This is a genomic window from Kitasatospora sp. NPDC091335, from assembly GCF_044757205.1.
GTDB lineage: Bacteria > Actinomycetota > Actinomycetes > Streptomycetales > Streptomycetaceae > Kitasatospora.
On the sequence record NZ_JBIVUM010000024.1, the window covers coordinates 1 to 47,423 of the forward strand.

Here is a 47,423-nt window from a genome sequence, read left to right on the forward strand (position 1 = left end):
CCGGACGGCGGTGGCAGTCTGAAAATCACCCGTCACGCCCCTCTCCGGGCCACCCCCTGCGCCGCCCCCGCCCGCAGCGCGTCCCTCTCGCCGGGGAGGGAGGGGGCGGGTGGGCGGGTGGGGAAGGGGGCTGGGGGTGGCGGGCTTGGGGGCTGGGGGCGGGCTGGGGAGGTGGGTGAGGGGCGCTGGGGTGTGGGGGAAAAGTAGGTGACGGGGTGGTGGGGTGGGGGTGAGGATCGGGGCATGGGTGATTCGGGTGCGGCCGTGTTCCTGACGACCGGGCGGGTGGTGTTGCGGCGGTTCACGATGGGGGATGTGGACCGTCTTGTGGAGTTGGACGGGGATCCGGAGGTGATGCGGTTCCTGACCGGGGGGAAGCCCAGTTCGCGGGAGTGGGTGGAGGGGGAGCTGGTGCCGCGGTACCTGGAGCACTACCGGCGGTACGGGGATCTCGGGTGGTGGGCGGCCGAGGAGCGGGTGGGTGGGGCGTTCCTGGGGTGGTTCGAGTTCCGGCCGACGCGGGAGGGGGAGCGGGGGGAGGTCGAGCTCGGGTACCGGTTGCGTCGGGGTGCGTGGGGGCGCGGGTACGCGACGGAGGGGGCGCGTGCGCTGGTGCGGGCCGGCTTCACGGAGCTGGGGGTGGAGCGGGTGGTGGCGTACACGATGGCGGTGAACGCGGGATCGCGGCGGGTGATGGAGAAGAGCGGGCTCTCGTACGTCCGGACGTTCCACGAGGACTATCCGGAGGTGATCCCGGGCAGCGAGCACGGCGAGGTCGAGTACGCGCTGACGGCGGGGGACTGGCGGGCCGGGTCCGGGATACTTGTGCCATGAGGCTGACGGAGTTCTGGCGACGGATGTACGCGCACTTCGGGGAGGCGTACGCGGAGTCCTTCGCGAGCGACCACGTGATGAGCGGGCTGGGCGGGCGGACCGTGCGGCAGGCGCTGGAGGCGGGCTGGGAGGCCAAGGACGTCTGGCGCGTGGTCTGTGACACCCAGGGGGTCTCCGGGGTGCTGCGCTGAGTGCCGGCCTCCGGGCGGCATGGGACAGACTGTCCGGGTGACAAGTAGCGCAGAACAGAAGAATCCGGACAGGGTGGAGCGGGAGGCCGACGGCGCTCCGGCGGACGGGGGGCCGTGGGGCGGCGGGATGCCGCGCTGGCTGCCGCGGGCGATGGTGCTGTTCCTGGTGCTGGTGGGGCTGTTCCAGTTCGCCGACTGGGCGTTCCGGCAGTTGATCGACCTGTTCGTGATGCTGCTGGTGTCGTTCTTCCTGTCGCTGGCGCTGGAGCCGGCGGTCGACCGGATGGCGGCGCGGGGGGTGCGCCGGGGGGTCGGGACCTTCGTGGTGTTCGTGGCGGTCGGGGTCTCGGTGGTGGGCTTCCTCGCCGCGCTCGGCACGCTGCTGGTCGACCAGGTGGCGAAGATCGCCGGGGACCTGCCGCACCTGGTCGACAATCTGATCGTCTGGATCAACCAGACCTTCCACCAGGAACTCTCGCTGGGTGAGTTGCAGAATCGGTTGCTCAAGGACTCCGGCGCCATCGAGAGCTACGTCCAGCAGGCGGCCGACAACGTCTGGGGCGTCTCCTCCACCCTGATCGGGGGGCTGTTCCAGGCCTTCACGGTCGGGCTGTTCACGTTCTACTTCACCGCCGAGGGCCCGCGGGTGCGGCGGACGGTCTGCTCGATGCTGCCGCCCGCCAAGCAGGCCGAGGTGCTGCGGGCCTGGGAGATCGCGCTGGCCAAGACCGGCGGCTACCTCTACTCCCGGGCGGTGCTCGCGGTGGTGTCGGCGGCCGGGCACTGGGTGATGTTCGCGCTGCTGGACCTGCCGTACGCGGCGGCGATGGCGGTCTGGGTCGGCGTCATGTCGCAGTTCGTGCCGACCATCGGGACGTATCTGGCCGGGGCGCTGCCGATGTTGGTGGCGCTGACCGTGGAGCCGGTGGACGCGCTCTGGGTGCTGGTCTTCGTGGTGGTCTACCAGCAGGTCGAGAACTACCTGCTGCAGCCGCGGATCACCGCGCGGACGGTGGACGTGCACCCGGCGGTGGCGTTCGGGTCGGTGATCGCCGGGGCGGCGCTGCTCGGTGCGGTGGGCGCGCTGATCGCGATCCCGGCGGCGGCGACGCTCCAGGGTTTCGTGGGGACGTACGTGCGGCGGTACGAGGTGGCCACCGATCCGCGGATCGACCGGGGCGAGCAGCGCCGGGCCCGGCGGGAGCTGCGCCGGGAGGCGGCGCGGCGGCTGCGCCGGATGGTCGGCGGGGACGGGCAGCGGCGCGGGGAGTGACGCGGGGCGCCCCCGGGGGCGTCCCGGGGGCGGCACGGCCCGGACGTGCGAGGCTTGAATCGAACAGATGTTCTTTGTACTCTCCGGCGAGGAGTTTTCCACAGGCGGAGCCCGGTCGGGCCCGTTTGTCAGTGGGACGCGCTAGCGTCGGGGACGATGAAGCGCACAGCACAGAACCCGAGGGAAAAAGCCATGGCAGGTACGGACCGCGAGAAGGCCCTGGAGACCGCTCTCGCCCAGATCGAGCGGCAGTTCGGCAAGGGCTCGGTGATGCGTCTCGGCGAGAAGGCCAACGAGCCGGTCGAGGTGATCTCCACCGGATCCACCGCCCTGGACGTCGCCCTCGGGGTCGGCGGCATCCCGCGTGGCCGGGTGGTCGAGATCTACGGCCCCGAGTCCTCCGGTAAGACCACCCTGACCCTGCACCTGGCCGCCAACGCCCAGAAGGCCGGCGGCACGGTCGCGTTCGTCGACGCGGAGCACGCGCTCGACCCGGAGTACGCCAAGAAGCTCGGCGTGGACACCGACGCCCTGCTGGTCAGCCAGCCGGACACCGGTGAGCAGGCGCTGGAGATCACCGACATGCTGATCCGCTCCGGCGCGATCGACCTGGTGATCATCGACTCGGTCGCGGCGCTCGTCCCGCGCGCCGAGATCGAGGGTGAGATGGGCGACTCGCACGTCGGTCTCCAGGCCCGGCTGATGAGCCAGGCGCTGCGCAAGATCGCCGGTGCGCTGAACCAGTCGAACACCACCGCGATCTTCATCAACCAGCTGCGCGAGAAGATCGGCGTGATGTTCGGCTCGCCGGAGACCACGACCGGTGGCCGGGCGCTGAAGTTCTACGCCTCGGTCCGCCTCGACATCCGCCGGATCGAGACGCTGAAGGACGGCACCGAGGCGGTCGGCAACCGCACCCGCGTCAAGGTGGTCAAGAACAAGGTCGCCGCGCCGTTCAAGCAGGCCGAGTTCGACATCCTCTACGGCGTGGGCATCAGCCGCGAGGGCGGCCTGATCGACATGGGCGTGGAGCACGGCTTCATCCGCAAGTCGGGCGCCTGGTACACCTACGAGGGCGACCAGCTCGGCCAGGGCAAGGAGAACGCCCGCAACTTCCTGCGGGACAACCCGCAGCTCGCCGACGAGATCGAGCGGAAGATCAAGGGCAAGCTCGGCATCGGCCCGAAGACGGAGGAGCCGGCCGAGGAGACGGCGGAGGCCGCCACCGCCGCCACCGCCACCGAGGGCGCCGCCAAGCCGATCACCGCGACCGCCACCAAGACGGCCGCGGCGAAGAAGGCGACGGCGGCGGCTGCCAAGGCCTGAGCCGTTGATGCGGTACGACACGGTGGGCGGCGGCCCGGCGGGCCCGGAGGACGACGACCACGGGCCGCCGGACTGGTTCGCCGCGGTCGCGGAGGAGCCGGAGGCGGAGCTCCCGGCCGTGAGGCCCCGGGCGGGCAGCCGCTCCCGGCGCCGCAGCCCGTCCACCACGCAGTGGGCATCCGGCCCCGAGCCGGAGTTCGACCGGGCTCCGGCCCGGGCGGTGCGCGGCGCGGCGCCCCGGCCGGAGCCGGCGGAGGCCTCGGTCGAGGAACTCGGCCTGGTCTCCGCCTCCGAGCTGCCCACCGGCCGTCGGCGGCGGCGCTCCGCCCTGGTGGCCGAGGAACTCGAAGCGGGCCCGCCCGCTTCGGCACGGACGGCCGTGGAGAGCGGCCGGGACGAGGACGGAGCGGCCGGTCACGGGGGTGCGGCCGCCCCGTCCTCCCGGCGCGGGGCGCGCCGGGGGCGATCGGCCGAGGGGCCGCCCGGGGAGAAGACCACCGGCCGTGCCTCCCGGAAGCAGGCCGAGGAGTCGGTCGATCCGGAGACCCGCGCCCGGGACGTCTGCCTGAGGCTGCTGACCGGTGCCGCCAAGACCCGTAAGCAGCTCGCCGACGCCCTGCGCAAGCGGGAGATTCCGGACGAGATCGCCGACGAGGTGCTCACCAGGCTCGAAGAGGTCGGGCTGATCGACGACGCGGCCTTCGCCGCGGCCTGGGTGGAGTCCCGGCACGCCGTCCGGGGCCTGTCCCGGCGGGCGCTGGCCCAGGAGCTGCGCACCAAGGGCGTCGCCGCCGACCTGGTCGAGCAGGCCGTCGCCCAGCTCGACCACGACGACGAGACGGAAGCGGCCCGGGGGCTGGTCGAGCGGAAGCTGCGGTCCACCCGGGGGCTGGACATACAGGTGCGCACCCGGCGGCTGGTCGGGATGCTGGCGCGGCGCGGCTACTCCGAGGGGCTGGCGTTCCGGGTGGTGCGCGGTGCGCTGGAGGAGGAGTCGAGTGAGCTGTCGGGCCGGGAGTAGCGGCTCCGGCGGCAGCGACGAAGCGGCTCGCGACGGAGCGGATCGGGACGGAGCGGATCGGGACGGAGCGGACCGGGCGGGAATCCGGGGGATGGTCCGCCCGGATGCGGTGGCCGGCCTCGGCGCGGACCCGAGCGCCCGTGAGGCCGCCCGGCGGGTCTCCGCCGAGCCGGGCTGACACCGACCCGGGCCGGGCTCCGGGTGACGGTGGTCCGCGAGGCCGTGCCCCGGCGGTGGCCGGTCAGGACACCCCGCTAGGACACACCCCGGCTCGGGGAGTCCACCTGCTCGGGCGCGGGCCGGTCGGCGTGGTCGGGGGCCTGGGGGAGTGTGGCCGGGCCGCCGCGGGCGCGGTCGGCGAGGGCGAGCAGGTCCTCGGCGACGGCGCCCTGGGTGACGCCGACCAGGTGGCCGTCCGGGCGGATCAGCAGGACGGTGTGCGGGCCGGCGCCCGGGTAGTCCTCGGTGACCAGGACCTCGGCGGGGACCGGCAGTGCCGCGGCGACCTCGGCGAGGCGGGGCATCAGACCGGCGCCGAGCCAGTGCTCGGAGGACCAGACGGCGGTGCCGGGGGCGACCAGCAGCAGCAGGAAGGTGGCGCCGAGCCTGGCGTGCAGGTGGTCGGGGGTGCCGTCGTCGGCGAGCACCGGCAGGTCGGGGACGAGCACGCCGGGGGCGGTGGCGGGCAGCAGCTCGCTGAGCGAGGTGGTGCCGCGGGAGCCGCGCTGCACCGGGACCCTGGCGGGGACACCGGAGGGCGCCGCCGGGTAGGCGGGCGCGCCGCCGAACCGGCCGGTGCCGAGCTGGCCGTCGGCGAGCAGCGGGGCGTGCTTGCGGAAGCCGCCGACCAGCAGCGAGCGCCGGGTCTGCTGCCAGCCGCGCAGCGGGCGCAGCAGCGGCATGGACTGGTCGACCGCGCGCAGCCTGGCGCCGACCGCCCCGCGCCGCTCGGCCTCGTAGCCGTCCAGCAGCGAGCCGCCGGGCTGCGGGCCGCCGGAGTGGAGGTGCCAGGCGAGGGCGAGCCGCCAGGCGAGGTTGTCGGCGTCGCGCAGGCCGTCCGGGAGGTTCTGCATGCCGAGGGCGCCGTGCAGGTGGGCGGCGTCGCCGGCCAGGAAGCAGCGGTCGGCCCGGAAGCGGGCGGCGAGCCGCTGCTGGGCGGTGTGGTCGGCGGCGGCCAGCAGTTCGAAGCGGGGCAGTTCGCCGCACCAGCCGGTGAGGGTGGAGGTGACCCGGGTGAGCAGGGTGTCCCCGGTGACGATTCCGGGCCAGGTGGCGTGCGGGTCGACGGTCTCGGCGGGGGCGGGCCGGCCGGGGGGCAGCCGCCAGTCGAGCCGCCAGACGCCGTCCGGCAGCGGACGGGCGGAGGCCTCGCGGTCGCCCCGCCACGGGGGTTCGCGGTGCAGCCGGGCGCCGTCGAAGGGCAGGTCGACCCGGACGGTGGCGATGGCGTTGCGGTCGACCGCGGGGCGGCCGGGGAAACGGATCTTCAGGAGTCTGCGGACGGTGGACCGGGCGCCGTCGCAGCCGACCAGGTGGCTGCCGCGCCACCAGGTGGTGGAGCCGTCCTGGGTGCCCACGGTGCGGACGCTGACGCCGTCCCGGTCCTGTTCGAGCTCGACGACCCGGTTGAGCGGGACCAGCTTGATCAGCGGGGTGCCGGTCAGGGCGTCGCGCAGGCCGCGCTGGAGGCGGTGCTGCGGCAGGTGGTAGGTGGGCGAGTCGGTGAGGTCGATCCGCAGCACCTCCTGGCGGCGCCGCCAGACGGCGAAGAAGTCCCACAGCGCGGAGTCGGAGACGGCCCTCGGGTAGCCGATCCGGGTCAGGAAGGCGGCGGTGTCGGCGCCGAGGACGAGGCTGCGAGGGCCTTCGGGACAGAGCCCGGAGCCCTCGTCGAGGACGACGGTCGGCACCTCGTGCCGGGCCAGGGCGAGGGCCAGGGCCAGACCGACCGGTCCGGCCCCGACCACGATCACCGGGTCCATGAGGGAACCTCCGGGCACGAACCGGCCGATCGGCCGGCGTCAGTTACCGCTGCCGCATATGCCGCGTGGATTCTCCCGGGAGGTGTCACGAAGAGCAATGCAACAGTTCGCCTGCGTGTCCGTCAAGCAGCAGCCGAAGTGCGCCGGTTCGCGCCGCGACGGCCGCGTGCTTCGATCCAGCGTGCGAGCGCGGTCAGCAGCAGGCACATCACGATGTAGATCGGGGCGATCACCAGCACCACGGGGATGTAGGGGAAGCCCGCGGCGTTGATCGGCTGGCTGGCGATCGCCTTACCGACGAACAGCAGCTCGTGGTAGGTGATGATGAAGCCGAGCGAGGTGTCCTTGAGGGTGACGACCAGCTGGCCGATCATCGAGGGCAGCATCGAGCGGACGGCCTGCGGCACCAGGATGGACGTCATCACCTGGGTCTTGCGCATGCCGAGCCCGTACGCCGCCTCGCCCTGGCCGCGCGGGACGGCGTTGACGCCGCTGCGGATGATCTCGGCCTGGACCGCCCCGTTGTAGAGGGTGAGGCCGAGCACCAGCGCCCACATCGGCTGCTGGGCGAAGAAGGCGTAGTAGAGCCCGACGATCAGGATCAGCAGCGGCATCGCCCGGAAGAACTGGGTGAAGGCGGTGCAGGCCCAGCGGACCGGCCGGTGGTCGGAGAGCTGACCGGCCGCCAGCAGGGCGCCCAGGGTGAGTGAGAACAGCGCGGCCAGCCCGAAGGCCTCCAGGGTGGACAGCAGGCCGTCCAGGATCTGCTGCTGGACGTAGGAGTACTGGAAGGCGTCCCAGAGGCCGGGGTCGAACTGCCCGTTGTCGTTCAGCGCGCTGACGGCGTACCAGAGGAGGCCGGCGATGGCGAGCACCGAGAGGACGCCGAACAGGCGGTACCGGGTACGGGCCCGGGGGCCGGGGGCGTCGTAGAGGACGCTCGCCGACGCCTGGCGGTTCAGAAGACTCATCGGGCCACCGCCAGTCGGGTTTCCAGGAAGCGGAAGAACGTGGCGATCGTCGCGCTGATCAGCAGGTAGGCGCAGGCCACCCAGAAGAAGATGGCGAAGATCGAGTAGCCGCGCTCGGAGAAGGTCTGCTGGGCGCTGTACAGCTCGGCGACGCTGAACGCGCCGGCGATCGCGGAGTTCCTGGGCAGGGCGATGAACACGCTGCTCAGCGGGCCGAGGACGGTCCGGCCGGCCTGCGGCAGGACGACCAGCGTCAGGGTCTGGCCGAAGGACATGCCGAGGCTGCGGGCGGCCTCGGCCTGGCCGAGCGGCACGGTGTTGATGCCGGAGCGGATCACCTCGCAGACGAACGAGGCGGTGTACCCGCCGAGCGCCAGCACCGCGAACACCGGGTGGCTGAGGTGCACGCCCAGCGGCGGCAGGCCGAAGGTGACGGCGAAGAACAGCAGGGTCAGCGGGGTGTTGCGGAAGAGCGTCACCCAGGCGGTGCCGAAGGCGCGCAGGGCCGGTACCGGGGAGACCCGGAAGGCCGCCAGCAGGGTGCCCAGCAGCAGGGCGAGCAGCGCGCTGAGCGCGCTCACCTCGATCGTCTGTAGGAAGCCGTCGCGGAACAACGCGAAGTTGTCGTCCTCGAACAGGAACCCCATCCGGCGGCCCTCCTCTCAAGTCATGGCCGGGATCGGCGTACGGCGGCGGATCAGTAGCGGTCGAGGGCCGGGACCTCGGGCGCGGCGGAGCCGGAGGCGCCCAGGGTCGCGTCGTAGGCCTTCTTCCAGTCGCCGTTGTCCTCGTGGGCCTTCAGGGCGTCGCTGATCGCGTCGCGCAGCGCCTTGTCGTCCTTGTTGAGGCCGACGCCGTAGTTCTCCTTGGTGAACGGCTTGCCGACCACCTTGAGCTTGGGGGCGTACTTGGAGGCGTAGCCCTTGAGGATCGCGTCGTCGGTGGTGACCGCGTCGACCTCGCCGGACAGCAGCTTCTCGACGCAGGCCGAGTAGGTGTCGAACTGCGTGATCTTCGGGTTGTACTGCTGGATGTTCTTGATCGAGGTCGAGCCGGTGGCGGTGCAGACGTTCTTGCCGCCGGTGCTCTCCGCGCCGGTGATCGAGGTGTTGTCGGCCTTCACCAGCAGGTCCTGGCCGGCGATGTAGTACGGGCCGGCGAAGGAGACGCTCTTCTTGCGCTCGTCGTTGATGCTGTAGGTGCCGACGTAGAAGTCGATCTGGCCCTTGGCGATGGCCGGCTCGCGCTGCGAGGAGACCAGGGTCTGCCACTTGATCTGCTGCGGGGTGAAGCCGAGGTCGGCGGCGATCATCTTGGCGATCTCGATGTCGAAGCCGCTGCGGTCGCCGCTGGCCACGTCCTCCCAGCCGAGGTTCGGCTGGTCGGCCTTGGCGCCGATGATCAGCTGGCCGCGCTTCCTGGCCTCGGCGAGGATCGTGGACTCGACCTTGACGTCGGTCTTGACCGTGTAGGCCGGCAGGGCCGGGGCGCTGCCGCCGCTGCTCGCGGCGGAGCCGCCGGGGGTGCCGTCCTTGCCGCAGGCGGCGGTGGCGGTGAGCGCGACGGCACAGAGCGCGACGGCGAGGGTGCGGGAAGTCCTCATGGGCTGTTCTCCTGGGGCTGGGCCGCGGCGTCAACCGGGCTCTGGCGTCTGGAAGTCGTGCACGGACAGGGGCCGGCCGGCCTGGCTGCCGGTGGCCGTCCTGCGGCTCTCGAAGCGTCAGTGGTGGAGGATCTTCGAGAGGAAGTCCTTGGCGCGGTCGGAGCGCGGCGCGGTGAAGAAGGCGTCCGGGGTGTTCTGCTCGACGATCTTGCCGTCGGCCATGAACAGCACGCGGTTGGCGGCGGAGCGGGCGAAGCCCATCTCGTGGGTGACCACGACCATCGTCATGCCGTCCGCGGCCAGCTGGCGCATGACCTCCAGCACCTCGTTGACCATCTCCGGGTCCAGCGCCGAGGTGGGCTCGTCGAAGAGCATCACCTTGGGCTTCATCGCCAGCGCCCGGGCGATCGCCACGCGCTGCTGCTGGCCGCCGGAGAGCTGGGCCGGGAACTTGTCCGCCTGCGCGCCGACGCCGACCCGCTCCAGCAGTTCCCTGGCGGTCTTCTCGGCCTGCGGGCGGGGCACCTTGCGCACCTTCACCTGGCCGATGACCACGTTCTCCAGCACGGTCTTGTGCGCGAACAGGTTGAAGCTCTGGAACACCATGCCGACCTCGGCGCGCAGCCTGGCCAGCTCCTTGCCCTCGGCGGGCAGCGGCCGGCCGTCGATGGTGATCGTGCCGGAGTCGATCGTCTCCAGCCGGTTGATCGTCCGGCAGAGCGTGGACTTGCCCGAGCCGGACGGGCCGATCAGCACGACCACCTCGCCCTGGGCGATGCTGAGGTCGATGTCCTGCAGCACGTGCAGCGCGCCGTAGTGCTTGTTGACGTTGCCCAGCACGACCAGCGGGGCGGCTGCGGGGGTGGAGTCCTCGACCGGGCTCTCGGTCATCGCGCCTGCTCCCTCTGTCGTCGAATAGCGCCTGCCCGAGAAGTCTCAACTCCCTTGGGAGGCAGTGGTGGTGCTGATCCGGGAGCCGCGGCCGGCGGAGCCGCAGCCCCCGGTGGGCCGACCTTAGGAGCCGTGACCGTGCGCCGTCAGCCGATCTGAGCGGAACTTGAGCATCACGAAACGGCCACACGGCGCCCGGGTGCTGTTCGCGCGGGCGCCGACGGGGCATGTGACAGCGGGAATCCGCTCCGGTGCTCCCCGCCCCCCACGAGCCCGGTGCGCGGTCGAACCTGGCGCGGGGCCGTTCACTGGCCCATACTGCGCAGGACCGGGACCTGACCGATCGGCCCGGTGATCACCGGTGATCACGTGGGGGAAGGAGGAGAACAGGATGCGACTTCTGCTCGTCGAGGACGACGAACGCGTGGCCGCCGCGCTGGTCGCGGTGCTGGGCCGGCACGGCTTCCAGGTCCGGCACGCCCGCAGTGGGCACGAGGCGCTCGACGCCCTGGTGCCGGACGGCAACGAGCCGTACCGCGTGGTGCTGCTCGACCTCGGGCTGCCCGACCGCGACGGCTTCGAGGTGTGCAGCCGGATCAGGGCCGGCAGCGGCGTGCCGGTGATCATGGTCACCGCCCGCGCCGACATCCGCTCCCGGATCCACGGCCTCAACCTGGGCGCCGACGACTACGTCACCAAGCCGTACGACATGGGCGAGCTGCTCGCCCGCATCCACGCCGTGGCCCGCCGCGGCGCCGCCCCCTCCGCGGCGGCGGTGCCCGCGCCCGACACGGTGCCGCAGCAGCGCGGACCGCTGGAGTCCCGCGGCATCCGGATCGACCGGGAGCGCCGCCGGGTCAGCGTGGACGGCCGCGACGTGCCGCTCACCCGCAAGGAGTTCGACCTGCTGGCGCTGCTCGCCCAGAGCCCGGGCGTGGTCTACCGGCGCGAGCAGATCTTCAGCGAGGTCTGGCGCAGCGGCTGGGAGGGCAACGGGCGCACCCTGGAGGTGCACATCGGCTCGCTGCGCAACAAGCTGGCGCTGCCCGGCCTGGTCGAGGCCGTGCGCGGGGTCGGCTACCGGCTGATCCCCGACCGTCCGGCGACCGCCCCGCCCACCCCCGCGGAGCACTGACCGCACGTGCGCACCCGCCTGCTCGGCATCCTGATCGCCCTCATGCTCTGCGTCCTGGCCGCCCTGGGGCTGCCGCTCGCGGCGGCGGTCGCGGCGGCCGAGCAGACCAAGGTGGTCGTCGACCGGCTCGACGACGCCGCCCGGCTCGCCCAGGACCTGCCCACCTCCGGCGCCGTCGGCTCGGCGCGCAAGGGCGAACCGGAACCCGCCCCGGGCGACCTCAGCCGGCAGCGCGCGATCGACGCCGAGGTCAGCCGCTACCACGACCTGTACGGGGTGCGCCTGGGCATCTTCCAGCGCGACGGCCAGGCGATCGCCGCCGCCCCCGAGAACTGGCGGGTGCCCACCGGCGGCTGGGGCGCCCAGGCCTTCCAGGAGGCGCTGGACGGGCGGCGCAGCCACAACCCGCCGCAGGTCTGGCCGTGGACGCCGGACCGGCCGATCACCGTCGCCGCCCCGGTGGTGCGCGACGGCGACGTGGTCGCGGTGGTGCTGAGCGAGTCCCCGACCGGGGCGCTGCGCACCCGGATGCTGCACAAGTGGCTGGTGATCGGCGCCGGCGAGGCGGCCGCGATGATCGTCGCCGTGCTGCTCGCCGTCCGGCTCACCGAGTGGGTGCTGCGCCCGGTGCGCACCCTGGACCGGGCCACCCACGACATCGCCACCGGCCGGATGGCCGCCCGGGTCGCCCCCGGCGGAGGACCGCCCGAACTCCAGCGGCTGGCACGTTCGTTCAACGAGATGGCGGACCACGTGGTGCTCGCCATGGACCAGCAGAAGGCCTTCGTCGCGGACGCCTCGCACCAGCTGCGCAACCCGCTGTCGGCCCTGCTGCTGCGGGTCGAGCTGCTCGGCCTGGAACTGCCGGAGGGTCACGAGGAGGAGCTCAGCGGCGTACGGGAGGAGGGCACCCGGCTGGCCCGGGTGCTGGACGACCTGCTCGGGCTGGCCACCGCCGAGCACGCCCGCCCCGAACCGGAGCGCACCGACCTGGCGGAACTCACCCTGGCCAGGGTGGACGCCTGGCGGCCGGTGGCCGAGCAGCGCGGCATCGGGCTGCGCTGGGACGGCCCGGCCCTGGCGATCGGCATGGCCGACCCGATCGGCTTCGGCTCGGCCCTGGACGCGGTGCTGGACAACGCGCTCAAGTTCGGCCCGGCCGGCAGCGAGGTGCGGCTGCGGGTCGCGGTGCGCCGGGACGAGGTCGCGGTGACCGTCACCGACGCGGGGCCCGGGCTCACCGAGGACGAGCTGTCCAGGGCCGGGGACCGGTTCTGGCGCAGCCCGCGGCACCAGAACGTGGACGGTTCGGGGCTCGGGCTGTCCATCGCCCGCACCCTGCTGGCGGCCGGCGGCGGTTCGCTCGGCTTCGCGCCGGTCAGGCCGACCGGGCTCGCGGTGACGCTGGCGGTGCCGCGGCCGGAGAAGTAGCCGGGGCCCCGGCGGCCGTCGGGGGAGTCGCGACGGCGCGGGCTCTACGGCGCGAGCCTTACGGCTTCACCGAGCGGTAGTAGCGCGCCGCGCCGGTGTGCAGCGGGAGCGGGTCGGTGTACACGGCGGTGCGCAGGTCGACCAATTGGGCGGCGTGCACCTGGGCGCCGATCTGGTCGCGGCTGTCGATCACCGCCCTGGTCACGCCCTCGACCAGCCCCGGGTCGGCGTCGTCCCTGGTGATCAGCAGGTTGGGCACGGCCACCGTGGCGACGGCCTCCCTGGGTTCGGCGCTCGGGTAGGTGCCCTTGGGCATGGTGGCCGCCCGGTAGGCGTCGGTGCCGCCGCCCTCGGCCTTGTGCAGGGCCTCGGAGAGGTCGCCCAGCGGCACGATCCTGATCCTGACGTGCTCCGAGAGGTCGGTGAGCGCGCTGGTGGGCAGGCCGCCGGACCAGAAGAAGGCGTCCACCCTGCCCTCGCGCAGGTCGTCGGCGGCCTCGCCGATCCCCTTGGACACCGGGACGATGTCGTGGTCCGGGTCCAGCCCGGCCGTGGCCAGCAGCCGCCTGGTCACCAGGTTCACCCCGGACTGCGGCAGGCCGACGCCGACCCGCAGGCCCTTGAGGTCGGCGGTGCGGCGCACCGGCGAGGAGGCCGGGACGACGAGCTGGAGGTAGTCGTCGTACAGCCGGGCGATCGCCCGCAGCTTCTCCTTGTCGGGGCCCTGGTAGTCGGCGACCGCGTCGGCGGTGGCTATCGCGAAGGAGTCCCGGCCGTTGAGCACCCGGGTGATGTTGTCGACCGAACCCTCGGAGTTGTCCAGGGCCAGCCGCACCCCCGGCATCGCCCGGGAGACGTGGCCCTGGAGCAGCTGCCCGTACCGGTCGTACACGCCGTGCTGCACGCCGGTGGCGAACCGGACCTCGCCGCGCGGGTACCCGGGCGAGCGGCCCGCCGACAGCCACCAGCCGCCGAACCCGGCGACCAGCAGGACCAGCACCAGCACCGCCCGCCACAGCGGGCTGCGGGCCGCGGTGCGGACGGCGGCGCCGGGACGGGACGGGGAGGTGGGGGTCATGCAGGGATACTGCCAGGCGCTCCGGCCGAACGGGAGTCGAACGGGTGGTGGAAGCTCATGGAAAAGCGCTTCGCCGCTGCCCGTACCCTGGTCTGGTGAGCGGTGAGAGCGGATTGAAGAGCTACAAGGTCGTCACGTACGGCTGTCAGATGAACGTCCACGACTCCGAGCGGCTGTCCGGGCTGCTGGAGGACGCGGGCTACGTCAAGGCCGGGTCGGAGGGCGATCCGGACCTCGTGGTGTTCAACACCTGCGCGGTGCGCGAGAACGCCGACAACAAGCTGTACGGCAACCTCGGCCAGCTCGCGCCGGTCAAGACCCGCCACAAGGGCATGCAGATCGCCGTCGGCGGCTGCCTGGCCCAGAAGGACCGCGAGACCATCGTCAAGCGCGCCCCCTGGGTCGACGTGGTCTTCGGCACCCACAACATCGGCCACCTGCCGGCGCTGCTGGAGCGGGCCGCCGTCGAGCGCAGGGCCCAGGTCGAGATCCTGGAGTCGCTGGAGACCTTCCCCTCCACCCTGCCGACCCGCCGCGAGTCGGCGTACGCCGCGTGGGTCGCCATCTCGGTCGGCTGCAACAACACCTGCACCTTCTGCATCGTCCCCGCGCTGCGCGGGAAGGAGGAGGACCGCCGCCCCGGCGACGTCCTCGCCGAGATCGAGGCGCTGGTGGACGAGGGCGTCATCGAGGTGACCCTGCTCGGCCAGAACGTCAATGCCTACGGCTCCGACCTGGGCGACCGCGAGGCCTTCTCCAAGCTGCTGCGCGCCGCCGGGCAGATCGAGGGCCTGGAGCGGATCCGCTTCACCTCGCCGCACCCGCGCGACTTCACCGACGACGTGATCGCCGCGATGGCCGAGACCCCGAACGTGATGCACCAGCTGCACATGCCGCTGCAGTCCGGCTCGGACCGGGTGCTCAAGGCGATGCGCCGCTCCTACCGGCAGGAGCGTTTCCTCGGGATCATCCGCAAGGTCCGCGAGGCGATGCCGGACGCGGCCATCTCCACCGACATCATCGTGGGCTTCCCCGGCGAGACCGAGGAGGACTTCGAGGAGACGATGCACACCGTCCGCGAGGCCCGCTTCACCAACGCCTTCACCTTCCAGTACTCCAAGCGCCCCGGCACCCCCGCCGCGGAGATGGCGGACCAGGTGCCGAAGGAGGTCGTGCAGGCCCGCTACGACCGGCTGATCGCGCTCCAGGAGGAGATCTCCTGGGACGAGAACAAGAAGCAGGTCGGCCGCGTCCTGGAGGTCCTGGTCGCCGAGGGCGAGGGCAAGAAGGACGACCGGACGCAGCGGCTCTCCGGGCGCGCGCCCGACAACCGGCTGGTGCATTTCGACCCGAAGCTCCGAGGGGCGGACGACGAGCACGGCGCGAAGCCGGAGGAGCCGGTGCGCCCCGGCGACCTGGTGACCGTCGAGATCACCTACGCCGCCCCGCACCACCTGCTCGCCGAGGGCCCGGCGCTCTCGGCGCGCCGCACCCGGGCCGGCGACGCCTGGGAGAAGCGCCGGGCCGCGGCCGCCGCCAAGCCGGCCGGTGTGATGCTCGGTCTGCCGAAGATCGGCGCCCCCGCCGAGCTGCCGCTCGCCGCGCCGGCGGGCGGGGCCTGCTGCGGCGACTGACCCGCGCGTTCCGGGCGGCCCGGCGGGAGCTTCGGCTCCGGCCGGGCCGTTCGGCTTCCCGGCTAGAGTGATCCACATGCTGGTAGCCGCCGCCGTGTGCCCCTGTCCGCCGCTGCTCGTCCCCGAGGTCGCCGCCGGGGCCGCGCCCGAGCTGGACGGCCTGCGCGCCGCCTGCGACGAGGCGCTGGCGGCGCTGGTCGCCGCCGGGCCGCAGCTGGTCGTGGTGGTCGGCACCGGGCCGGCGCCCGAGGTGTGGACCGAGGGCGGGGCCGGTTCCTTCCGGCGCTACGGGGTGCCGCTGGTCGCCAAACTGCCCGGCGGACGGGTCGAGGGGCCCGAGCTGGCGCCCTCGCTGACCGTCGGCGCCTGGCTGCTGGAGCGCGCCGGCGTGACCCTGCCGACGCACGCCTGCGCGGTGCCCGCCGAGGCCCCGGCCGACCGAATGCTCGGCCTCGGCCAGGGCCTGGCCGGCCTCGCCGACCGGGTCGCGCTGCTGGTGCTCGGCGACGGCAGCGCCTGCCGCTCGGTGAAGGCTCCCGGCTACCTGGACGAGCGGGCCGAGGGCTTCGACGCCGCCCTGGCCGCCGCCCTGGGCGCGGCCGACCTGCCCACCCTGGCCGCCCTGGACCCGGGCCTGGCCGCCGAACTCCAGGCCGACGGCCGGGCGCCCTGGCAGGTGCTGGCCGGCGCCGCGGAGGGCGCCGGCCTCACCGGGCGGCTGGGCTACCAGGACGCGCCGTACGGGGTCGGGTACTTCGTGGCGTCCTGGTCCTAGCAGGCCGGGACCGCCGGCAGGTCAGGCCTGCGGGCCCTGCCCCTGCCCCGGCCCCTGAGCCGGGCCCTCGCCCTCCGGCTTCGGCTTGTGGGCGAAGTCGCCGACCGCGTCCTTGGCCTTGTCGGCGCCGTGCTCGATCTTGTCGCTGTACTTGCCCTTGGTCGCCTTGTCGATCGCGCCGCCCGCCTTGTCGACGGCCTTCTCGATCTGGTCGCTGTGCTTGCCCGCGAACTCGCTGGCCTTGCCCTTGAATTCCTCGGCCTTGCCCTTGAGGTTGTCCATCAGACCCATGACGATCTCCTTCATCCGCTGTTCCCTGCACAACGACGGTGCCCCGCGAAGCGTTCGCAAACCGGGCCCAACCGGGGAAACGGCCGGAAAAAGTCAGGGAAACAGTCATATCGTCGCGCAGTCGGGGGCGAGCGGCAGCCCGGTCCGAGGGCGCGCGGGGCCTCCCGGATCGGGCCGGTGCGAGACTGGAGCGGTGAGCAGCTCCCGTACCCCACGCGTCATCTCGATCGTCGGCGCGACCGCCGCCGGCAAGTCCGACCTGGCCGTCGCCATCGCCCGCAGCCTCGACGGCGAGGTGATCAACACCGACTCGATGCAGCTGTACCGGGGCATGGACATCGGCACCGCCAAGCTCACCACGGCCGAGCGCGGGGGAGTGCCGCACCACCTGCTGGACGTCTGGGACGTCACCGAGACCGCCAGCGTCGCCGAGTACCAGCGGCTGGCCAGGGCCGAGATCGACCGGCTGCTCGCCGCCGGGCGCACGCCCGTCCTGGTCGGCGGCTCCGGGCTGTACGTCCGGGCGGCGATCGACGAGATGGAGTTCCCCGGCACCGACCCGCGGGTGCGGGCCCGGCTGGAGGCCGAGCTGGAGCGGTCCGGACCGTCCGAGCTGCACCGACGGCTGGCCGGACTGGACCCGGCGGCCGCCGAGGCGATCCTGGTCGGCAACGGGCGTCGGATCGTCCGCGCCCTGGAGGTCATCGAGATCACCGGGCAGCCGTTCACCGCCAACCTGCCGAGCAACACCGCGGTGTACGAGGCGGTGCAGATCGGCGTCGCCGTGCCGCGCCCCGAGCTGGACGAGCGGATCACGCTGCGGGTCGACCGGATGTGGGAGGCCGGGCTGCCGGACGAGGTGCGGGAACTGGAGAGGGCCGGACTGCGGGAGGGGCTGACCGCCTCCCGGGCGCTCGGCTACCAGCAGGTGCTCGCCCACTTCGCCGGTGAGTGCACCGAGGACGAGGCCAGGGCCGAGACGGTGCGGGCCACCAAGCGCTTCGCCCGCCGTCAGGAGTCCTGGTTCCGCCGCGACGACCGGATCGACTGGCTCTCCCGGCCGGCCGGCACCGACCCCGTCGAGCTGCTGGGACAGGCCCTGGAACTGATCGCGCGTCAGGGAGTTCCGGCCGCGTAGGACGGGTTTTCGGCCAATCCGGCGGTGCACCTGCGCGCGCAGGCGACCGTGCAGGACGAACCGGCGGTCACGGCCCGATCACGTGATGGCCACGGATCACCCGTCGACCCCGGTCAGGCCGGGAACGCCCCTCTGGACATGCCATCATCGATGCCGTAGGGGTCGGCCGGACGGGCCGGCCGTGCCCGGCCGCGAGTCCGCTCGTGTCGAACTGTCAGGGGAGGCCGTGTGTCGACCGGTACCGGCCCCGAATCCGGCCAGAGCGGAAGCGTCACCGCCCCGGCCGAGGAGTTCGACGAGTCGACGATGGGCGACCTCCCCGTGCTGACCGGCCTGGAGGTCCCGACCTCCTACGCGATCGCGGTGCCCGCCCTGGACACCCGCACCCCGCCCGGCGGCGCGGTGCACGAGCGGGAGATCCGCCCGCTGCGCCGGCTGCGCTGGTGGCAGACGCTGCCGATCGCCCTGCTGGGCACCCTCGGCTCGCTGATGTTCGCCTTCCCGCTCGCCTTCGGCTCGGCCGGGGCACGCTCCACCATGGTCGGGATGCTCGGGCTGCTGTTCACCGCCGCCTCGGTCGGCTGGGGCGCGATGGCCGCCCGGCACGCCGGCTACAAGTGGCCGGGGCTGCCGCGCCGGGGCTCCGGGCAGCGGGCCGGCTGGAAGGCGATCGCGGTCTACACCCTGATCGCGGTGGCCGCCTGCGCGCTCGCGGTCTGGCGGGTCGCCTACCTGCGCTGAGCGCCTCCCCGCGGCGAGCGGGCGGGGGACCGCCCGGTACCGGGGGACCGCTCAGTACCATCGGAAGGGTGAGCGCATCCTCTTCCCAGCAGAGCGGCATCCCCTTCTTCAAGGGGCACGGCACCCAGAACGACTTCGTCATCGTCCCCGACCCGGACGGCGCGCTGGAGATCGGTCCCGGGACCGTCGCCGCGCTGTGCGACCGGCGGGCCGGCATCGGCGGGGACGGGCTGCTGCGCGTGGTGCGCGCCGCCGCCGACCCGGCCGCCGCGGGGATGGCCGACCGGGCCGAGTGGTTCATGGACTACCGCAACTCGGACGGCAGCATCGCCGAGATGTGCGGCAACGGCCTGCGGGTCTTCGCCCGCTTCCTGGTCGAGGCCGGCCTGGCGAAGCCCGGCGAGCTGGCCGTCGCCACCCGCTCCGGGGTGCTCACCGCGAAGGTCGCCGAGGCCGCCGGGGACGGTGCGCCCGGCGACGTCACGATCGACATGGGCCGGGCCGGGCTGCCCGGGCCCGACGGCATCGAGGTCACCGTCGGCGAACGGCGCTGGCCGGCGCTGAACGTCAACATGGGCAACCCGCACGCGGTGGCCTTCGTGGAGAGCCTGGACCACGCAGGCGACCTGTTCGACGCACCGCTCACCAGCCCCGCGAGCGCCTACCCGGAGGGCGTCAACGTCGAGTTCGTGGTGGACCGCGGCCCGCGGCACGTCGCGATGCGGGTGCACGAGCGCGGTTCGGGCGAGACCCGGTCCTGCGGCACCGGCGCCTGCGCGGTGGCGGTGGCGGCGATCCGCCGGGACGGCGCCGACCCGGCGGTCACCGGCGAGGCGGTCTCGTACACCGTGGACCTGCCGGGCGGCCGGCTGGTCATCACCGAGCATCCTGACGGCCGGGTGGAGATGACCGGTCCCGCGGTGATCGTGGCCGAGGGGCGGCTGGACGGCCGCTGGTGGTCGTCGGTGCGCTGACGCCTGTTCGGGGGCGGCCCGGTTTCCCCCGTTCTCGCGGTGACGAATCCCCCCGATCGGGTGATACCGGTCGCGGACGGGAATCAGGGCGTCGCGGAACGTGCTCTGCTCGGTAGCATGGACCACCGGGTCGATCACCCCTGGGGAGGGGTAGCGAGATCACCCTCTCAGGAGGGGCGGCGCCCGGCGACCGTTGCCGGAGGTGCCGATGACCATCGAAGCCGGGCAGTCCCTGACGGGGCAGCCGACGACCGTACGGCAGGGCGGGGCCAGACGGCCCCTCGGAGAGCTCGGCCGGGCCGCCCTCGGCCGGGCCGGGCGGGCCGCGTTGCTGGCCACCGGCCGGACGCCGGTGCCGGACGCCCTGGAGCCGCTCGTCCGGGTCCACCGGCAGCACCATCCGCAGGGCGACCTCGGCCTGCTCGCCCGGGCGTACCGGCTCGCCGAGGCCAGCCACCGCGGCCAGAAGCGCAAGAGCGGCGAGCCGTACATCACCCACCCGCTGGCCGTCACCATGATCCTGGCCCAGCTCGGCGCCGGGACGACGACCCTGGTCGCGTCGCTGCTCCACGACACCGTCGAGGACACCGAGCTGACGCTGGAGCAGGTGGGCGCCGGGTTCGGGCCCGAAGTCGCCTACCTGGTCGACGGGGTGACCAAGCTGGAGAAGGTCGACTTCGGCGCCGCCGCCGAGGCGGAGACCTTCCGCAAGATGCTGGTCGCCACCGGGGACGACGTCCGGGTGATGGTGATCAAGCTGGCCGACCGGCTGCACAACATGCGCACCATCCGGCACATGAAGCCGGCCAGCCAGGTGCGGATCGCCAAGGTCACCAGGGACGTGCTGATCCCGCTGGCCGAACGGCTCGGCATCCAGGTGCTCAAGGCGGAGCTGGAGGACATCGTCTTCGCCACCCTGCACCCCGAGGAGCACGCCCGCACCCGCGCCCTGATGGCCGGTCACGAGGCCGAGCCGGACGCCCTGCTGGAGCCCTTCGCCCGGCAGCTGGCCCGCCAGCTGGCCGAGGCCGGGGTCGCCGCCGAGGTGACCGTCCGGCCCAGGCACTGCGTCTCGCTGCACCGGGTGCTGCTCCGGCGGGCCGCCGTACCGGGGCCGGACGGGCTGCCGCAGGGGCCGCGGCCGGCCGACTACGGGCGGCTGCTGGTGGTGGTCGAGGAGAACGCCGACTGCTACGCGGTGCTCGGCGAGCTGCACACCTGCTGGACGCCGCTGCCAGGGGAGTTCAAGGACTTCGTGGCCGCGCCCAAGTTCAACCTGTACCAGTCGCTGCACACCGCCGTGGCGCTCAGCGGCGGCGCGGTGGTCGAGGTGCTGGTCCGCACCCGGCGGATGCACGAGGTCGCGGAGACCGGGGTGGTCGCGCTCGGCGACCCGTCCCCGGCCGGCGCCGTCCAGGACGCCGACGAGCTGGACCGCACCGACCCGGCCAGGCCCGGCTGGCTCAGCCGGCTGCTGGAGTGGCAGCAGGAGACGCCCGACCCGGACGCCTTCTGGTCCACGCTCACCGCCGACCTCGCGGGCGACCGCGAGATCACCGTGGTGACGGAGAGCGGCGAAACGCTTCAGCTGAGGGCCGGCGCCACCTGCGTGGACGCGGCCTACCTGCTCGGCGAGGAGACCGGCCACCGATGTATCGGCGCGCGGGTCAACGGGCGGCTCACCGCGCTGTCCACCGTGCTGGAGGACGGCGACCTGATCGCGGTGCTCACCGAGACCCTCCCGGCCGGCGGCGGGCAGCCCTCGGGGCCCGCCCCCGAGTGGCTGGCGCACGCCCGCACCCCGGCCGCCCGGCTGGCCATCGAGCGATGGCTGGCCGACCACCCGGTCGGGCAGCCGGCGGTCCGCACCGGCCCGGCCGGCGGCCAGCCCGCCCCGCCGGGGCGCCCGGCGGCCGGACGGCGGTCCGCCCCGGCCGCGGTGGCGGGACGGCCGGGGGCGGCCGTCCGGCTGGCGCGCTGCTGCACCCCGGTGCCGCCGGACCGGGTGACCGGCTACCCGATCCGCGGCGGGGCGGTGGCGGTGCACCGCACCGGCTGCCCGGCCGGGGAGCGGATGCGCGCGGACGGCCGGGCCGAACTGGAGGTCCGCTGGCAGCCCGGGGGCGCGCCGGCGGCCGGGTACCGGGCCACCCTGCGGGCCGAGGCGCTGAACCGGCCCCGGCTGCTCGCCGACCTCACCGCGGCGATCTCCGGGGCGGGCGTCGGCATCGTCTCGGCCGAGGTCGAGCCGCCGCAGGAGTCCAGGGTCCGGCACACCTACACCGTGGAGCTGCCCGAGCCGGCCGCGCTGCCGGGGCTGATGCGGGCGATGCTCAGGGTCTCCGGGGTGTACGACGTGAACCGCCCGCACGCCCCGGAGGGCGGCGGGGACCAGGCGGAGCGGCCCCCCGGCGCGGGGGCCCGGGGGAAATGGGGATGACCGGTCCGCGCCCGGCGTGCGACCATCATGGGGAATTCACGGCCGGTCCACGGCGTTCTCCGGGCACAGGAGCCCGGGGCGGAACCCGGGGGCCTGAGGGGTAGCTCACCCCGCCCGGACGGTAGCCGGGGCGGCAGCTGGGCAGACTCCCTACGGGACCGCCGCGTGCGGTCCCCGAAGGCCACCCGTACCAGCGAGCCAAAGGACAGAATGACCTCCACGTTCGACACCCGCGACCACGCCGACGCTCCGCGCCGCCTCGACGGTCTGCGGGCGGAAGCCCTCATGGACGAGGACCTCGCGGCCATCGACGAGGACCTCGGCCACCACTACGACGGCGACCAGTACGACCGCAGCGAGCGCGCCGCCCTGCGCCGGGTCGCCGGTCTCTCCACCGAACTCGAAGACGTCACCGAGGTCGAGTACCGCCAGCTGCGCCTGGAGCGCGTGGTGCTCGTCGGCGTCTGGACCGACGGCACGCTGGAGGAGGCGGAGAACTCGATGGCCGAGCTCGCCGCACTCGCCGAGACGGCCGGCTCCCAGGTGCTGGACGGCGTCATCCAGCGCCGCGACAAGCCCGACGCGGCCACCTACATCGGCTCCGGCAAGGCGAAGGAGCTGCGCGACATCGTCGCCGCCACCGGTGCCGACACCGTGGTCTGCGACGGTGAGCTCACCCCGGGCCAGCTGATCCACCTGGAGGACGTGGTCAAGGTCAAGGTCGTCGACCGGACGGCCCTGATCCTGGACATCTTCGCCCAGCACGCCAAGTCCCGGGAGGGCAAGGCGCAGGTCTCGCTCGCGCAGATGCAGTACATGCTGCCGCGCCTGCGCGGCTGGGGTCAGTCGCTGTCCCGGCAGATGGGTGGCGGTGGCTCCGGCTCCTCGGGCGGCGGCATGGCCACCCGCGGTCCCGGTGAGACCAAGATCGAGACGGACCGGCGCCGGATCCGCGAGAAGATGGCGAAGCTCCGCAAGGAGATCGCCGACATGAAGAAGGGCCGCGACACCAAGCGCCAGGAGCGCAGGCGCCACCAGGTGCCGTCCGTGGCCATCGCCGGGTACACCAACGCCGGCAAGTCCTCCCTGCTCAACCGGCTCACCGGCGCGGGCGTGCTGGTGGAGAACTCGCTGTTCGCCACCCTGGACCCGACCGTGCGCCGGGCCGAGACCCCGAGCGGGCGGCTCTACACCCTGGCCGACACCGTCGGCTTCGTGCGGCACCTGCCGCACCACCTGGTCGAGGCCTTCCGCTCGACCATGGAGGAGGTCGCCGACGCCGACCTCATCCTGCACGTGGTGGACGGCTCGCACCCCGAGCCGGAGACGCAGCTGGCCGCCGTCCGCGAGGTCATCGTCTCGGTCGACGCGCAGAACGTGCCGGAGATCGTGGTGATCAACAAGGCGGACGCCGCCGATCCCCACGTGCTCCAGCGCCTGCTGCGCCGCGAGCCGCACGCCATCGTGGTGTCGGCCCGCAGCGGCGCGGGCATGGCGGAGCTGCGGCAGCTCATCGACGACGAGCTGCCGCGTCCCGCGGTCGAGGTGCGGGCCCTGGTGCCCTACACCCAGGGCGCGCTGGTCTCCCGGGTGCACGCGGAGGGGGAGCTGCTCTCCACCGAGCACACCGGCGAGGGCACCCTGCTGCACGCCAAGGTGCCGGCCGAACTGGCCGCCGAGCTGGAGTACTTCGCGGTGGCCCTGCACGGCTGAGGCCCGACGTGCGCGGGGCCCCGGGACGGCATCGTCCCGGGGCCCCGCGCCGTTTCCGCGGTGCCTATCTGACGTTCTTGGCGAAGTAGTCGAAGGCCTGCTTCGCCTGGTCCTGGAGGGACGGGCCGGCCTGGTAGCCGGCCGGGGCGCGGTCGCCGAGCGCGCCGACGCTGATCAGGTTGGGCTTGCCGTCCCTGGTGACGAACCAGCCGCCGCCGGCGGCGCCGGCCGTCATGGTGCAGCCGATCACGTACATCGGCGGGCGGGTCCGGTCGAAGGAGAGCCGCCCCGGTGCGGCCGGGGAGCCGCAGTGTTCGAGCTCCAGGCCGTCGAACGGCCGCTCCGCCGGGTAGCCGTACGCGGTGGCCGAGGTGATCTGGTCGCGCGGGGCGTTGAACCAGATCGGCACCGAGCCGCCGACCGTCTCCTCCAGGGACCTGCCGGAGCCGTCCTCGCCGCGCACCCGGAGGATGCCGTAGTCGTACTGGTGGCGGGCGCCGACGCCGCTCTCCTGGAGCCAGGTCGGCGAGACCAGCGCGCGCACCGCCGACCACCGGCCGTACGGGGCCGCCTGACGGTCGGTGTACGCCTTGCCGCGGGCCGCCTGGCCGTCCCGGTTGAAGCCGGGCACGAAGACCAGGTTCCTCAGCCAGCCGCCGCCCCTGCCGTCGTGCAGGCAGTGCCCGGCGGTGTAGACGAGGTTGCTGCGGCCGGGGTCGGCCGGGTCGGAGACCACGGTGGCGGAGCAGACCGCGTCGCCCTGCGGCGTGGTCATGAAGAGCCGGCCGGCCACCGAGCCGGCCGGGCCGTACGGGTGCGGCTGCGGCTCGGCGGGGACGGCGGCGGGCGGGGCGTCCCGTTCGACGCCGGCCGCCGCGGGGGAGGCCAGGGCGTACTCCGGGGTGGGCCTGGGCTTGGCGGCGGCCATCCGGGCCGCCGGCCAGGCGCCGGGCGCCGCGGCGCCGGTGAAGGCGCTGTCGGCGACGTAGCGGGCCCAGTCCTCGACCTTCCAGCCGGTCAGGTCGCCCAGGCTGGTGGGCGCGGACCTGGGCAGGGCGGGGGGCGCGGCGGCGGGCCTGGCGGGGCCGTCCGGGCCGCAGCCGGCCGCGCCCAGTGCGAGCGCGGCGAGCAGCGCGGCGCCGGCCGTGGTGGCCCGGCGCCGCCGGCTGGTGGTTCTCGGCATGCTGGATCGTCCCCCGTGCTGTGCTGGTGGTTCCGCGCCGCCCTTCCGGTGGCGGCGCCGTCGTGCGGGCGGCTACTGCTGCTTCTTGGAGATCCAGTCCAGTGCCGTCCTGGCGACCGCCTCCAGGTACGGGCCGCTCAGCGAGGTGTGCTCCTGGGTGCCGATCGAGGTGTTGCTGACCAGGGCGGTCCTGCCGTCCGGCATGGTGGCGAACCAGCCGCCGCCGCTGGCGCCCTGGGTCATGTCGCAGCCGATGGTCAGCATGGCCGGGCGCTTGGCGTCGAAGGAGAGCCGGGTGGGCTTGCCGCCGTCGCACCTGTACAGCTCCTGGCCGTCGAACGGCTTGACCAGGGGGTAGCCGGTGGCGGAGACCCTGAGCCGGTCGCGCGGTGCGTCGAACCAGACCGGGACGGCCGAACCGACCGTCTCCTCCAGGGACTTGCCGGTGTCGCTCTGGTTGTGCACGCGCATGACCGCGAAGTCGTACTGGTTGGCGGCGTCGCCGCTGCCGCCGCCCTCGACCATCCACTGCGGCGAGGTGGTGACCTGCTCGGCCCACCAGGTGCCGAGCGGGGCCAGCTCGGACAGCGGGGCCCGCTTGCCGCCGCTGGAGGCGCCCGAGTTGTTGTACGCGGGCACGAAGACCAGGTCCTTGTAGAAGTTCCCGCCCTTGCCCGCGTGCACGCAGTGGCCCGCCGTCCAGACCAGGTTGCTCTTCCCCGGGTGCTGCGGGTCGGTGATCACCGTCGCCGAGCAGTTGCCGCGGCCGCCCTGGGCGGTGAAGAACACCTTGCCGGAGGGCTGCTTGGTGTACGGGCGGGGCATCGCCACGGCCTTGACCAGCGGGGGCTCGGGGTCGGTGACGCCGTCGTCGGCGGCGGGCCCGGAGGCGGTCGGCTTCGGGGTGGCGGGGGAGGGCTTGGCGGCGGGCGGGGCCGGGTCGGCGGGCTTGGAGTCGCCCATCTTGTCCGGGTCCCAGAAGTCCTTCACCACCGGGTTGTTGAAGACGTGCTTGGACGCCCAGGTGTCCCAGTCCTCGACCTTCCACTTCTTCAGGTCGTCCCAGGACCTGGGCAGCCCCTCCAGCAGGCTGGTCGGCAGCCCGGACGGGAGGGTGATCCCGCCGATCGCGCCGCCCTGGCCCGTGGCGGGGCTCGCCGCCACGGAGGAGGGCGGCGGCTCGGCGCTGCTCCCGCCGCCGGCGGGGCCGTCAGGACCGCAGGCGGTCACGGCGAACAGGGTGCCCGCGGCCAGGGCGGCGGCCAGGGCTGACCGGTGGATCGTTGGCATCTGTGAGCTTCCCCCTGTGCTCGTTCGGTCGGTGCTCGTTCGGTCGGTGCTCGTGCGGGTGGGGCCGGCCGGTGCCCGGCCGGTCGCCACCGGGCCGCCGGTCGGTGCCGCGTCCGGTGCCGCCGGAGCGCGGTGGTGCGTGCCCGGCCGGTTCGCGGTACGGCGGTCCGCCGCCCTGGAGTCTTCCATCGCAGACGAGGACGGCGGTGCCCGCCCCCCGGGTTGCGGTGCGTGCCGGAGGTCACCGATCCGTGATCCGGAGCCGCCCCCTCCACCGGCACAGCAGGGCATCCGGCCCCGGCGGTGGACAATCCCCGATTCTCACCCGGACGAGTGAGCGGTCCTTGTGATCACCCGTCCTGGATAGGTAACCCTTACCTGACGCGACGGTGCGGGTGCCCGCAGATCCCCTTCACCACAGTGCGCGTCGGCACCCCACGCGCCCCAAGGAGCAGCCTTGAGCACCGCCCTCACCGGAGCCCCGCCCGAACCGCAGCTGTCCGCGGAGCGGCCCGCGGCCGAGTCCGACCTGCTGCTGCACCCCGACCCGGCCGTCGCCGCCGAACAGGCCGGTCTGGAAGCCCTGTTGCGCTGCTGGACACGGGAGACCGGGGCCAGGCCCGGCCCCGACGGGCAGCTGCGGATCGCCGTCCTCGGCGGTGCCGCCCGGCTCACCGCCCCGGTCCGCTACTGGTCGCCCGGCGGCTGGCACCGCTTCGGCCCCGCCACCCTCTCGGCCGGAGAGGGGACCGCCGAGGCCCCGGTGGACGCCGTCACCACCGCCGCCCTGCTCGCCGCCGCGGCCGCCGAGCGGCCCGACCCCGGACAGGTCGCCGACCTGGCCGGCCGGGTCGCCGACTCGGTCGTGCGCACCGCCGAGATCCTCGCCCACCGCCGCACCGCCGCCGTGCCCGGCGGACCGGAACGCTCGCACTTCCTCGCCACCGAGCAGTCCCTGCTGCTCGGCCACCCGCTGCACCCCACCCCGAAGAGTCGCGACGGCCTCTCCCCGGCCCAGAGCGCCGCCTACTCGCCCGAGCTGCACGGCTCCTTCCAACTGCACTGGTACGCGGTGGACCGCGCGCTGCTCGCGGCCGGCTCCGCCCTCGCCGAGAGCGCCGAGCAGCTCACCGCCGGGCTGCTCGACGGCACGGTGGCACTGCCGCCCGGCACCGCCGCCGTCCCGCTGCACCCCTGGCAGGCACGCGAACTCGCCCACCGCCCGGCCGTCGCCGCGCTGCTCGCCGACGGGCTGCTGCACGACCTCGGCCCGGCCGGCGAGCCCTGGTACCCCACCTCCTCGGTGCGCACCGTCTACCGGCCCGGCACCCCGTGGATGCTGAAGCTCTCGCTCGGCCTGCGGATCACCAACTCCCGCCGGGAGAACCTGCGCAAGGAGCTCCACCGCGGCCTGGAGATGCACCGGCTGCTGGAGAGCGGACTCGCCGCCGAGTGGCGGGCCGCCCACCCCGGCTTCGACATCGTCCGCGACCCGGCCTGGATCGGCGTCGACCACCCCGACCTCGGCGACCCCGGCGGTCTGGACACCGTGCTGCGCGCCCAGCCCTTCGCGCCCACCGAACGCGCGCTGTGCGTCGCCGGACTGGTCGCCGAACAGCCGCTGGGCACCGGTGACACCGTGCCCTCCCGGCTCGGCGACATCCTGCGGGCGCTGGCCGCCCGCTGCGCCCGCCCGCTGCCCACCGTCGCCGCCGAATGGTTCCTGCGCTACCTGGACGCGGTCGTGCTGCCCATCCTCTGGCTGGACGGCCGGGGCGGCATCGCCCTGGAGGCGCACCAGCAGAACAGCCTCGTGCTGCTGGACGCCGAGGGCTGGCCGTGCGGCGGCCGCTACCGCGACAACCAGGGTTACTACTACCGGGAGAGCGCCGCCGAGCGGCTCACCGCCCGGGTGCCGGGACTCGGCGCGGACAGCGACACCTTCCTGCCGGACGAGGTGATCGACCACCACTTCGCCTACTACCTCGGTATCAACCACGTGCTCGGCCTGATCGGCGCCCTCGGCTCCCAGCGGCTGGCCGACGAGACGGTGCTGCTGGCCGCGCTGCGCCGGTTCCTGACCGGCACGCGGGCCACCGCGGCCGGCTCGGCGCTGTCCGCGCTGCTGCTGGACTCGCCGACGCTGCCGTGCAAGGCCAACCTGCTGACCCGGATCAACGGCATGGACGAGCTGGTCGGCCCGGTCGCCAGCCAGTCGGTGTACGTGGACGTCCCCAACCCGGTGGCGGGCCTCTGATGCCGTGCGAACCGCCCGGGTGGGGAGCGGTCCCCACTCCGGCCGGCGAGTTCCGGCTCAGCCCGGTCCGGCTGCCCGCCGACCTGGCGCTGATCGCGGGGTGGATGAACGATCCCGAGGTCGACGCGTTCTGGGAGCTCGCCGGGCCGCCGGAGACCACCGAGCGGCACGTCCGGGCCCAACTGGACGGGGACGGCCGCAGCACCCCGTGCCTCGGGCTGCTCGACGGCGAGCCGATGAGCTACTGGGAGGTCTACCGCGCCGACCTCGACCCGCTCGCCGCCCACTATCCGGCCAGGCCGCACGACACCGGTCTGCACCTGCTGCTCGGCCCGTCCGTCAGCCGCGGCCGCGGCCTGGGCGCCGTGCTCCTGGCCGCGCTCGCAGAATTGATTCTCCGCCGGAATCCCCGCTGCCAACGGGTGGTCGCCGAGCCGGACGTGCGCAACCGGCGGTCCGTCCGGGCCTTCGAACGGGCCGGATTCCGGGCCGCCGCCGAACTCGACCTGCCCGACAAGCGCGCCGCCCTGATGGTCCGCGACCGGGCCGACGGGCCCGCCGCGCGGCCGGGACCGGGCTCCCCCTGATCCTCCGGACCGGCCCAACTCCCCGCCTAGGACACCCTGTGGACACCTCGACACCCCCTCCGTACGACCTGCTCGGCGTCGGCATCGGACCGTTCAACCTCTCGCTCGCCGCGCTCGCCGAGCCCGTCCCCGGCCTGCGCACGCTCTTCTGCGACCAGCGCCCGGAGTTCCGCTGGCACCACGGGATGCTGGTGGACGGAGCCCGGATGCAGGTGCCGTTCCTCGCCGACCTGGTCTCCCTGGTCGACCCGACCAGCCCGTGGTCCTTCCTCAACTACCTGCGCGCGCAGGACCGGCTGTTCCCGTTCTACTTCGCCGAGCGCTTCCAACTGCCGCGCCGCGAGTACGACCACTACTGCCGCTGGGCCGCCGAACGGCTGGCCGACTGCCGCTTCGGCACCGAGGTCACCGCCCTGCACTGGGAGGCGCCCTGGTACCGCGCCGAGCTGACCGACACCGCGACCGGGCGGCGGTCCTCCGTACGGGCCCGCAACCTGGCCCTCGGCGTCGGCACCCGGCCGGTGCTGCCCGACGCCTTCGCCGCGCTGGCCGGCCACCCGCGGGCCTTCCACTCCTCCGAGTACCTGGACCGCCGCGCCGACCTGGCCGGCGCCCGGGACATCACCGTGGTCGGCAGCGGACAGTCCGGCGCCGAGGTCTTCCTCGACCTGCTCCGGCACCACGAGGGCGACGGCGTCCGGCTGCGCTGGCTCACCCGGACCAGGGCGCTCGCCCCCATGGAGTACTCCAAGCTCGGCCTGGAGCACTTCACCCCCGACTACACCCGCTACTTCCACGCCCTGCCCGCCCCCGTCAGGGACGCCCTGGTCACCGCCCAGTGGCAGCTGCACAAGGCCGCCAGCGCCGAGACCCTCGCCGAGATCCACGACCACCTCTACGAGCGCACCATCGGCCGCCCGATCGACGCCGTCCCGGTCGAGATCACCCCGGGCACCGCCGTCGCCGCCGCCCTCCCCGGCCCCTGCGGCGGCCTCGAACTGCACTGCTGGCACACCGACTCCGGCGCCGAACACCTGCTGCGCACCGACGCCGTGGTGCTCGCCACCGGCTACCGGGCGGCCCGCCCGGCCGCGCTCGAACCGATCGCCGACCTGATCGACTGGGACGAGGCCGGGCGCTACCGGGTCGACCTCGACCACCGGGTCGCCACCAGGCCCGAACTCACCGGCGGGCTGTACGTCCAGAACGCCGAACTGCACAGCCACGGCGTCGGCACGCCCGACCTCGGACTCGGCGCCCACCGGGCCGCCGTGATCCTCAACGCCGTCACCGGGCGCACCGTCCACCGGCTGCCCAGCCGCACCGCCTGGACCGGCTTCGCGCCGCCCGTCCCCGGCCCCGCGCCCTTCGACCGGACCCCCGTCGTCCCCCGCCCCCAGGAGTTGACCCGTGCCGCAACCGTCGGCCGCTGAACCGCCGCTCCACCTGCCCCCGCACCTCACCGCTGGGCACTGGCAGCGGGCCGGCCGCGCCCTGCTGGCCAAGATGCTGGGCGAGTTCGCCTACGAGGAACTGCTCAGGCCCGTCCCCGGCGACGCGCCCGGCGAGTACCTGCTGGAGCTGCCCGAGGCCGAGTACCGCTTCACCGCCAGGCGCGGCGCCTACGACAGCTGGCAGGTCGATCCGGAGTCCGTCCGCTGCTCCCGCCCGGACGGCCTGGACCCGCTGCGCTTCCTCCCGTACGCCCGGCAGACCCTCGGCATGCGCGGCGAGACCACCGGCCACCTGATCCGCGAACTCTCCGCCACCCTGACCGCCGACGCCCGCCAGCTCGCCACCGCGCTGAGCGCCGCCGAACTCGCCGACCTCGACCACAGCGCGCTGGAGGGCCGGCAGACCGGCCACCCGTGGATCGTCCCCAACAAGGGCCGGATCGGCTTCTCCGCCACCGACGCCGCCCGCTGGACCCCGGAGGCCCGCAGCCCCCGCCCGCTGCCCTGGATCGCCGTGCACCGCCGGCTCGCCGAGTACCGCGGCGTGCCGGGGCTGGAGCGGCCGGAGCAGCTGTACGCCCGCGAGCTGGACGACGTGGACGCGCTGCGCGCCGCGCTCGGCCCGGACGCCGGGGACTACCTGCTGCTGCCCGTCCACCCCTGGCAGTGGGACGAGACGATCCTGCCGCTGTTCGCGCCCTGGATCGCCTCAGGCGAGATCGTCCCGCTGCCCTCGGACGGCGACCCACGGCTGCCCCAGCAGTCCATCCGCTCCTTCTTCAACACCGCCCACCCCGAGCGCTGCACCGTCAAGCTGCCGCTGTCCATCCTGAACACCCTGGTCTGGCGCGGCCTGCCGGTCGAGCGCACGCTGGCCGCGCCCACCGTCACCGCCTGGCTGCTCGCGCTGCGCGACGCCGACCCGTACCTGCGCGAGGAGTGCCGGGTGATCCTGCTCGGCGAGATCGCCTCCGTCACCGTCGACCACCCGCTCTACCGCGAGCTGCCCGAGGCGCCGTACCAGTACAAGGAACTGCTCGGCGCGATCTGGCGCCAGCCGCTCGGCCCCTTCCTGGACGGCGGGGAACGGGCCCGCACCCTGGCCGCGCTGTTGCAGACCGGCTCCGACGGGCGGGCGCTCGCCGCCGAGCTGATCGCCCGCTCCGGGCTCACCCCCGCCGAGTGGACCGGCCGGCTGTTCGCCGCGCTGATGCCGCCGCTGCTGCACTTCCTGTACCGCTACGGACTGGTCTTCTCCCCGCACGGCGAGAACGCCATCGTGGTCTTCGACTCGACCGACGCGCCGGTGCGGCTCGCGGTCAAGGACTTCGTGGACGACGTCAACCTCAGCGCGCAGAGCCTGCCCGAGCTGCACGGCCTGCCCGCCGAGGTGGCCGAGGTGCTGCTGCGGGAGAGCCCGCAGGGGCTCTGCCAGTTCATCCACTCCGGGCTGTTCATCGGCGTCTTCCGCTACCTGGCCCCGCTGCTGGAGGCGCAGACCGGGCTGCCCGAGACCGAGTTCTGGGCCCTGCTGCGCGCCGAGGTGCTGCGCTACCAGGACCGCTTCCCCGAGCTGCGCGAGCGCTTCGACCTGTTCGACCTGTTCCGGCCCCGGATCGACCGGCTCTGTCTCAACCGCAACCGGCTGCTCCTCGACGGCTACCAGGACCGCCCGCACCGCCCGCACGCCGCCCGGTACGGGACCGTACCGAACGCACTGGTCGCCGTGGACGTGCGACCGCCCGGGCGACGGGACCGGATTGTCGCCCCCGCCCCGTAGGCTGGGAGGGTCATGACGAACGACTCCGAATCCCAGCCCGCGGCGGACCTCGGCGACGAGTCCGAGGAAGCCGTCGCCGTCCCCCGCTCGCGGCTCCCCGAACTGCTGCACGCCGCGGTGGCGGCCGTCGGCGGCGTCGAGCGCCCCGGCCAGGTCCGCATGGCCGAGGCCGTCGCCGATGCCGTCGACCACGCCGAGCACCTGCTCGTCCAGGCCGGCACCGGCACCGGTAAGTCCCTGGCCTACCTGGTGCCCGCGCTCGCCCACGGGGACCGCGTGGTGGTCGCCACCGCCACCCTGGCGCTGCAACGCCAGCTGGTGGAGCGGGACTTGCCGCGCACCGTCGAGGCGCTGCACCCGGTGCTGCGCCGCCGCCCGCTGTACGCGATGCTCAAGGGCCGCTCCAACTATCTGTGCCTGCACCGGGCCAACGAAGGCACCCCGAGTGACGAGGGTGAGGGCCTGTTCGACCCGGTCGACGCGCTCGGCGGGCCCACCGGCAAGCTCGGGCAGGACGTGCTGCGGCTGCGCGACTGGGCCGACGAGACCGACACCGGGGACCGCGACGACCTCAGCCCCGGCGTCTCCGACAAGGCCTGGGCCCAGCTGTCGGTCACCTCCAAGGAGTGCCTGGGCGCCACCCGCTGCGCGTACGGGCAGGAGTGCTTCGCGGAGAAGGCGCGGGAGCGGGCCAAGCTGGCCGACGTCGTGGTCACCAACCACGCGATGCTCGCGATCGACGCGATCGAGGGCGCGCCGGTGCTGCCCGAGCACGGGCTGCTGATCGTGGACGAGGCGCACGAACTGGTCAACCGGGTCACCGGGGCGGCCACCGCCGAGCTGACCGTCGGCGCGGTCAACCGGGCGGTGAAGCGGGCCGCGCGGCTGGCCAACGAGAAGGCGGTGGACGCGCTCCAGGCCGCCGCCGAGAACTTCCACGGCCTGATGGAGACGGCCCAGCCCGGCCGGGTCGAGGAGCTGCCCGAGTACCTGGGGTACGCGGTCACCTCGATCCGGGACGCCTCCCGCCAGGTGATCACCTCGCTGGGCGAGACCAGGGACAAGGGGCTCAGCGACGAGGACGCCGTCCGCAAGCAGGCGATGGCCTCGGCCGAGGCGCTGCACGAGACCGCCGACCGGCTGCTGGAGGGCTCCGAGTACGACGTGGTCTGGATCGAGCGCAGCGACCGCTACGGGCTGGGCACCGCCTCGCTGCGGGTCGCCCCGCTGAGCGTCTCCGGGCTGCTGCGCGAGGGGCTGTACAAGGAGCGCTCGGTCGTCCTCACCTCGGCCACGCTCAAGCTCGGCGGGGACTTCAACGGCGTCGCCGCCTCCGTCGGCCTGCCCTCCGAGACGCGGCTGCCGGACATCCGCACCGCGGGGGACAACCCCGAACCGGGTTTCGGGGAGGACGCCGTCCCGCGCTGGCGCGGGATCGACGTCGGCTCGCCGTTCAAGTACCCCAAGCAGGGCATCCTGTACGTCGCCAGGCACCTGGCCGACCCCGGACGCGACCCCGAACGTCCCGACATGCTGGACGAGTTGGCCGAGCTGATCGGTGCGGCCGGCGGGCGGACGCTGGGCCTGTTCTCCTCGATGCGCGGCGCCCAGACGGCAGCCGAGGCGATGCGCGAGCGGCTGGACCACCGCGTCCTGCTCCAGGGCGAGGACACCCTGGGCGAGTTGATCAGGGAGTTCGCCTCGGACGCGACCACCTGTCTGTTCGGCACGCTCTCGCTCTGGCAGGGCGTGGACGTGCCCGGCTCGGCCTGCCAGCTGGTCGTGATGGACCGGATCCCGTTCCCCCGGCCGGACGACCCGCTGATGAGCGCCCGCCAGAGGGACGTCGAACAGCGCGGCGGGAACGGCTTCATGGCCGTCGCGGCGACGCACGCGGCGCTGCTGATGGCGCAGGGCGCGGGCCGGCTGGTGCGCGCGGGCGACGACCGGGGCGTGGTCGCGGTGCTGGACCCGCGGGTGGAGACCAAGCGGTACGGGGGCTTCTTCCGGTCCTCGATGCCGGAGTTCTGGTACACCACGGATCGCAACCAGGTGCGCCGCTCGCTGGCGGCGATCGACACCGCGGCGGCGCCGGTGCGGCCGGTGGTGAAGCGGGGCTGAGCGGCCCCGGGCCGTGGGTTGCGGCCCGGGGGTTGCGGCGGCCCGTGGGTTCGGGGCCGCGGGTTCCGGGCCGGGAACGACGGAGGGGCTCCACCGCAGTCCGCGGTGGAGCCCCTCCGTCGTTCCCGTTCACCGAAGGCGTCCGGGTGTGTTCGGGCGGCGTGGTCAGAGGCGGCGCAGGACCGCGACGACCTTGCCCAGGATGGTCGCGTTGTCGCCGTTGATCGGCTCGTACGCAGGGTTGTGCGGCATCAGCCAGATCCGGCCGTCCTCGCGCTTCAGCCGCTTCACGGTGGCCTCGCCGTCGATCATCGCGGCCACGATGTCGCCGTTCTCGGCGACCGGCTGGCGGCGCACCGTGACCCAGTCGCCGTCGCAGATGGCGGCCTCGATCATCGAGTCGCCGCGCACGGTGAGCGCGAACAGCTCGCCCTCGCCGACCAGCTGGCGGGGCAGCGGGAAGACGTCCTCGACCGTCTGCTCGGCCAGGATCGGCCCGCCGGCGGCGATCCGGCCGACCAGTGGCACGTAGGAGGTGGACGGGCGGCCGGCCGTCTCCGCGGTGTTCGGACGGGCCACCTCGACGCCGCGGACCTCGTAGGCGCGCGGACGGTGCGGATCCCGGCGCAGGAAGCCCTTGCGCTCCAGGGCCATCAGCTGGTGGGCGACCGAGGAGGTGCTGGACAGGCCCACGGCCTGGCCGATCTCGCGCATGGACGGCGGGTACCCGCGCCGCTGGACGGAATCCCTGATGACCTCGATCACCCGGCGCTGGCGCTCGGTGAGACCGGCCTCGTCGGTGCGGATGCCGGGGGGGCGGCCGGGCATCGCGCGGGCCGGGGAGGGGTGGGTGTCGTCCATGGCGGGGGAGTGTTCGATCGGCTGGTCGGGAACGCGGGTCGCCCCGGAAAGGGCCGCGCCGGAGAGGCGGTGGTCTTCGCTACGGTCCATGCTGATGTCCACACCCTGCTGATTCGTGGTGCGCTGCCCCACCTTGAACTGGGAGTGTTCCTGCACCGGGATGGTGTTGCTTTCGATCGTGTTCACGGCGGCCCCTCTCGACGGCTGTCCTCTCCCTTTTCCAGCCCAACGCGCCGCCTATCGAAAGGTTGCGCCAAACACACGTTCGAGTGAATTATTCGGGAGTTGACTGACTCGATCAAGGCTTTGTTGTACATCGAGTAAATGTTCGAGTGAAACCCGACCCGGGCAGTCTAATCGGCGCCGCCGCGGCGCCGACACGCCAAGGCGCTCGCCTCCCCCGAAGTCCCAGATGTAGTGGCTACAGTCCTCTCCGTGCCCAGTACTAGTGGTCGCGCCGCATGATCAGCTTGCCGAGGCCGGGGGCGCATCGCATAGACTCAACCGGTCCGAACGTTCTGCCAGGGAGGGATCCCGAGGTGCACTGCCCCTTCTGCCGGCACTCCGACAGCCGTGTTGTCGACAGCCGGACCACCGAGGACGGCAGCTGCATCCGCCGTCGTCGGCAGTGCCCGGACTGCGGCCGCCGCTTCACCACGGTGGAGACGGCCGCGCTGATGGTCATCAAGCGCAGCGGCGTCACCGAGCCGTTCTCCCGGCAGAAGGTCATCACCGGCGTCCGCAAGGCCTGCCAGGGCCGCCCGGTCACCGAGGACGCGCTGGCCCAGCTGGGTCAGCGGGTCGAGGAGTGCGTGCGCGCCAGCGGCAGTGCCGAGCTGACCACCCACGACGTGGGGCTGGCCATACTCGGCCCGCTCAAGGAACTCGACGTGGTGGCCTACCTGCGCTTCGCCAGCGTGTACCAGGCGTACGACGGACTGGAAGACTTCGAGGCCGCCATCGCGGAACTCCGCGCCGAACGGCCCCGCGCCACCGGGACGGACGACGCCCGCGTCTCCGTCTCCGCCGCCGCGCCCTAGGAGGCTCCGGCACCCGGCCCGGGACGGGCCTCGTCGCACCACCACGGCCCCGTGGGGCCCACGCGTGCCCGAAAACTGGGCACAGAACACTACAAACCGTGCGTAAGCAGGCAAGGTCGCCGCCTGCCCGCACACCGGAAGAACGAACCAGCAGTGCCCGGATTTTTCGGGGCACTTCGGGCGTTTGCCCAGGAGGAGGAGCGAGAAGTGACAGACACCACGAGCGGTTCCGCACGCGGGTCGAAGTCCGAGAAGGCCGTGGCCAAGGGCGCCAAGGCCCCGAAGGGCGGTCTCCGGATGGAGCGCATCTACACCACTCCTGGCGTGCACCCGTACGACGAGGTCCGCTGGGAGCGGCGCGACGTCGTCATGACCAACTGGCGCGACGGTTCCATCAACTTCGAGCAGCGCGGCGTCGAGTTCCCCGACTTCTGGTCGGTCAACGCCGTCAACATCGTCACGTCCAAGTACTTCCGCGGCGCCGTCGGCACCCCGCAGCGCGAGTGGAGCCTCAAGCAGATCATCGACCGCGTGGTGCTCACCTACCGCGCGGCCGGCGAGAAGCACGGCTACTTCGCCTCCAAGGACGACGCCGAGATCTTCGAGCACGAGCTGACCCACGCCCTCCTCCACCAGGTGTTCAGCTTCAACTCGCCGGTCTGGTTCAACGTCGGCACCAAGCAGCCCCAGCAGGTCAGCGCCTGCTTCATCCTGTCCGTCGACGACTCCATGGAGTCGATCCTCGACTGGTACAAGGAAGAGGGCATGATCTTCAAGGGCGGCTCCGGCGCCGGCCTCAACCTCTCCCGGATCCGCTCCTCCAAGGAACTGCTCTCCTCCGGCGGCAACGCCTCGGGACCGGTCTCCTTCATGCGCGGCGCCGACGCCTCGGCCGGCACCATCAAGTCCGGTGGCGCCACCCGCCGCGCGGCCAAGATGGTCGTGCTCGACGTGGACCACCCGGACGTCGAGGCCTTCATCGAGACCAAGGTGAAGGAGGAGGAGAAGATCCGCGCCCTGCGCGACGCGGGCTTCGACATGGACCTCGGCGGGGACGACATCACCTCCGTCCAGTACCAGAACGCCAACAACTCGGTCCGCGTCAACGACGAATTCATGACCGCCGTCGAGAACGGCGCCGAATTCGGCCTGCGCGCCCGGATGACCGGCGAGGTCATCGAGACCGTCGACGCGAAGAAGCTGTTCCGCAAGATGGCCGAGGCCGCCTGGGCCTGCGCCGACCCGGGAATCCAGTACGACAGCACCATCAACCACTGGCACACCTGCCCGGAGTCCGGCCGCATCAACGCGTCCAACCCCTGCTCCGAGTACATGCACCTGGACAACTCCAGCTGCAACCTCGCCTCGCTGAACCTGATGAAGTTCCTGCGCGACGACGACTCCTTCGACGCGGCGTCCTTCGCCAAGGTCGTCGAGCTGGTCATCACCGCGATGGACATCTCCATCTGCTTCGCGGACTTCCCGACCGAGAAGATCGGCGAGACCACCCGCGCCTTCCGCCAGCTCGGCATCGGCTACGCCAACCTCGGCGCCCTGCTGATGGCCACCGGCCACGCCTACGACAGCGAGGGCGGCCGCGCCCTGGCCGGCGCCATCAGCTCGCTGATGACCGGCACCGCCTACCGCCGCGGCGCCGAACTCGCCGGTGTGGTCGGCCCGTACGACGGCTACGCCCGCAACGCGACCGCCCACCGGCAGGTCATGAAGCAGCACGCGGACGCCTCGCTGGACGCCGTCTCGGTGGACGACCTGGACGCCCCGGTCCGGCTGGCCGCCAACAAGGCCTGGCAGGACGTGCTGCGCCTCGGCACGCAGAACGGTTTCCGCAACGCCCAGGCCTCGGTGCTCGCCCCGACCGGCACCATCGGCCTGATGATGGACTGCGACACCACCGGCGTCGAGCCCGACCTGGCCCTGGTCAAGTTCAAGAAGCTCGTCGGCGGCGGCTCGATGCAGATCGTCAACGGCACCGTCCCGCGCGCCCTGAAGCGCCTCGGCTACCAGGACGAGCAGATCGAGGCGATCGTCGCCCACATCGCCGAGCACGGCAACGTGGTGGACGCCCCCGGCCTGAAGTCCGAGCACTACGAGGTGTTCGACTGCGCGATGGGCGAGCGCACCATCTCGCCGATGGGGCACGTGCGGATGATGGCGGCGATCCAGCCGTGGATCTCCGGCGCCATCTCCAAGACGGTGAACATGCCGTCCAGCGCGACCGTCGAGGACGTCGAGGAGATCTACTTCGAGGCGTGGAAGATGGGCGTCAAGGCGCTCGCCATCTACCGCGAGAACTCCAAGGTCGGCCAGCCGCTCTCGGCCAAGAAGAAGGACTCCGAGCCCGCGGCCGAGGAGGCCCCGGCCGCGGTGGTCGAGAAGGTCGTCGAGTACCGCCCGGTCCGCAAGCGCCTGCCCAAGGGCCGTCCCGGCATCACCACCTCGTTCACGGTCGGTGGCGCCGAGGGCTACATGACGGCCAACTCCTACCCGGACGACGGCCTGGGCGAGGTCTTCCTGAAGATGTCCAAGCAGGGCTCGACCCTCGCGGGCATGATGGACGCCTTCTCCATCGCGGTGTCGGTCGGCCTCCAGTACGGCGTGCCGCTGGAGACCTACGTCGCGAAGTTCACCAACATGCGCTTCGAGCCGGCCGGTCTGACCGACGACCCGGACGTGCGGATGGCGCAGTCGATCGTCGACTACATCTTCCGCCGCCTGGCGCTGGACTTCCTGCCGTTCGAGACCCGCTCGGCGCTCGGCATCCACTCCGTCGAGGAGCGTCAGCGCCACCTGGAGACGGGCTCGTACGAGCCGCTGGAGGCCGAGGAGCTCGACACCGAGTCGCTCGCCCAGTCCGCGCCGGTCACCGCTGCGCCGGTCCAGGCCGCGCCGGTCCAGGCCCGGGCCGTCGAGGCGCCCAAGCCCGCCGCGAAGCAGGCCCACAACTCCACGGAGCTGATGGAGATCCAGCTCGGCCTCAACGCCGACGCCCCGCTCTGCTTCTCCTGCGGCACCAAGATGCGCCGCGCCGGCAGCTGCTACCTCTGCGAGGGCTGCGGCTCCACCAGCGGCTGCAGCTGACCGCGCTCGACCCCGGTGGTCACCTCCTGAGGTGACCACCTGAAGCGGGGCGAGGACCGTGAAGGTCCTCGCCCCGCTTCTTCGCGTTCCCGGCGCCGCCGATGTCCCGTGCGGCGCCGGAGCGACGGTTCGGCGGAGCTGGGCCGTCGGACGACCGGGACGTGAACCGTCGCGCTCGGGCGGGCGCCGACGGCGTCGCCACGTGGTGTGTGTGGTGTGAAAGAAGGGGACTGGCCGTCAACTGGCTGCTTGAGGGCTATGTCTGAATCGATATGATCGGCAGAAAGCGTGAACCGATCAGCCGCCCGGAGACGTTTGACGACGTCGCCCGGGCGGTCTGGTATGCGCCCGAACCGCGGTCGGCGGACGCAACCGTCGCCGACCCGCTGCCCGCGCCGCCGCCCGCCGACGTTGCCGAGGACCGCCCCGATGAGAGAAGCCACCAGCCCCGCCGGTCGGCCGCGCCGAAGGCCCGCGCCGCGCACCGTCGCCCTGACCGCCGCCGCCGTGCTGCTGGCACTGGTCGCCGCGCCGGTCGGCATCGCCCGGGCACTGGGTGCGCACCAGCCGCTCACCGCCCTCGCGGTCGGCGCCGTCACGGTGCTCTGGCTGATCGCCGTCGGCCTCGCCGGGACCGGGGCCGAACGCTCCCGCGGGCTGACCGAGGAGCTGGCCGCGCAGCACGAGGAGACCCGGGCCGCGCTGGTCGCCGCGGGCACGGCCCGGCAGGCCGAGACGGCCGCCGCCGACCGCGCCGCCGCAGCGCTCGCCGAGCGGGACGCCGCCCGCGCCGAGCAGGCCAGGGCCGACGCGGACGTCACCGCCGCGCACGTCGAGCTGACCCGGCTGCGGGCCGCACTCGACGACGAGCGGGCCCGGGCCGAGGCGGAGCGGACCAGCACCGAGGCCGAGCGCGCCGAGCTGGCCCGGATCGCCGAGAGCGTGCTGCCCGAGGTGGTGGGGAAGCTGCGGTCCGGCGCCGCCGTGGACAGCGCGCTGGCCGTCCACCGCAAGCACCCCCAGTACGCGCTGCTGCGCGCCGTCGGCGAGGAGATCGGCCGGGGCGAGCGGCTGCGGGCCGCCGCGCTCGCGGTCTGCGCGACCGCCGCCGGCCGGGTGCAGGCCCTGGCCACGAGGATGCACGCCGAACTGCGCGAGATGCAGCACCGCCACGACGAGGAGGTCCTCGGCGACCTGCTGAGCCTGGACCACTCGACCGCCCAGGCGGGCCGGATGGCCGACAGCATCGCGGTGCTCACCGGCGCCCGCTCGGGCCGCCGCTGGGCCAAGCCGATCGCGGTGGAGTCGGTGCTGCGCGGCGCGCTCGGCCGGATCGGCGCCTACCAGCGGGTGCGGCTGCACAACGCCAGCACCGCCGCGGTCGCCGGCTACGCCGCCGAGGGCGTGATGCACGCGCTGGCCGAACTGCTGGACAACGCCACCAACTTCTCCGCCCCGCCGGCCGAGGTGCACGTCTACGTCGAGGAGGTGCCCGCCGGGCTGGCGGTCACCGTCGAGGACAGTGGACTGGGCCTCAGCGACAGCTGGCTGCGCCGGGCCGAACGGGCCGTCTCCGCCGAGCCGCTGGACCTCGCCACGCTCTCCGCCGGCACCCGGCTCGGGCTCGCGGTGGTCGGTGTGCTGGCGCGCAAGCACGGCCTGCAGATCTCCTTCCGGCCGTCGGCGCGCGGTGGCACCGGGGTGGTGATGCTGATCCCGCAGCAGTTGGTCACGCACCAGACTCCGACCGCCGACCCGGCGCCCGTCCAGGCGTCCGTCCCGGTGCAGGCGCCGCCCACCGAGTCCGCGCGCCCCGTGCTCACCCAGGCGCGCCCCGCCGCCTCGCTGCCCCCGGCGCCCGCCGCGCAGCCCGTCGCCTCGGCGCAGCCCGCCCCCGCCGCTCAGCCCGCCGCCGTCAGGGCGCAGACTGCCACCGCCACCGCGCCCGCGTTGCCGGCCGCGCCCGCCCGGATGACCGACAGCGGCCTGCCGCAGCGCCGCCGCGGGCAGACGCTGGCCACCGCCGCCCCCGCGGCGGACCACGCCGCGAAGCCCGTACGCGGCGACGCGGGCGCGGCAGCCCGGTTCGGCGCGTTCCGCCGGGCCGCCGCCCGACCCGTGGCGGCCGAGCAGGCTCCGGCCGGGGCGCCGACCACGGACCCCGACACCATGCCCGACGCTTCCCCCGTCACCGAGAAGGACACCTGATGAGCAGCGCCATCGACCGCGACCTCGACTGGCTGTTGGAGAACCTGCTGGCGGCGACCCCCGGCACCCGGCACGCCCTGGTCCTCTCCGCCGACGGCCTCAAGCTCTGCCACACCACGGGCCTGAGCACCGACCAGGCCGACCAGCTGGCCGCCATCGCCTCGGGCCTCCAGAGCCTGGCACACGGCGCCTCGATCGAGTTCGGCGACGGCAGCGGCGGCGTGCGGCAGTCGATGACCGAGTTCCACGGCGGCATCCTGTGCATCGTGGCGGCGGGCGAGGGCGCGCACCTGGCGGTGGTCACGGACGAGGAAGCGGACGTCGGCGTGGTCGGCCACAACATGCACGGCCTGATCGAGCAGATCGGGGTCCACCTCAGCGCGCCCGTCCGGAGTGCGGAATCCGACGGGGCCGCCGCTCGAGAGAGCGCAGGTATATGAACGCCGGGCCGGTGCCGCCGGGCCGCGACGACGACCCGGACCGCCTCTACACCATCACCCGGGGCCGCAGCCGGGCTCCGGAGAACGCCTTCGACCTGGTCACCCTGATCGTCGCCGAGCGGCAGCCGGCGCCCGGGATGCAGTCGGAGCACGCGCGGATCCTGCGGATGTGCGAGGTCCCGACCGCCGTCGTGGAGGTGGCGGCGGAGCTGACGCTGCCCATTTCGGTGGTGAAGATCCTGCTCGGCGACCTGCTGGAGTCCGGGGCGGTCACCGCCAGGCACCCCAGGTTCGCGCCGAACAAGGCCAGGCTGCCCGACCTCGACACGCTGAAGCAGGTGCTGCATGGCCTCCAACGGCTCTGACGCCCGGGTCGGCGGCGGCACTGAGGTCGGCACCGGCACCGACGGCGGCACCGGTGCCGCCGCCCGGCCCGGCGAGCCGCGCACCCCGCTGCGGGCGACCGCCGACAACGCGCTGAAGATCGTCGTGGTCGGCGGCTTCGGCGTCGGCAAGACCACACTGGTCGGCTCGGTCAGCGAGATCCGCCCGCTGAACACCGAAGAGGTGATGACCCGGGCGGGCGAGGGCGTCGACCCGGCCGGAGCCTGGGGCAAGCGCTCCACCACGGTGGCCTTCGACTTCGGCCGGATCACCCTCTCCGAGCGCCAGGTGCTGTACCTGTTCGGCGCGCCCGGGCAGGAGCGCTTCTGGTTCCTCTGGGACCGGCTGTTCAGCGGTGCCCTGGGCGCGGTCGTCCTGGTGGACACCCGGCGGCTGGAGGACTCCTGGTACGCGATCGACCGGCTGGAGCACCACGGCACGCCGTTCATCGTGGCCCGCAACAACTTCGGCGAGCCGGGCCACACCCTGGCGCAGGTCCGCGAGGCGCTGGACCTGCCGGCCGAGGTGCCGCTGGTGGACTGCGACGCCCGCGACCGCGAGTCGGGCAAGCGGGTGCTGATCGCCCTGGTCCACCACCTGGCAGCCCTGGCCGGCGCCGACGAGGCCGCGCTGTCCGCGGTCGTGTGGGACGAACCGACGGCCATCGCGGCGGACGAACCGGCCGCCGCGGGGGACGACGAGGCGGCCCCGGCCGAAGCGCCCGCCCCGGCAGGGGCCCGCACCGCGATCTACGAGGAGAGCACCCCGTGACCGAGCCCGCCGCCACCCCGCCCCCGGGCTGCCCGGCGCACGCCGCCGCCACGCCGCTGTACGGGCCGCGATTCCAGACCGACCCCGCCCAGCTCTACCGCGAGCTGCGCGCCGCGCACGGCCCGGTCGCCCCGGTCGAACTGGCCGGCGGCGTGCCCGCCTGGCTGGTCATCGGCTACCGCGAGCTCCAGCAGGTGACCGGCAGCCCCCAGCTGTTCGGCCGTGACTCCGGCCGCTGGCACGCCTGGGCGACGCTGCCCGCCGACTGGCCGCTGAAGCCGATGATGGCGCCCGCCCCCTCGATCCTCTACACCGAGGGCGAGGAGCACGTCCGGCGCTCGCGCGCGGTCACCGACGCGCTGGCCGGGATCGACCCGTACGAGCTGCGCAAGCACGCGGAGGAGATCGCCGACCGGCTGATCGACGGGTTCGCCGGGCGCGGCGAGGCCGACCTGGTCGCCGAGTACGTGCACCGGATGCCGCTGCTGGTGCTGTGCCGGGTGCTCGGCCTGGACGAGGAACAGGCGCCGCAGCTGATCGCGGCGCTGCTGGCCATGCTGGACGGAGGCCAGGACGCCGCGGCCGGTGCCCAGCGGCTGCTGGAGTTGATGCACGCGCTGGTCGAGGAGAAGGCCGGGTACCCGGGCGCCGACGTGGCCTCGCGGATGCTGGAGCACCCGGCCGGGCTGACCCACGACGAGGTGATGCGCGACCTGCGCGTGCTGCTGATCGCGGGCCACCAGCCGACCTCGTACTGGATCTCCAACGCGCTGCGGCTGATGCTCACCGACGAGCGGTTCGCCGCCTCGTTGGCGGGCGGCCGGCGCAGCATCAGCCAGGCGCTGAACAAGGTGCTCTGGGAGGACACCCCGACCCAGATCTTCGCCGGCCGCTGGGCGGTCCGGGACACCCGGCTCGGCGGCCGGCGGATCGGCGAGGGGGACCTGGTCCTGCTCGGCTTCGCCGGGGCCAACGCCGATCCGTCGGTCCGGCAGCCGGACGGCCGCCCGGCGGAAGGGAACCGGGCGCACATGAGCTACTCGTACGGCGAGCACGGCTGTCCGTTCCCGGCCCAGGAGGCGGCCGAGGTGATCGCCACCACCGCGATCGAGGTGCTGCTCGACCGGCTGCCGGACCTGCGGCTCGCGGTGGCCGAGCACGCGCTGGTGTGGCGGCCGTCGGCCTGGGTGCGCGGGCTGGTGGCGTTGCCGGTCTCGTTCACCCCGGGCCACCCGGCCTGACCCACGACACCCGCCGTACGAAGGAGAACCGTCGATGACCGCTGCCCCGGCCCGAATCGTCCTCGACCCGCTGGCCCGCGACAGCGCGGCGGAGGGCGCGCTGCTGCGGGCCGCCGGCCCGGTGGTGCCGGTCGAACTGCCGGGCGGGGTCGCCGCCTGGGCGGTGGTCCGGCACGGCGCCGCGCGGGACCTGCTGACGGACGCCCGGCTGGTGAAGGACGCCGCGCACTGGGCGGCCTACCAGCGCGGCGAGGTGCCGAAGACCTGGCCGCTGATCGGCCTGGCGGTGCCGGGCCCGAGCATGGTGACCACGGACGGCGCCGAGCACCGCCGGCTGCGGGCGCTGGTCGCCCAGGCCTTCACCCCGCGCCGGGTGGAGCTGATGCGCCCGCGGGTCGAGGAGACCACCCGCGCGCTGCTGGACGGCCTGGCGGCGGGCGAGCCGGTGGTGGACCTCAAGACGGCCTTCGCCTTCCCGCTGCCGATGACGGTGATCTGCTCGCTGCTGGGCGTGCCGGAGTCGGACCACGGTCTGCTGCGCGACCTGTACGAGCGGTTCTTCGGCATCAAGCCCGACCCCGAGGGCATCCAGGCGACCGTCGCCGGACTGAACGCCTTCGTCAACGGCTTGGTGGCGCAGCGCCGTTCGGCTCCCGGTGACGACCTGGCGAGCGTCCTGCTGGCGGCCGACACCGAGGGCGGGGCGCTGACCGACGCGGAGGCGGCGGCCACCCTGCGGGTGATCATCGCGGCCGGTCACGAGACCACGGTGAACCTGATCGGCAACGCGGTACGGGCGCTGCTGGCCCACCCGGACCAGCTGGAGCTGGTGCGCTCGGAGCGGGTCTCCTGGGACGCGGTGGTGGAGGAGTCGCTCCGCTGGACGCCGCCGACCGGCAACTTCCTGTTCCGCTTCGCGGCCGAGTCCATCCCGGTCGGCGAGGTGGTGATCCCGGCCGGCGAGCCGGTGCTGGTCTCGTACAACGCGATCGGCCGCGACCCGCTCCAGCACGGGGTGACGGCCGAGGTCTTCGACCTCACCCGGGACCCGATCCGCCACCTGTCCTTCGGCCACGGGCCGCACGTCTGCCCGGGCTCGCCGCTGGCCCGACTGGAGGCGGGGGTCGCGCTGCCCGCGCTGTTCGAGCGTTTCCCGGGGCTGTCGCTCGCGGTGCCGGACGCCGAGCTGCGGCCGAGCCCGTCGCTGGTGGTGAACGGTCTGCTGGAGCTGCCGATCCGGCTGTACTGACGATTCGTCATGTCACGTGCTCCGGTCGGGTTTTCGGCCGGAGCCTGTCGGCTCCTCCGTGGGCGGCTCCGGGGTGCCTTCCGGTGGGGGCGGATCGGAGGGGTGAACGTGAAGGTCGGGCGCGAAGGTCGAGCGGGGACCTTGGCGGGGGCCGACGGCTGCGTTAACGTCATCGATCAGTCCGGCCGCCGTCCGCCCGTGATCCTGTCCGTGATCCCGCCCGCGTCCCTGTCCGTTCCCCGGTCCGCGATCCTGCTCCGCGATCCCTGAAGTCCGTGAAGGCCCGTCTCCGGTACAGCGCGACGTCGTTCAGCCCACCGTCGGCAGTACGCCCTGGCGAGGAGAACCGCATTGACCCTCAATCCGACCGCGCCGCATCGGAGTTACCGCCGCCGAACGGCCGCTCTGCCCGTCCTGGTGGCGGCGCTCGCGCTGACCGCGGCCTGCTCCAACAGCTCCGGTGGTTCGGGGGGCGGTGGAGGCGGGTCGGCCGAGTCGCTCACCGGTGACTGCGCCAAGTACCAGCCGTACGCCGGGCATTCGGGCACGACGGTGACGATGTTCGCCTCGATCCTGAGCCCGGAGTCGGACAACCTGGAGAAGTCCTGGGCCGAGTTCGCCAAGTGCACCGGGATCAAGATCAGCTACGAGGGCTCGAACGACTTCGAGTCCCAGCTGCCGGTCCGGGTGTCCGGCGGCAACGCCCCGGACTTCGCGGTCATCCCGCAGCCCGGCCTGCTGGCGCAGATGGTGAAGAGCGGGAAGGTGGTGAAGCCGCCCGCGGAGACCGTCACGAACCAGGGCAAGTGGAGCCCGATCTGGAAGACCTACGGTTCGGTCGACGGCAGCTTCTACGCGGCCCCGATGAGCGCCAACATGAAGTCCCTGGTCTGGTACTCGCCGAAGACCTTCAAGGCGGCCGGCTACGAGGTGCCGAAGACCTGGGCCGACCTGATGTCGCTCAGCGACAGGATCGCCAAGGCGGGCGGCTCCAAGCCGTGGTGCGGCGGCATCGCCTCCGGGACGGCCACCGGCTGGCCGGCCACCGACTGGCTGGAGGAGGCGGTGCTGGGCTCGTACGGCGGCGAGGTGTACGACCAGTGGGTCGGCCACCAGGTGAAGTTCTCCGACCAGAAGATCACCGACGCGATGCGGACGGTCGCCGGCTGGATGCAGAACCCGGACTGGGTCAACGCGGGCTTCGGTGACGTGAAGTCGATCGCCACCACCACCTTCCAGGACGCGGGAACGCCGATCCTGAGCGGCAAGTGCCTGATGCTCCAGCAGGCCTCGTTCTACGAGGCGCAGTGGCCCAAGGGCACCAAGGTCGGTCCGGACGGGGACGTCTTCGCCTTCCACCTGCCGGCGGTGAACCCGGCGATCGCCAATCCGGTCGAGGGCGGCGGCGAGTTTCTGGCGGCCTTCTCCGGCCGGCCCGAGGTGCAGGCGGTGCAGAACTACCTGTCCAGCTCGGACTGGGCGAGCAGCCGGGTGAAGACCGCGAGCGGCTGGGTCTCGGCCAACCAGGGCGTGGACAGGAGCCTGTACACCGATCCGATCGACAAGCTGTCGGCCGAGGCGCTGACCGACCCGTCGGCGACCTTCCGCTTCGACGGCTCCGACCTGATGCCGGCCGCGATCGGTGCGGGACAGGAGTGGAAGTCGCTGACCGCCTGGTTCGCCGAGGGGCAGTCGATCCAGAAGACCGCCGCCGACATCGACGCCGCCTGGCCGCAGTAGCCGAGGCGCCGCCCGGTGCCGTCCCGGGGTGTCGGCGTCCGGACCTCGGGCTCCGGACTCCGGGCTCCGGGCTCCGGGCTCCGGCGCCCGCGTTCCGGACACCGGCTTCCGGCTTCCGGTTTCCGTTCCGGTTCCGGGGCGGGCCGGACGCACACCGAGGACCACCTGTCGAGGGGGGGGGGGGGGCCCCCCCCCCCCCCCCCCCCCCCCCCCCCCCCCCAACCCCCACCCCCCCCCCCCCCCCCCCAGGCCCCCTTAACCCACCCCCCCCCCCCG

38 protein-coding genes are annotated in these 47,423 nt (G+C 73.4%); 28 read left to right on the plus strand and 10 right to left on the minus strand.

The genetic code is table 11. The features are described from left to right. Nucleotides 1-243 precede the first annotated feature (243 nt). The 5 genes from ACIQOW_RS35020 (at nucleotide 244) to ACIQOW_RS35040 (ending at nucleotide 4,645) form a co-directional block, all read left to right on the plus strand. Nucleotides 244-834: a GNAT family N-acetyltransferase gene (locus ACIQOW_RS35020; protein WP_401091884.1), complete on the plus strand. Its 591-nt coding sequence runs from the start codon at nucleotides 244-246 to the stop codon at nucleotides 832-834. Continuing rightward, the gene (locus tag ACIQOW_RS35025) at nucleotides 831-1,025 is read left to right on the plus strand and encodes a DUF3046 domain-containing protein (RefSeq protein ID WP_188299793.1); all 195 of its coding nucleotides are present in this window, start codon (nucleotides 831-833) and stop codon (nucleotides 1,023-1,025) included. Before ACIQOW_RS35020 ends, ACIQOW_RS35025 begins: the two co-directional genes overlap by 4 nt. Nucleotides 1,026-1,062: 37 nt before the next feature. Then, nucleotides 1,063-2,298, plus strand: a complete 1,236-nt coding sequence (locus ACIQOW_RS35030) for an AI-2E family transporter (RefSeq protein ID WP_401091886.1) — start codon at nucleotides 1,063-1,065, stop codon at nucleotides 2,296-2,298. A 192-nt stretch (nucleotides 2,299-2,490) separates the two neighbouring features. Next, nucleotides 2,491-3,624, plus strand: coding sequence for a recombinase RecA (recA, locus tag ACIQOW_RS35035; RefSeq protein WP_401091888.1), 1,134 nt, complete (start codon nucleotides 2,491-2,493; stop codon nucleotides 3,622-3,624). Between the two features lie 7 nt (nucleotides 3,625-3,631). Then, nucleotides 3,632-4,645 (plus strand): regulatory protein RecX, encoded by a 1,014-nt coding sequence (locus ACIQOW_RS35040; RefSeq protein WP_401091890.1) that lies wholly within the window; start codon nucleotides 3,632-3,634, stop codon nucleotides 4,643-4,645. 254 nt (nucleotides 4,646-4,899) lie between these two features. Here the strand turns inward: ACIQOW_RS35040 and ACIQOW_RS35045 are convergent, their stop codons facing one another. From ACIQOW_RS35045 to ACIQOW_RS35065, 5 genes are all read right to left on the minus strand, one after another. Continuing rightward, on the minus strand, nucleotides 4,900-6,627 hold the full coding sequence (locus ACIQOW_RS35045; protein WP_401091892.1) for an FAD-dependent monooxygenase: 1,728 nt from the start codon (nucleotides 6,625-6,627) through the stop codon (nucleotides 4,900-4,902). A gap of 122 nt (nucleotides 6,628-6,749) precedes the next feature. Beyond that, nucleotides 6,750-7,598 carry an amino acid ABC transporter permease gene (locus tag ACIQOW_RS35050; protein WP_401091894.1) on the minus strand — a complete coding sequence of 283 codons (849 nt, stop codon included), beginning with the start codon at nucleotides 7,596-7,598 and terminating at the stop codon, nucleotides 6,750-6,752. After that, a complete protein-coding gene (locus ACIQOW_RS35055) occupies nucleotides 7,595-8,245 on the minus strand; it encodes an amino acid ABC transporter permease (RefSeq protein ID WP_188299788.1) in 651 nt (216 codons plus the stop codon). The genes ACIQOW_RS35050 and ACIQOW_RS35055 overlap by 4 nt, the downstream gene beginning before the upstream one ends. A gap of 50 nt (nucleotides 8,246-8,295) precedes the next feature. Then, nucleotides 8,296-9,201: a glutamate ABC transporter substrate-binding protein gene (locus ACIQOW_RS35060; RefSeq protein WP_401091896.1), complete on the minus strand. Its 906-nt coding sequence runs from the start codon at nucleotides 9,199-9,201 to the stop codon at nucleotides 8,296-8,298. A 117-nt stretch (nucleotides 9,202-9,318) separates the two neighbouring features. After that, a complete protein-coding gene (locus ACIQOW_RS35065) occupies nucleotides 9,319-10,092 on the minus strand; it encodes an amino acid ABC transporter ATP-binding protein (RefSeq protein ID WP_188299786.1) in 774 nt (257 codons plus the stop codon). Between the two features lie 391 nt (nucleotides 10,093-10,483). On the opposite strand from ACIQOW_RS35065, the gene ACIQOW_RS35070 reads away from it, so the two are divergent. Together ACIQOW_RS35070 and ACIQOW_RS35075 are read left to right on the plus strand one after the other, a co-directional pair. After that, nucleotides 10,484-11,227 (plus strand): response regulator transcription factor, encoded by a 744-nt coding sequence (locus tag ACIQOW_RS35070; RefSeq protein WP_188299785.1) that lies wholly within the window; start codon nucleotides 10,484-10,486, stop codon nucleotides 11,225-11,227. Between the two features lie 6 nt (nucleotides 11,228-11,233). After that, nucleotides 11,234-12,658 (plus strand): sensor histidine kinase, encoded by a 1,425-nt coding sequence (locus ACIQOW_RS35075; RefSeq protein ID WP_401091899.1) that lies wholly within the window; start codon nucleotides 11,234-11,236, stop codon nucleotides 12,656-12,658. Nucleotides 12,659-12,716: 58 nt separating this feature from the next. On the opposite strand, the gene ACIQOW_RS35080 is transcribed toward ACIQOW_RS35075, so the two are convergent. Then, nucleotides 12,717-13,736, minus strand: coding sequence for a TAXI family TRAP transporter solute-binding subunit (locus ACIQOW_RS35080; protein ID WP_401091901.1), 1,020 nt, complete (start codon nucleotides 13,734-13,736; stop codon nucleotides 12,717-12,719). A 95-nt stretch (nucleotides 13,737-13,831) separates the two neighbouring features. Between ACIQOW_RS35080 and miaB the strand changes: the two genes are divergently transcribed. Continuing rightward, a complete protein-coding gene (gene miaB, locus ACIQOW_RS35085) occupies nucleotides 13,832-15,370 on the plus strand; it encodes a tRNA (N6-isopentenyl adenosine(37)-C2)-methylthiotransferase MiaB (protein WP_401091903.1) in 1,539 nt (512 codons plus the stop codon). A gap of 76 nt (nucleotides 15,371-15,446) precedes the next feature. After that, a complete protein-coding gene (locus ACIQOW_RS35090; protein WP_401091905.1) occupies nucleotides 15,447-16,145 on the plus strand; it encodes a class III extradiol dioxygenase subunit B-like domain-containing protein in 699 nt (232 codons plus the stop codon). A 21-nt stretch (nucleotides 16,146-16,166) separates the two neighbouring features. Here ACIQOW_RS35090 and ACIQOW_RS35095 read toward each other — a convergent pair whose 3' ends face one another. Further along, nucleotides 16,167-16,451 carry an antitoxin gene (locus ACIQOW_RS35095; RefSeq protein WP_401091907.1) on the minus strand — a complete coding sequence of 95 codons (285 nt, stop codon included), beginning with the start codon at nucleotides 16,449-16,451 and terminating at the stop codon, nucleotides 16,167-16,169. 178 nt (nucleotides 16,452-16,629) lie between these two features. Here ACIQOW_RS35095 and miaA point away from each other — a divergent pair, with 178 nt between their 5' ends. From miaA to hflX, 5 genes are all read left to right on the plus strand, one after another. Continuing rightward, entirely contained in the window at nucleotides 16,630-17,574 is a 945-nt protein-coding gene (gene miaA, locus ACIQOW_RS35100; RefSeq protein WP_401091909.1) for a tRNA (adenosine(37)-N6)-dimethylallyltransferase MiaA, read from the plus strand. 228 nt (nucleotides 17,575-17,802) lie between these two features. Next, complete coding sequence (locus ACIQOW_RS35105; protein WP_401091911.1) at nucleotides 17,803-18,315, plus strand: hypothetical protein; 513 nt, start codon at nucleotides 17,803-17,805, stop codon at nucleotides 18,313-18,315. Between the two features lie 68 nt (nucleotides 18,316-18,383). Then, nucleotides 18,384-19,289, plus strand: coding sequence for a diaminopimelate epimerase (gene dapF / locus ACIQOW_RS35110; protein ID WP_401091913.1), 906 nt, complete (start codon nucleotides 18,384-18,386; stop codon nucleotides 19,287-19,289). 208 nt (nucleotides 19,290-19,497) lie between these two features. Next, the gene (locus tag ACIQOW_RS35115; protein WP_401091915.1) at nucleotides 19,498-21,729 is read left to right on the plus strand and encodes a RelA/SpoT family protein; all 2,232 of its coding nucleotides are present in this window, start codon (nucleotides 19,498-19,500) and stop codon (nucleotides 21,727-21,729) included. Nucleotides 21,730-21,939: 210 nt separating this feature from the next. Next, nucleotides 21,940-23,442, plus strand: a complete 1,503-nt coding sequence (hflX, locus tag ACIQOW_RS35120) for a GTPase HflX (RefSeq protein ID WP_401091917.1) — start codon at nucleotides 21,940-21,942, stop codon at nucleotides 23,440-23,442. Nucleotides 23,443-23,506: 64 nt separating this feature from the next. On the opposite strand, the gene ACIQOW_RS35125 is transcribed toward hflX, so the two are convergent. Together ACIQOW_RS35125 and ACIQOW_RS35130 are read right to left on the minus strand one after the other, a co-directional pair. Then, nucleotides 23,507-24,625 (minus strand): trypsin-like serine peptidase, encoded by a 1,119-nt coding sequence (locus ACIQOW_RS35125; protein ID WP_401091919.1) that lies wholly within the window; start codon nucleotides 24,623-24,625, stop codon nucleotides 23,507-23,509. A 72-nt stretch (nucleotides 24,626-24,697) separates the two neighbouring features. Continuing rightward, entirely contained in the window at nucleotides 24,698-25,915 is a 1,218-nt protein-coding gene (locus ACIQOW_RS35130) for a trypsin-like serine peptidase (RefSeq protein ID WP_401091921.1), read from the minus strand. A gap of 457 nt (nucleotides 25,916-26,372) precedes the next feature. Here ACIQOW_RS35130 and ACIQOW_RS35135 point away from each other — a divergent pair, with 457 nt between their 5' ends. Genes ACIQOW_RS35135 through ACIQOW_RS35155 form a run of 5 tightly spaced genes read left to right on the plus strand, consistent with a single transcriptional unit; the run spans nucleotide 26,373 to nucleotide 34,114 of the window. After that, on the plus strand, nucleotides 26,373-28,172 hold the full coding sequence (locus tag ACIQOW_RS35135) for an IucA/IucC family protein (RefSeq protein ID WP_401091923.1): 1,800 nt from the start codon (nucleotides 26,373-26,375) through the stop codon (nucleotides 28,170-28,172). Beyond that, nucleotides 28,064-28,759 (plus strand): GNAT family N-acetyltransferase, encoded by a 696-nt coding sequence (locus ACIQOW_RS35140; RefSeq protein WP_401091925.1) that lies wholly within the window; start codon nucleotides 28,064-28,066, stop codon nucleotides 28,757-28,759. Before ACIQOW_RS35135 ends, ACIQOW_RS35140 begins: the two co-directional genes overlap by 109 nt. A 38-nt stretch (nucleotides 28,760-28,797) precedes the next feature. After that, nucleotides 28,798-30,192 (plus strand): lysine N(6)-hydroxylase/L-ornithine N(5)-oxygenase family protein, encoded by a 1,395-nt coding sequence (locus ACIQOW_RS35145; RefSeq protein WP_401091927.1) that lies wholly within the window; start codon nucleotides 28,798-28,800, stop codon nucleotides 30,190-30,192. Next, on the plus strand, nucleotides 30,170-31,993 hold the full coding sequence (locus tag ACIQOW_RS35150) for an IucA/IucC family protein (protein WP_401091929.1): 1,824 nt from the start codon (nucleotides 30,170-30,172) through the stop codon (nucleotides 31,991-31,993). The genes ACIQOW_RS35145 and ACIQOW_RS35150 overlap by 23 nt, the downstream gene beginning before the upstream one ends. Before the next feature lie 12 nt (nucleotides 31,994-32,005). After that, the gene (locus tag ACIQOW_RS35155; RefSeq protein WP_401091931.1) at nucleotides 32,006-34,114 is read left to right on the plus strand and encodes an ATP-dependent DNA helicase; all 2,109 of its coding nucleotides are present in this window, start codon (nucleotides 32,006-32,008) and stop codon (nucleotides 34,112-34,114) included. Between the two features lie 165 nt (nucleotides 34,115-34,279). Here ACIQOW_RS35155 and lexA read toward each other — a convergent pair whose 3' ends face one another. Next, nucleotides 34,280-35,161 carry a transcriptional repressor LexA gene (gene lexA / locus ACIQOW_RS35160; RefSeq protein WP_401091932.1) on the minus strand — a complete coding sequence of 294 codons (882 nt, stop codon included), beginning with the start codon at nucleotides 35,159-35,161 and terminating at the stop codon, nucleotides 34,280-34,282. Nucleotides 35,162-35,514: 353 nt separating this feature from the next. Between lexA and nrdR the strand changes: the two genes are divergently transcribed. The 9 genes from nrdR to ACIQOW_RS35205 all read left to right on the plus strand — a co-directional run bounded on the left by nrdR (nucleotide 35,515) and on the right by ACIQOW_RS35205 (nucleotide 47,147). After that, a complete protein-coding gene (gene nrdR, locus ACIQOW_RS35165) occupies nucleotides 35,515-36,015 on the plus strand; it encodes a transcriptional regulator NrdR (protein ID WP_401091933.1) in 501 nt (166 codons plus the stop codon). Between the two features lie 207 nt (nucleotides 36,016-36,222). After that, entirely contained in the window at nucleotides 36,223-39,114 is a 2,892-nt protein-coding gene (locus tag ACIQOW_RS35170; protein WP_401091934.1) for a vitamin B12-dependent ribonucleotide reductase, read from the plus strand. A 429-nt stretch (nucleotides 39,115-39,543) separates the two neighbouring features. Beyond that, a complete protein-coding gene (locus ACIQOW_RS35175; protein ID WP_401091935.1) occupies nucleotides 39,544-41,322 on the plus strand; it encodes a sensor histidine kinase in 1,779 nt (592 codons plus the stop codon). Then, entirely contained in the window at nucleotides 41,322-41,762 is a 441-nt protein-coding gene (locus tag ACIQOW_RS35180; RefSeq protein ID WP_401091936.1) for a roadblock/LC7 domain-containing protein, read from the plus strand. Before ACIQOW_RS35175 ends, ACIQOW_RS35180 begins: the two co-directional genes overlap by 1 nt. After that, nucleotides 41,759-42,127, plus strand: a complete 369-nt coding sequence (locus ACIQOW_RS35185) for a DUF742 domain-containing protein (protein WP_401091937.1) — start codon at nucleotides 41,759-41,761, stop codon at nucleotides 42,125-42,127. The genes ACIQOW_RS35180 and ACIQOW_RS35185 overlap by 4 nt, the downstream gene beginning before the upstream one ends. An 88-nt stretch (nucleotides 42,128-42,215) precedes the next feature. Beyond that, nucleotides 42,216-42,917, plus strand: a complete 702-nt coding sequence (locus ACIQOW_RS35190) for a GTP-binding protein (RefSeq protein WP_401091982.1) — start codon at nucleotides 42,216-42,218, stop codon at nucleotides 42,915-42,917. After that, nucleotides 42,914-44,158 carry a cytochrome P450 gene (locus ACIQOW_RS35195; RefSeq protein WP_401091938.1) on the plus strand — a complete coding sequence of 415 codons (1,245 nt, stop codon included), beginning with the start codon at nucleotides 42,914-42,916 and terminating at the stop codon, nucleotides 44,156-44,158. Before ACIQOW_RS35190 ends, ACIQOW_RS35195 begins: the two co-directional genes overlap by 4 nt. A gap of 34 nt (nucleotides 44,159-44,192) precedes the next feature. After that, entirely contained in the window at nucleotides 44,193-45,407 is a 1,215-nt protein-coding gene (locus tag ACIQOW_RS35200) for a cytochrome P450 (protein WP_401091939.1), read from the plus strand. A 351-nt stretch (nucleotides 45,408-45,758) separates the two neighbouring features. Beyond that, the gene (locus ACIQOW_RS35205; RefSeq protein ID WP_401091940.1) at nucleotides 45,759-47,147 is read left to right on the plus strand and encodes an ABC transporter substrate-binding protein; all 1,389 of its coding nucleotides are present in this window, start codon (nucleotides 45,759-45,761) and stop codon (nucleotides 47,145-47,147) included. Nucleotides 47,148-47,423: the final 276 nt, after the last annotated feature.

Excerpts from the sequence above, each read along its gene's own strand:
- ACIQOW_RS35020 (WP_401091884.1), top strand. The coding sequence starts at position 244 with ATGGGTGATTCGGGTGCGGCCGTGTTCCTGACGACCGGGCGGGTGGTG.
- ACIQOW_RS35025 (WP_188299793.1), top strand. The coding sequence starts at position 831 with ATGAGGCTGACGGAGTTCTGGCGACGGATGTACGCGCACTTCGGGGAG.
- recA (WP_401091888.1), top strand. The coding sequence starts at position 2,491 with ATGGCAGGTACGGACCGCGAGAAGGCCCTGGAGACCGCTCTCGCCCAG.
- ACIQOW_RS35040 (WP_401091890.1), top strand. The coding sequence starts at position 3,632 with ATGCGGTACGACACGGTGGGCGGCGGCCCGGCGGGCCCGGAGGACGAC.
- ACIQOW_RS35045 (WP_401091892.1), bottom strand. The coding sequence starts at position 6,627 with ATGGACCCGGTGATCGTGGTCGGGGCCGGACCGGTCGGTCTGGCCCTG.
- ACIQOW_RS35050 (WP_401091894.1), bottom strand. The coding sequence starts at position 7,598 with ATGAGTCTTCTGAACCGCCAGGCGTCGGCGAGCGTCCTCTACGACGCC.
- ACIQOW_RS35055 (WP_188299788.1), bottom strand. The coding sequence starts at position 8,245 with ATGGGGTTCCTGTTCGAGGACGACAACTTCGCGTTGTTCCGCGACGGC.
- ACIQOW_RS35060 (WP_401091896.1), bottom strand. The coding sequence starts at position 9,201 with ATGAGGACTTCCCGCACCCTCGCCGTCGCGCTCTGTGCCGTCGCGCTC.
- ACIQOW_RS35065 (WP_188299786.1), bottom strand. The coding sequence starts at position 10,092 with ATGACCGAGAGCCCGGTCGAGGACTCCACCCCCGCAGCCGCCCCGCTG.
- ACIQOW_RS35070 (WP_188299785.1), top strand. The coding sequence starts at position 10,484 with ATGCGACTTCTGCTCGTCGAGGACGACGAACGCGTGGCCGCCGCGCTG.
- ACIQOW_RS35080 (WP_401091901.1), bottom strand. The coding sequence starts at position 13,736 with ATGACCCCCACCTCCCCGTCCCGTCCCGGCGCCGCCGTCCGCACCGCG.
- ACIQOW_RS35090 (WP_401091905.1), top strand. The coding sequence starts at position 15,447 with ATGCTGGTAGCCGCCGCCGTGTGCCCCTGTCCGCCGCTGCTCGTCCCC.
- ACIQOW_RS35095 (WP_401091907.1), bottom strand. The coding sequence starts at position 16,451 with ATGAAGGAGATCGTCATGGGTCTGATGGACAACCTCAAGGGCAAGGCC.
- ACIQOW_RS35115 (WP_401091915.1), top strand. The coding sequence starts at position 19,498 with ATGACCATCGAAGCCGGGCAGTCCCTGACGGGGCAGCCGACGACCGTA.
- hflX (WP_401091917.1), top strand. The coding sequence starts at position 21,940 with ATGACCTCCACGTTCGACACCCGCGACCACGCCGACGCTCCGCGCCGC.
- ACIQOW_RS35125 (WP_401091919.1), bottom strand. The coding sequence starts at position 24,625 with ATGCCGAGAACCACCAGCCGGCGGCGCCGGGCCACCACGGCCGGCGCC.
- ACIQOW_RS35130 (WP_401091921.1), bottom strand. The coding sequence starts at position 25,915 with ATGCCAACGATCCACCGGTCAGCCCTGGCCGCCGCCCTGGCCGCGGGC.
- ACIQOW_RS35155 (WP_401091931.1), top strand. The coding sequence starts at position 32,006 with ATGACGAACGACTCCGAATCCCAGCCCGCGGCGGACCTCGGCGACGAG.
- ACIQOW_RS35175 (WP_401091935.1), top strand. The coding sequence starts at position 39,544 with ATGAGAGAAGCCACCAGCCCCGCCGGTCGGCCGCGCCGAAGGCCCGCG.
- ACIQOW_RS35180 (WP_401091936.1), top strand. The coding sequence starts at position 41,322 with ATGAGCAGCGCCATCGACCGCGACCTCGACTGGCTGTTGGAGAACCTG.
- ACIQOW_RS35185 (WP_401091937.1), top strand. The coding sequence starts at position 41,759 with ATGAACGCCGGGCCGGTGCCGCCGGGCCGCGACGACGACCCGGACCGC.
- ACIQOW_RS35200 (WP_401091939.1), top strand. The coding sequence starts at position 44,193 with ATGACCGCTGCCCCGGCCCGAATCGTCCTCGACCCGCTGGCCCGCGAC.